General features: G+C 72.2%; 43 protein-coding genes (2 of these 43 cut by a window edge). 22 read left to right on the top strand and 21 right to left on the bottom strand.

Annotated features, from left to right (window positions below):
* Together ACTMTU_RS19125 and ACTMTU_RS19120 are read right to left on the bottom strand one after the other, a co-directional pair.
* A protein-coding gene (locus ACTMTU_RS19125) for a LysR substrate-binding domain-containing protein (protein WP_441264687.1) crosses the window boundary here: on the bottom strand, nt 1-930 show its 5' portion. 57 nt of this gene lie to the left of the window's left edge; the window shows 930 of its 987 coding nt (coding positions 1-930); the start codon lies at nt 928-930; its stop codon lies off the left edge, out of view.
* A 100-nt stretch (nt 931-1,030) separates the two neighbouring features.
* On the bottom strand, nt 1,031-3,490 hold the full coding sequence (locus ACTMTU_RS19120; RefSeq protein ID WP_441264686.1) for a SpoIIE family protein phosphatase: 2,460 nt from the start codon (nt 3,488-3,490) through the stop codon (nt 1,031-1,033).
* A 143-nt stretch (nt 3,491-3,633) separates the two neighbouring features.
* Here ACTMTU_RS19120 and ACTMTU_RS19115 point away from each other — a divergent pair, with 143 nt between their 5' ends.
* The gene (locus tag ACTMTU_RS19115) at nt 3,634-4,107 is read left to right on the top strand and encodes a VOC family protein (protein WP_441264685.1); all 474 of its coding nucleotides are present in this window, start codon (nt 3,634-3,636) and stop codon (nt 4,105-4,107) included.
* Between the two features lie 87 nt (nt 4,108-4,194).
* Here ACTMTU_RS19115 and ACTMTU_RS19110 read toward each other — a convergent pair whose 3' ends face one another.
* The gene (locus ACTMTU_RS19110; protein WP_441264684.1) at nt 4,195-4,722 is read right to left on the bottom strand and encodes a GNAT family N-acetyltransferase; all 528 of its coding nucleotides are present in this window, start codon (nt 4,720-4,722) and stop codon (nt 4,195-4,197) included.
* A 199-nt stretch (nt 4,723-4,921) separates the two neighbouring features.
* On the opposite strand from ACTMTU_RS19110, the gene ACTMTU_RS19105 reads away from it, so the two are divergent.
* Together ACTMTU_RS19105 and ACTMTU_RS19100 are read left to right on the top strand one after the other, a co-directional pair.
* Nucleotides 4,922-6,067, top strand: a complete 1,146-nt coding sequence (locus ACTMTU_RS19105; protein WP_441264683.1) for a GH12 family glycosyl hydrolase domain-containing protein — start codon at nt 4,922-4,924, stop codon at nt 6,065-6,067.
* 221 nt (nt 6,068-6,288) lie between these two features.
* Nucleotides 6,289-7,179 (top strand): hypothetical protein, encoded by an 891-nt coding sequence (locus tag ACTMTU_RS19100; RefSeq protein ID WP_441264682.1) that lies wholly within the window; start codon nt 6,289-6,291, stop codon nt 7,177-7,179.
* Between the two features lie 400 nt (nt 7,180-7,579).
* Here the strand turns inward: ACTMTU_RS19100 and ACTMTU_RS19095 are convergent, their stop codons facing one another.
* From ACTMTU_RS19095 to ACTMTU_RS19080, 4 genes are all read right to left on the bottom strand, one after another.
* Nucleotides 7,580-7,996 carry a DUF2795 domain-containing protein gene (locus ACTMTU_RS19095; RefSeq protein WP_441264681.1) on the bottom strand — a complete coding sequence of 139 codons (417 nt, stop codon included), beginning with the start codon at nt 7,994-7,996 and terminating at the stop codon, nt 7,580-7,582.
* Between the two features lie 90 nt (nt 7,997-8,086).
* Nucleotides 8,087-9,223, bottom strand: a complete 1,137-nt coding sequence (locus ACTMTU_RS19090; protein ID WP_441264680.1) for an acetate/propionate family kinase — start codon at nt 9,221-9,223, stop codon at nt 8,087-8,089.
* Nucleotides 9,220-11,547: a phosphoketolase family protein gene (locus ACTMTU_RS19085; protein ID WP_441264679.1), complete on the bottom strand. Its 2,328-nt coding sequence runs from the start codon at nt 11,545-11,547 to the stop codon at nt 9,220-9,222. The genes ACTMTU_RS19090 and ACTMTU_RS19085 overlap by 4 nt, the downstream gene beginning before the upstream one ends.
* A gap of 4 nt (nt 11,548-11,551) precedes the next feature.
* On the bottom strand, nt 11,552-12,160 hold the full coding sequence (locus ACTMTU_RS19080; protein WP_441264678.1) for a flavodoxin family protein: 609 nt from the start codon (nt 12,158-12,160) through the stop codon (nt 11,552-11,554).
* A 148-nt stretch (nt 12,161-12,308) separates the two neighbouring features.
* Between ACTMTU_RS19080 and ACTMTU_RS19075 the strand changes: the two genes are divergently transcribed.
* Entirely contained in the window at nt 12,309-14,150 is a 1,842-nt protein-coding gene (locus ACTMTU_RS19075) for a thiamine pyrophosphate-requiring protein (RefSeq protein ID WP_441264677.1), read from the top strand.
* Nucleotides 14,151-14,225: 75 nt separating this feature from the next.
* Entirely contained in the window at nt 14,226-15,338 is a 1,113-nt protein-coding gene (locus ACTMTU_RS19070; protein ID WP_441264676.1) for a carboxylate-amine ligase, read from the top strand.
* On the opposite strand, the gene ACTMTU_RS19065 is transcribed toward ACTMTU_RS19070, so the two are convergent.
* Nucleotides 15,325-16,086: a 2OG-Fe dioxygenase family protein gene (locus ACTMTU_RS19065; RefSeq protein WP_441264675.1), complete on the bottom strand. Its 762-nt coding sequence runs from the start codon at nt 16,084-16,086 to the stop codon at nt 15,325-15,327. The two genes, ACTMTU_RS19070 and ACTMTU_RS19065, sit on opposite strands and share 14 nt — an antisense overlap.
* A gap of 231 nt (nt 16,087-16,317) precedes the next feature.
* Here ACTMTU_RS19065 and ACTMTU_RS19060 point away from each other — a divergent pair, with 231 nt between their 5' ends.
* On the top strand, nt 16,318-16,485 hold the full coding sequence (locus tag ACTMTU_RS19060) for a hypothetical protein (protein WP_441264674.1): 168 nt from the start codon (nt 16,318-16,320) through the stop codon (nt 16,483-16,485).
* Nucleotides 16,486-17,056: 571 nt separating this feature from the next.
* On the opposite strand, the gene ACTMTU_RS19055 is transcribed toward ACTMTU_RS19060, so the two are convergent.
* Together ACTMTU_RS19055 and ACTMTU_RS19050 are read right to left on the bottom strand one after the other, a co-directional pair.
* Nucleotides 17,057-18,685: a hypothetical protein gene (locus tag ACTMTU_RS19055; RefSeq protein ID WP_441264673.1), complete on the bottom strand. Its 1,629-nt coding sequence runs from the start codon at nt 18,683-18,685 to the stop codon at nt 17,057-17,059.
* A 170-nt stretch (nt 18,686-18,855) separates the two neighbouring features.
* Complete coding sequence (locus tag ACTMTU_RS19050) at nt 18,856-19,761, bottom strand: short-chain dehydrogenase/reductase (protein ID WP_441264672.1); 906 nt, start codon at nt 19,759-19,761, stop codon at nt 18,856-18,858.
* A gap of 202 nt (nt 19,762-19,963) precedes the next feature.
* Here ACTMTU_RS19050 and ACTMTU_RS19045 point away from each other — a divergent pair, with 202 nt between their 5' ends.
* Both ACTMTU_RS19045 and ACTMTU_RS19040 read left to right on the top strand, forming a co-directional pair.
* Nucleotides 19,964-20,437, top strand: a complete 474-nt coding sequence (locus tag ACTMTU_RS19045; protein WP_441264671.1) for an SRPBCC family protein — start codon at nt 19,964-19,966, stop codon at nt 20,435-20,437.
* Nucleotides 20,403-22,055: a phytoene desaturase family protein gene (locus ACTMTU_RS19040; RefSeq protein ID WP_441264670.1), complete on the top strand. Its 1,653-nt coding sequence runs from the start codon at nt 20,403-20,405 to the stop codon at nt 22,053-22,055. The genes ACTMTU_RS19045 and ACTMTU_RS19040 overlap by 35 nt, the downstream gene beginning before the upstream one ends.
* A 2-nt stretch (nt 22,056-22,057) precedes the next feature.
* On the opposite strand, the gene ACTMTU_RS19035 is transcribed toward ACTMTU_RS19040, so the two are convergent.
* Nucleotides 22,058-22,444, bottom strand: coding sequence for a VOC family protein (locus ACTMTU_RS19035; RefSeq protein WP_441264669.1), 387 nt, complete (start codon nt 22,442-22,444; stop codon nt 22,058-22,060).
* 243 nt (nt 22,445-22,687) lie between these two features.
* Between ACTMTU_RS19035 and ACTMTU_RS19030 the strand changes: the two genes are divergently transcribed.
* Nucleotides 22,688-25,075, top strand: coding sequence for a SpoIIE family protein phosphatase (locus ACTMTU_RS19030; RefSeq protein ID WP_441264668.1), 2,388 nt, complete (start codon nt 22,688-22,690; stop codon nt 25,073-25,075).
* Nucleotides 25,076-25,147: 72 nt separating this feature from the next.
* Nucleotides 25,148-26,164 carry a DUF3048 domain-containing protein gene (locus tag ACTMTU_RS19025; RefSeq protein ID WP_441264667.1) on the top strand — a complete coding sequence of 339 codons (1,017 nt, stop codon included), beginning with the start codon at nt 25,148-25,150 and terminating at the stop codon, nt 26,162-26,164.
* Between the two features lie 33 nt (nt 26,165-26,197).
* Here the strand turns inward: ACTMTU_RS19025 and ACTMTU_RS19020 are convergent, their stop codons facing one another.
* Both ACTMTU_RS19020 and ACTMTU_RS19015 read right to left on the bottom strand, forming a co-directional pair.
* Nucleotides 26,198-27,460, bottom strand: a complete 1,263-nt coding sequence (locus ACTMTU_RS19020) for a Tm-1-like ATP-binding domain-containing protein (RefSeq protein ID WP_441264666.1) — start codon at nt 27,458-27,460, stop codon at nt 26,198-26,200.
* A gap of 60 nt (nt 27,461-27,520) precedes the next feature.
* On the bottom strand, nt 27,521-28,579 hold the full coding sequence (locus ACTMTU_RS19015) for a LacI family DNA-binding transcriptional regulator (protein ID WP_441264665.1): 1,059 nt from the start codon (nt 28,577-28,579) through the stop codon (nt 27,521-27,523).
* A 219-nt stretch (nt 28,580-28,798) separates the two neighbouring features.
* Here ACTMTU_RS19015 and ACTMTU_RS19010 point away from each other — a divergent pair, with 219 nt between their 5' ends.
* Genes ACTMTU_RS19010 through ACTMTU_RS18995 form a run of 4 tightly spaced genes read left to right on the top strand, consistent with a single transcriptional unit; the run spans nt 28,799 to nt 34,338 of the window.
* Nucleotides 28,799-30,040, top strand: coding sequence for an ABC transporter substrate-binding protein (locus ACTMTU_RS19010; RefSeq protein WP_441264716.1), 1,242 nt, complete (start codon nt 28,799-28,801; stop codon nt 30,038-30,040).
* Between the two features lies 1 nt (nt 30,041).
* Nucleotides 30,042-31,001, top strand: coding sequence for a carbohydrate ABC transporter permease (locus ACTMTU_RS19005; RefSeq protein WP_441264664.1), 960 nt, complete (start codon nt 30,042-30,044; stop codon nt 30,999-31,001).
* Between the two features lie 5 nt (nt 31,002-31,006).
* On the top strand, nt 31,007-31,870 hold the full coding sequence (locus ACTMTU_RS19000; RefSeq protein WP_441264663.1) for a carbohydrate ABC transporter permease: 864 nt from the start codon (nt 31,007-31,009) through the stop codon (nt 31,868-31,870).
* Nucleotides 31,871-31,920: 50 nt separating this feature from the next.
* Nucleotides 31,921-34,338 carry a glycoside hydrolase family 3 N-terminal domain-containing protein gene (locus tag ACTMTU_RS18995; protein ID WP_441264662.1) on the top strand — a complete coding sequence of 806 codons (2,418 nt, stop codon included), beginning with the start codon at nt 31,921-31,923 and terminating at the stop codon, nt 34,336-34,338.
* Nucleotides 34,339-34,397: 59 nt separating this feature from the next.
* On the opposite strand, the gene ACTMTU_RS18990 is transcribed toward ACTMTU_RS18995, so the two are convergent.
* Both ACTMTU_RS18990 and ACTMTU_RS18985 read right to left on the bottom strand, forming a co-directional pair.
* The gene (locus ACTMTU_RS18990; RefSeq protein WP_441264661.1) at nt 34,398-37,577 is read right to left on the bottom strand and encodes a glycosyl hydrolase 115 family protein; all 3,180 of its coding nucleotides are present in this window, start codon (nt 37,575-37,577) and stop codon (nt 34,398-34,400) included.
* A gap of 40 nt (nt 37,578-37,617) precedes the next feature.
* Nucleotides 37,618-38,748, bottom strand: a complete 1,131-nt coding sequence (locus ACTMTU_RS18985; protein ID WP_441264660.1) for an endo-1,4-beta-xylanase — start codon at nt 38,746-38,748, stop codon at nt 37,618-37,620.
* Between the two features lie 235 nt (nt 38,749-38,983).
* On the opposite strand from ACTMTU_RS18985, the gene zwf reads away from it, so the two are divergent.
* The 6 genes from zwf to ACTMTU_RS18955 all read left to right on the top strand — a co-directional run bounded on the left by zwf (nt 38,984) and on the right by ACTMTU_RS18955 (nt 48,431).
* The gene (gene zwf / locus ACTMTU_RS18980; protein ID WP_441264659.1) at nt 38,984-40,567 is read left to right on the top strand and encodes a glucose-6-phosphate dehydrogenase; all 1,584 of its coding nucleotides are present in this window, start codon (nt 38,984-38,986) and stop codon (nt 40,565-40,567) included.
* The gene (gene opcA / locus ACTMTU_RS18975) at nt 40,564-41,511 is read left to right on the top strand and encodes a glucose-6-phosphate dehydrogenase assembly protein OpcA (protein WP_441264658.1); all 948 of its coding nucleotides are present in this window, start codon (nt 40,564-40,566) and stop codon (nt 41,509-41,511) included. Before zwf ends, opcA begins: the two co-directional genes overlap by 4 nt.
* Before the next feature lie 539 nt (nt 41,512-42,050).
* Complete coding sequence (locus ACTMTU_RS18970) at nt 42,051-42,269, top strand: hypothetical protein (protein WP_037775423.1); 219 nt, start codon at nt 42,051-42,053, stop codon at nt 42,267-42,269.
* Nucleotides 42,270-42,461: 192 nt separating this feature from the next.
* Nucleotides 42,462-43,268, top strand: coding sequence for an HlyD family efflux transporter periplasmic adaptor subunit (locus ACTMTU_RS18965; RefSeq protein WP_441264657.1), 807 nt, complete (start codon nt 42,462-42,464; stop codon nt 43,266-43,268).
* On the top strand, nt 43,265-45,577 hold the full coding sequence (locus ACTMTU_RS18960; RefSeq protein ID WP_441264656.1) for an NHLP family bacteriocin export ABC transporter peptidase/permease/ATPase subunit: 2,313 nt from the start codon (nt 43,265-43,267) through the stop codon (nt 45,575-45,577). Before ACTMTU_RS18965 ends, ACTMTU_RS18960 begins: the two co-directional genes overlap by 4 nt.
* Before the next feature lies 1 nt (nt 45,578).
* Nucleotides 45,579-48,431: an NHLP bacteriocin export ABC transporter permease/ATPase subunit gene (locus tag ACTMTU_RS18955; protein ID WP_441264655.1), complete on the top strand. Its 2,853-nt coding sequence runs from the start codon at nt 45,579-45,581 to the stop codon at nt 48,429-48,431.
* A gap of 30 nt (nt 48,432-48,461) precedes the next feature.
* On the opposite strand, the gene ACTMTU_RS18950 is transcribed toward ACTMTU_RS18955, so the two are convergent.
* The gene (locus tag ACTMTU_RS18950) at nt 48,462-48,848 is read right to left on the bottom strand and encodes a hypothetical protein (RefSeq protein WP_441264654.1); all 387 of its coding nucleotides are present in this window, start codon (nt 48,846-48,848) and stop codon (nt 48,462-48,464) included.
* Nucleotides 48,849-49,177: 329 nt separating this feature from the next.
* A complete protein-coding gene (locus ACTMTU_RS18945) occupies nt 49,178-50,101 on the bottom strand; it encodes a MurR/RpiR family transcriptional regulator (RefSeq protein WP_307704857.1) in 924 nt (307 codons plus the stop codon).
* 109 nt (nt 50,102-50,210) lie between these two features.
* On the opposite strand from ACTMTU_RS18945, the gene ACTMTU_RS18940 reads away from it, so the two are divergent.
* Together ACTMTU_RS18940 and ACTMTU_RS18935 are read left to right on the top strand one after the other, a co-directional pair.
* Nucleotides 50,211-52,778 carry a SpoIIE family protein phosphatase gene (locus ACTMTU_RS18940; protein WP_441264653.1) on the top strand — a complete coding sequence of 856 codons (2,568 nt, stop codon included), beginning with the start codon at nt 50,211-50,213 and terminating at the stop codon, nt 52,776-52,778.
* A 74-nt stretch (nt 52,779-52,852) separates the two neighbouring features.
* Nucleotides 52,853-53,626 (top strand): uracil-DNA glycosylase, encoded by a 774-nt coding sequence (locus ACTMTU_RS18935; RefSeq protein ID WP_441264652.1) that lies wholly within the window; start codon nt 52,853-52,855, stop codon nt 53,624-53,626.
* On the opposite strand, the gene ACTMTU_RS18930 is transcribed toward ACTMTU_RS18935, so the two are convergent.
* From ACTMTU_RS18930 to ACTMTU_RS18915, 4 genes are all read right to left on the bottom strand, one after another.
* Nucleotides 53,607-55,733, bottom strand: a complete 2,127-nt coding sequence (locus tag ACTMTU_RS18930; protein ID WP_441264651.1) for a xanthine dehydrogenase family protein molybdopterin-binding subunit — start codon at nt 55,731-55,733, stop codon at nt 53,607-53,609. The two genes, ACTMTU_RS18935 and ACTMTU_RS18930, sit on opposite strands and share 20 nt — an antisense overlap.
* On the bottom strand, nt 55,730-56,737 hold the full coding sequence (locus tag ACTMTU_RS18925; protein WP_441264650.1) for an FAD binding domain-containing protein: 1,008 nt from the start codon (nt 56,735-56,737) through the stop codon (nt 55,730-55,732). The genes ACTMTU_RS18930 and ACTMTU_RS18925 overlap by 4 nt, the downstream gene beginning before the upstream one ends.
* A complete protein-coding gene (locus ACTMTU_RS18920; RefSeq protein ID WP_441264649.1) occupies nt 56,734-57,300 on the bottom strand; it encodes a (2Fe-2S)-binding protein in 567 nt (188 codons plus the stop codon). Before ACTMTU_RS18920 ends, ACTMTU_RS18925 begins: the two co-directional genes overlap by 4 nt.
* An 81-nt stretch (nt 57,301-57,381) precedes the next feature.
* Nucleotides 57,382-57,671 carry the final stretch of an FAD-dependent oxidoreductase gene (locus ACTMTU_RS18915; protein ID WP_441264648.1) on the bottom strand. The gene runs 1,288 nt beyond the window's last position, so only the last 290 of its 1,578 coding nucleotides appear in the window; its start codon lies beyond the right edge, outside the window — the gene reads right to left on this strand; the stop codon is at nt 57,382-57,384.

Below are 57,671 nucleotides of genomic sequence, written 5' to 3'. Positions count from 1 at the left end.
TCGCGCGTAACTGGAACTGCGGGCCACCGCGTCACTGTGCGCGGCACGCACCTGTGCGACGACTTGGGGCGCACGCGTCGCCGCGGGCGCCTCGGGGTGCCAGCCGAGGAGGTGGCGCCAGACGAGGGGCGTGCCGACGAGCGGACGCGTCACCATGCCGGGCGTGTCGGGGAAGGTGGCCCGGCACAGGCCCACGGCCCGCCCCACCTGGACCAGATGGACGCAAGAGGCGGTGTCCGTCTCGTACACGCACGCCGGTGTGAAACCCGCCCGGACACAGGCGGCCGCGAAGCAGTCGGCGAAACAGCCGTCGCCCGGCACGTCCGTCCATGCCTCCGCGGCCAGTTCCGCGAGCTCGATCCCGGGCCGCGCCGCCAGCGGATGGTCCGTGGAGAGCATCACGAACACCGGGTCCCTGGCCACCTCCGTCCAGGCGAGACTCCCCGAGCCGGGCGGTGTGCTCTCCCCGCACGCGCCGATGAGCGCGTAGTCAAGCCGGCCCTCGGCCGCCGACGCGGCGATCTCACGCTCCGACCACGACGTGTGGGTGACCACCGTGACACCGGGGTCCGCGGAGGCGAGCCGGTCGACGAGGCCGCCGAGCAGCGGACCGTGGGTGCCCCCGAGCCGCAGCGGCGTCCGCGGACCGTAGGGAGCTCCGGCCCGCGCGAACCGCACGGCCTCCTGCTGGAGTTCGCGCACGGCGGGCAGCACGACACGCGCGCGGTCCAGGACCAGTTCACCGAGAGCCGTGGCGCGCACACCGGTCCGGCCGCGCTCGAACAGGGTCCCGCCGAGGGAACGCTCGATCCTCCTCAACTGCGCGCTGAGCGCGGGCTGGGCGAGGCCGAGCGCGGTGGCCGCCTTGGTGAGACTGCCGGCGTCGGCGATGGCCCGGATCGTCCTGAGGTGCCGCAACTCCAGTTCCATGCCTGCAGCTTGGCGCGGTGCCATCGCCGCGGCAATAAGCTGGTCCGGACCACAGCGGCGGCCGTGCTCCGCCGGCGCTCTCCCCCGGGCGTACGGGCCGCTACACGGGCGGGCCGCCGTCCGCTCCGCCGGGCAGCGAAGGGAAGTTCTGCTCCGTCCAGACAGTCTTGCCGTCCCGCGAGTGCCGGGTGCCCCAGCGCGCCGTGAGCTGCGCGACGAGAAGCAGCCCCCGCCCACCCTCGTCGGTGCTCCGGGCCCGCCGCAGATGCGGCGAGGTGCTGCTCGTGTCGGAGACCTCGCAGATCAGCCGCTGATGGTGGATGAGGCGCAGCGTCAGCGGTCCGCCGCCCGCGTAGCGGTAGGCGTTGGTGACCAGCTCGCTGACGATCAGCTCAGTGGCGAAGGCCATGGCCTCGAGTCCCCACGCCGCCAGCTGGTCCGCCGTGAGCCGGCGGGCGCGGGCGGGCGCCGTCGGCTCCGCCGGAAGTACCCAGGTGGCCACCGACTCCGGCGCCAGGGTGAGCGTCCGGGCCAGCAGCAGCGCGACATCGTCGGTGGGCCGCACCGGCAGCATCCGCTCGACCACCGCCTGCGCCATCTCCTCCACCGGCCTGCGCGCACCGGACATGACGGCGCAGAACTCGGCCAGCCCGGCATCCACGTCCTGGTACGCGCCCTCCACCAGCCCGTTCGTGTAAAGGGCGAGCACGCTGTTCTCCGGCAGCGTCAGTTCGGCCGACTCGAACGGGAGCCCGCCCAGCCCGAGCGGGGGACCGGCCGGCAGCTCGGCGACGGCGGCCTCTCCCTCCGGCGTCACCACCACCGGCGGCGGATGGCCGGCACGGGCGACGGAGCAGCGCCTGCTCACCGGGTCGTAGACGGCGTACAGACATGTCGCGCCGACCACCTGCTCGCCCGGCGCGCCCTCGATGTCCTGCTCCTGCTCCCCGGCCAGCCTGTTCACCAGGTCGTCGAGATGGGAGAGCACCTCGTCGGGGTCGAGATCGAGGTCGGCCAGGGTGTGCACGGCCGTACGCAGTCGGCCCATGGTGGCCGCGGCGTTGATGCCGTGCCCGACGACGTCGCCCACGACGAGGGCGACCCTGGCACCGGACAGCGGGATGACGTCGAACCAGTCGCCGCCGACCCCCGTGGCGCCGCCCGCCGGCATGTAGCGGTGGGCGACGACGACGGCCGGATGGACGGGCAGTTCACGGGGCAGCAGGCGGCGTTGCAGCGCCAGCGCGGCACGGTGCTGCTGGGTGAAACGGCGGGCGTTGTCGAGGGAGAGCGCGGCCCGTGCGGCCAGCTCGCTCGCGAGGGTGAGGTCGTCCTCCTCGAACGGCTCCGGCAGCTGCGACCGCCACAGACTGACGAAACCGAGGACGAGCCCGCGGGCCTTCAGCGGCACCACCATCAACGAATGTATGCCGCCCGGCGGCACCTCACCCTGCCCGAGAGCCCTGGCGTTGTCGGACACGTCGATGGAGGGCTCGAGCACAGGCAGCCCGGTGGACAGGCACCTGCCCTGCGGCGTGTCCTCGGGGAACGTATTGACCGTCCCCACCCGGAACAGCAGCCGTTCCGTCTCCGCGGTGACGGTCAGGGACGCGGTCCTGCGCAGCGGCCCGACGCCTCCGTCCGCGACGGGTTCCTCACCGCGGCTGACAGATTCGAGAAGGTCGACCGACACACAGTCGGCCAGTTCGGGAACCGCCGCCCGGACGAGCTCCTGCGCGGTCGTCTCCACGTCCAGGGTGGTGCCCACGCTGGCGCCGGTCTCGGTGAGCAGAGCAAGCCGCCGACGCGCCCGGTGGCGGTCGGTGACGTCCTCGACCAGGTCCGTCACGCCCAGCACCCGGCCGGCCGCGTCCTCCACACGGAAGGCGGACACCGAGACGAACCGCTCCTTGCCGGGGTTCACCGCCATGCGGCACGGCTGCTCGGTGAAGATCATCGGGGTGCCGGTCTCCAGCACCTTCCGCAGCCCCGCGTCCACGATCCGGGCGTCCGCCTCGACGAGGAAGTCACCGATCCGGTGACCGCGCGCCTCCTCGGGGGTGACGCCGCCGATGCGTGCGATGGCACGGTTGATCCGCAGGATGTTCAGGTCCGTGTCGTGCACGGCCAGACCGATCGGCGACCTGCGGAACATTCCGTCCATCACGGACCGGTCGATCTCCCACTGCACGACCTCCTCGGCCGGCGCGGCCACGAGGTACCACTCACGGCGGCCTTCCGCCCGGATCACCAGACGGGCCCGGATCCCGAAGCCGAGCCTGCGGCCCTCGCGGGTCCTGACGGGCACGGTCCCGAACCAGCCGCGCTGCCGGACGCAGGCCGCGGTGGCTTCCAGGACCTCCGCGTGGTCGTCGGGGTAGACCAGGACCTCGACCGCCGGACGGCCGAGCACCTCCTCGGCGGACCAGCCGACCAGCGTGCGGGCGCGTTGGCTCCAGCCGATCACCAGGCCGTGGCGGTCCAGCACCACGGAGGCGGCTCGACCGTGCGAGTACGGGTCCTCCGGGCTCTCACTGATCAGGGTCACGGGTCCTGTCATCGCTCCTATCCTCCGCCCGGTCCTACGGGGACGCGAGCGATGAATTCCGGGCGGCGCGGCGGTCGGTAAAGAGACAGTACCGAAGGCACAGTGCGGAACGGACAGTGCGGAACTTCCGCCACGGACCATGTCAGGAGCACCCCATGCCGCGCATCACCCCGAATCTCTGGTTCGACACCCAGGGCAAGGAAGCAGCCGAGTTCTACGTCTCCGTCTTCCCGAATTCGGAGATCAAGCACATCTTGTACTACGGCGAGGCCGGTCCGCGGCCGGCCGGGAGCGTGCTGACCGTGGACTTCTCCCTCGACGGCCAGGACTACACCGCGATCAACGGCGGCCCGGACTTCACCTTCAGCGAGGCGATCTCCCTGCTGATCAACTGCGCGGACCAGGAGGAGGTCGACTACTACTGGGAGAAGCTGGGCGAGGGCGGCCAGGAGGGCCCGTGCGGCTGGCTGAAGGACAAGTACGGTCTGTCCTGGCAGGTCGTCCCGGTCGCTCTGGAGGAGCTCCTCGCGGACGAGGACCAGGCGCGGGCGCAGCGGGCGATGAAGGCCATGCTCGGCATGAAGAAGCTCGACGTGGCGGCGCTGTACGCCGCCGCCGACCAGGCATGACCTCGGGGCGCGGCCGGCCCGGAGCGTCCGGGCCGGCCGCCCCGTGCCGGTGCTCCCGCCGGCGACCGCGTGACGGCGGGCCGCCGCCTAGCGTGCCGGCGCCGACGGGAACGCGTACAGCACCTGCGCCTCGTCCCACTCGACGAAGCTGTCCACCAGGGTGGCGCCCAGCCCCTCGAGCAGCCGCCGCGACCGGTGGTTGGCCTCCTGGGTCAGCGCGACCACACCGGGTGACCCGGGCGGGACGCCGTCCTGGGCCCAGGAGACGGCGGCGGCGACGGCCTCACGGGCGTAACCGCGGCCCCAGTGCTCGGGCAGGAGCTGGTACGACACCTCGGTCCTGCCGTCCCTGGCCCCGGCGGTCACCGACACGAGGCCGACGACCGCCTCGTCCGACTGCCGCGCCACCGCGAAGACGCCGGGCGCGCCGACGCACCTCCGCTCGCGGATGCGTACGACGTTGCTGTCCACCGGCCCGCCGAGGTGGCGGCGGACCTCGGGATCCGTCCACAGGCGGGTGATCACCGGTACGTCCGCCCGCTCGACGGGGCGCAGGGCGAGGCGTGGGGTGGCGAGCGCGACGGGCCAGGTCGCAGGGGCGGATCCGGAAGACATGGAGCCGATCATGGCACGGGCGCGGTGCGCCGGCGGCGGCCCCGGAAAGGGGCGGCGGGGCGGCGGCCTGTCCCGGGTCAAGGCTTGAACGCACAGCACCAATCGCAACGGCGTCTCTTGTCAGGAGTTCGAAACACTCCTACAGTCCAGCGCGATGGGAGCGCTCCCACGGTATGCCCGCACCTGCTGAAGGGACACCATGCGACACCGTTTACGCGCCTTCGCCACCGCACTTCTGCTCACACTCGGAGCCCCCGCCACGCTGCTGTCGGCGGCGCCGGCCGCCCAGGGGGACGCCCGGACCGCCGCCCAGGCCGACGTCGAGATCTGCGAGCAGTACGGCAGCACCACGATCCAGGACCGCTACGTCGTTCAGAACAACCGGTGGGGGACCAGCGCCACCCAGTGCGTCAACGTCACCGGCACGGGTTTCACCCTCACCCGCGCCGACGGCTCCGTGCCCACCAACGGGGCGCCGAAGTCCTACCCGTCGGTCTTCAACGGATGCCACTACACCAACTGCTCGCCCGGCACCCGGCTGCCCAAGCAGATAGCGACCATCGGGTCCGCACCCACCAGCATTTCCTACGGTTACGTCGACAACGCGGTCTACAACGCCTCGTTCGACATCTGGCTCGACCCCCAGCCCAAGACCGACGGTGTCAACCGCACCGAGATCATGATCTGGTTCAACCGCGTGGGCCCGATCCAGCCCATCGGCTCCCGGAACGGTTCCGCGACCGTCGGCGGCCGCACCTGGGAGGTGTGGACCGGCAACAACGGCGGCAACGACGTCATCTCCTTCGTCGCCCCCACCGCGATCCCCAGTTGGTCCTTCGACGTCATGGACTTCGTCGACCAGACCGTGAGCCGTGGCATGGCCGCGCCCAACTGGTACATGACGAGCATCCAGGCGGGCTTCGAGCCCTGGCAGGGAGGTGCCGGCCTGTCGGTGAACTCCTTCTCCTCCACGATCAGCGACGACGACGGCGGCAGCGGCGAGGAGCCTCCTGGCGGACCGACCGGCAGCTGCCAGGTCGGCTACGCCGCCAACGTGTGGCCCGGCGGGTTCACCGCGGAGGTGACCGTCAAGAACGCCGGCACCGCTCCCGTCGACGGCTGGAACCTCGGCTTCACCCTGCCCGCCGGCCAGAGCGTCACCAGTGCCTGGAACGCCTCGCTCACCTCGTCCGGCGGCGCGGTGACCGCGCGTGACATCGGCTTCAACAGCCGCATCCAGGCGGGCGGCACCCAGTCGTTCGGCTTCCAGGGGACGTACACCGGCACCTTCGCAGAACCGGACCGGTTCACGCTGAACGGTGCCGCCTGCACCACCGCCCCCTGACGATTGCCGGACTGACCTTCACAAGGGACGGCACGGCGTGGGCGCGGCTCGGACGGCCGAGCTGCACAAGCCGCACCGGTCCCCCGCACGAGGGGGCGGGGGACCGGTGCTCCCGGCCCGCACGAACGCCTGGCAGGGATGTCAGGACTGGCAGGGCGGGGACCGAGTGGGATCATGGGAAACGGCATGGTGTTCGGCGGGTGGGGACCGTAAGGAGCACGGTGGACCTGGAAAGCACCCTCGACGAGCTCTACGCGCTGCGTCCCCACGAATTCACCGCGGTCCGCAACCAGCGAGCGGCCGAGGCCCGTCGGGCCGGCGACCGTGAACTGGCCGAGCGGATCCGGGCACTGCGCAGGCCGACCGTGTCCGCCTGGGCCGGAAACATGCTCGTCCGCAAGGAGCCGGACAAGGTCCGGCCGCTGATCAGCCTCGGCGAGGGTCTCCGCGAGGCCCACAGGAACCTCGACGGCGAGCAGCTGCGCGAGCTCGGCAGACAGCAGCACCTCCTGGTCGGGGCGCTGGCCAGAGAGGCGCGGCAGCTCGCGGCGGAGGAAGGACAGTCCGTCGGCGAGGCCGCGTTCCACGAGATCGAAGCCACTCTGCACGCGGTGCTGGCCGACCCGGAGGCCGCACGGCAGTGGGCCGCCGGGCATCTCGACCGGCCGCTGAACGCGCCGGTCGGCTTCACCGGGCTGGAGGCGAGCGCGGGGGCGACGGTGCGCCCGGCCTCGCCGGACCGCCCGGAACCCCGGCCGGAGCCCTCGCCGGAGCCGGCGGAGGACGCCGGGGCCCGTCGCCGCCGGGAGAAGCTGGATGACGCCCGGCAAGAGGCGGAGGATGCCGAGCGGCAGGCCCGCGAACGCGAGCAGGCCCACGAGGAGGCGTCGGCGGCGCTCGAACGGTCACAGGCGGCGCTGGACGGGATCAGCGAGCGGGTGGCGGCGCTGGCCCAAGAGCTGGACGAGGCAAGGGAGCGGCAGCGTCGCGCCGAACGGGAGGTCCGGGACGCGCGTGACGAGGCCTCCCGGGCGTCCCGGGCGGCCAGGGACGCGCGGCGCCGTGCGGACAGGGCGGCGACGGTGGCGGAGCGGCTGGGTGGGGGGTCGTGACGGTGGCGGGGCCGCTGTGCGGGGCCGTTTCCCCTACCGGCCCCTTCCCGCTGTACCGATGTGCCGCTCCGCCACGTGGCGGGGCAGGCCCTGACCCCGTACCGCCCTGCGGGCGGCGTACCGTGCTTCGCGCGGTGCCCTCGAACGCCGGGCGGGCTTGGTTTCGCCTCCGTGAAATCAGCATCACCGGCGGCGGGGGCCGTTTCGGCCTCGCCGGCGTTCGAGGCGCGCGGGTGCCGTAGGGGGAGAAGCCCCTGAACACCGCGCGGAGCGGGTGGCGGGTCCGGGCGGCGCCCCCACGCGGCGGAGCCGCAGATCGATACAGCGGGAAGGGGCGGGGTGGGGAACAGCCCCGCGCAGCGGCCCCACACCCGCTGCGCCCCCGCCCCCGGGAATGGCGTCAACCGCCCCCCGTCCTCCCCAGCGCCTTCACGATCTCGTCCGCGTTGCGGTACGTCCCCTCCTCCGGCAGCCCGCGGGCCTGGTCCACGACCGGATCGGGGGCGTGGCGTTCCTCCAGGGCGCGCACGACCGCGGCGCGGTCCGCAGGGAACGTCGTGCGGTCCAGGTGGCGGGCCAGTTCGAGCCGCAGGGCCTCCGCCTCGGTCTCCGCGCGTGCCCGGTCGCGTTCCTCACCGGGCGGCGGGACGGGTCCTGACGTGTCGACCCGGACGTCGTCGTCCGCGGCGGGCTCGGGGTCGTTGGCCTCCTCGACGTGGGTGTGCTGCCCGGACCGGAGGTAGCCCTCCAGCTCGTGCTTCATCGCGTCGTCCTTGCGTGGGCTGACGGGATTGCTGCCTCGCTCGATGTCCCCCATGTCAGGAGCACCTCCTTCGTGCGTCCGTACATCCGTGCAAGTCGCGCCGGACGGTTACCCGCAAGGGGGCGGAATGACACGAAACGGGTACTACTTTTGACCGGCGTGACGCGTGAGCAGCGTGCGGGTCTCCAGCGCGACCCGCTGCCCCTCGCCGGTCGGGACGACCAGCACCGGGACCGTCGCACCGGCCGGGCTGACGACGGTGTCCTCCCGCACGTTCACCGGCCGCAGGCCACCCGTGACGCCGAGTACGCCAAGACCCGCGCAGACCGCCTCGCGCACCTCCGGCTGGTCGCACCCGATCTCGCCGGTGAAGACGAGAGCGTCGAGCCGGTCCAGCGACGCGGCGCAGGCGGCGACGCCGCGCCGGACGCCCAGGGTGAAGACGTCGAGGGCCAGGGCGGCCCGCCGATCGCCGTCCGCCGCCGACCGTACGAGGTCGCGGGTGTCGCCCGAGGTGCCGGACAGGCCCAGCAGGCCGGAACCACGGTTCAAGGTCTCCGTGAGCTCCTCGGGCTCCATTCCGGCCGATGTCTGGAGCCACAGCAGCAGTCCGGGGTCGACGCTGCCGCTGCGTCTGCTCATCACCATGCCTTCGAGCGGGGTGAACCCCATGGTGGTGTCGACGCTGCGGCCTTCGCGCACCGCGCACGCCGAGCAGCCGCCGCCCAGGTGCGTGATCACGATGTGGAGGTCACGGGCAGGCCGGTCCAGCAGGGCAGCGGCACGGTCGAGGGCCCACGCGTACGACAGGCCGTGGAAGCCGTATCTGTGCAGCCCGTACCGGTCCGTCCACTCCTGGGGCAGCCCGTAGGTGCGCGCCGGCTGCGGCAGCCCGGCGTGGAAGGCGGTGTCGAAGCACACCACGTGCGCGGCGTCCGGCAGCAGCCGCCGTGTCGCGTCGAGGGCGGTGAGAGCGGGCGGCACATGGAGGGGGGCCAGTTCCGCGGCCCGGTCGAGCTCCGCCCTCACCGTGTCGTCGACGAGCGTGGGGCCGAGGAGCCGGGGCCCGCCGTGGACGATGCGGTGGCCGGTGGCCGCCACCGGCGGGGCTCGGCGCAGCAGTTCCTCGATCACCTGCCGCGTCCCGCTGCCGGGAGCTTCACTATCGTGCCGTGCGGCCAGTTCCCGTCCTTCGCCGTCGACCACGCTCAGGTGGAGGCTCGAGGACCCGGCGTCGACGACGAGCAGGTTCGAAGCGGTCGCGGTGCCGGCGTCCGTCATGATCCCCACGTCCATTCGGTGATCTCGGCGGGATCGACTCCCGTGCGTCGCAACTCCTCACGGAGCCGGTCCCGGTGGAGTGCGTAGCGGGATGCCAGATCCCCCGTGGCCGCCGGACGGCCGCGCAGATGCCGCAGCGCCGTGATCGCCAGGTCGTGACGGGAGACGCCGTTGCTCGCCAGCAGGTCGTACGGGGTGGTCGTGGTGCCCTCCTCGACGTAGCCGCGCACATGGAACCGGCCGGGGTGGGGACGGCCGTGCAGCAGTTGGTGCACGGCGGAGGGATAGCCGTGGAAGTCGACGACGACAGGGAGTTCCGTGCCGAACAGGGCGTCGAAGTCGGCGTCGTTCATGCCGTGCGGATGCCGGTCCGGCGGTGCGAGCGCGCACAGGTCGACGATGTTCACGACGCGGATGCGCGCCTGTGGCAGGTCGCGTCGCAGCAGTTGGGCCGCGGCGAGGGTCTCGACGGTGGGAATGCCGCCCGCGCACGCCAGGACGAGCTCGGGGTCCTCGCCGTCGTCCGTCGACGCCCACCGCCAGACCGACGCGCCCGCCTCGCAGTGCGCGCGTGCCTCGTCGAGGGCGAGCCACTGCGCCGCCGGCTGCTTGCCCGCGACGACCAGGTTGATCCGGCCGGTGTCGGCGAGCACCCGCTCCATGGTGACCAGCAGGGTGTTCGCGTCGGGCGGCAGAAAGACACCGGTGACGGTGCTCTTCTTCGTGAGCAGGTTGTTGATGAATCCCGGCCCCTGGTGGCTGTAGCCGTTGTGCTCCTGCCGCCAGCCCTCGCTGGTGAGCAGGTAGTTGAGGCTGCTGACCGGTGCCCGCCAGGGCACCTCGCGGGACATCTTCAGCCACTTCGCGTACTGGTTGAGCATGCTGTCGACGATGGACGCGAACGCCTCGTACGTCGGGAACAGCCCGTGCCGCCCGGTCTGCAGATAACCCTGGAGCCAGCCCTGGCAGTTGTGCTCCGAGAGGATTTCCAGCACCCGGCCGTCGGGGGTGAGGTCCTCGGCGTACTCCTCGACGGGCCACACGTATCCGCGGCCGGTCGCCTTCAGCACCCCGTCCAGCTTGTTGGAGGCCAGCTCGTCGGGGGACATGATGCGGAAGTCGCGGGCGGCGGCGGTCCTGCGCATGATCTCCGTCAGCCAGTCCGCCAGCACCTCGTTGGGGCTCGCCTGCGCCGAGCCGGGGCCGTCCGGGACGTCGACGGCGTACGGCCCGAGCGGCGGCAGGTCGAGCGGCCGCCGCAGCCGTCCCCCGTCACCCGCCGCCTGCATACCGATGCGGCGATCGCCGGAGGGGCAGGCATCGAGCACCTCCGCGACCGGCCGGCCCTCCTCGTCGAACAGCTCCTCCGGGCCGTACGACCGCAGCCAGGCCTCCAGTGCGGCGAGCTGCTCCGGGTCGTCGTGGACACCGTCCAGTGGCACCTGGTGCGCGTGGAAGGTCCCCTCGATGCGTTTCCCGCCGACCTCGGCCGGCGCTCCCTGTCCCTTGAGGCTGCGCAGTACGATCATCGGCCACGCCTGACGCTCGAGGATCCGCCCCGTCCGTGCCCGGCCCTGGATGTCCCGGATGCCGGTGTGCGCGGCGCGCACCGCCGCGGCGACCGGTTCGCCGTCCGGATCGTCCGTCACGTCGACGATGCGCGGGTCCCAGCCGTAACCGCGGAACAGGGACGTCAGTTCGTCGTCGGACATGCTCGCGAACACGGTCGGCGAGGAGATCTTGTAGCCGTTGAGATGCAGCACCGGCAGTACGGCGCCGCAGGTCACCGGGTCGAGGTACTTCGACGAGTGCCAGGCGCCGGCCGTCGGGCCGGTCTCCGCCTCGCCGTCCCCGACGATGCACGCCACCAGCCGGTCCGGTGCGTCGAACGCGGCGCCGAACGCGGTGGACAGGGCGTAGCCCAGCTCGCCGCCCTCGTGGAGGGTGCCGGGCACCGAGGGGGAGAGGTGGCTCGGGAAGCCGTCGGGAGCGCAGTAGCGCCGGGCCAGCTCCGTCAGCCCGGCCTCGGTCCTGGCCAGCGAGGGGTCGTAGTGTTCGTGCGTGCCTTCGAGCCAGAGACCGGCGTGGTTGGCGGGTGCGCCGTGTCCCGGACCCGTGACGAGCAGGACGTCGGCGTCCCGCTCGCGGATCAGGGTGTTGAGCGCCGAGTACACCATCGTGATGCCGGGACAGGAGCCCCAGTGGCCGAGGAGCCTGGGCTTCAGGTGCTCGGGCCGCAGCGGCTCACGCAGCAGCACGTTGTCACGCAGGAAGATCAGCGCGGCGGACACGTAGTCCGCCGCCCGCCGGTAGGTCCGTGTCATGGTGTCACTCCGGCGGGGCGCCCAGCGGCATGGCCGCCAGCGCCTTCGCGGTGCCGAAGAGGTTGGCCGCCATCGCCCGGCCGGTCCTGTGCGACCAGTCGCGCCCCCGCTCGTCGTCGAGGTAGTCGGGTCCCGGCCCCGGCCCGAGGTGCCAGTAGGTCCACGCCTGGCCGGGGACGGTGTAGCCGATGTCGGCCGGCGCGCCGGAGATCTCGCTGATCACATGGTGCGCGCCGTCCTCGTTTCCGGTGACCACCACCCCGGCGACCTTGTTGTAGGCGACGGGGCGTCCGTCGTAGTCGGTCTCGGAGAGCATCGCGTCCATGCGCTCCAGCACACGCTGGGCGACGGAGGAAGGACGCCCGAGCCACGTCGGCGACGCGACGACGAGGATGTCCGACTCCATCAGTTTCCCGTGCACCTGCGGCCACTGGTCGCCGGGGCCGACGGCCTCGCTCACCACTCCCGGACGGATGTCCAGGTCCACGGCCCGGACGAACTCCACCTCGGCCCCGTACTTCTCGAGTTGATCCGCGACGACCGTCGCCAGCGCATGGGTGTTGGAGGGCTCGGGAGACGTCTTGAGCGTGCAGTTGATCACCAGTGCCTTCATGGGGACACCGGTACCCGGTCAGCGCACCGGCACGCCGGGCGCCGCGCCGTTCGGGTGAGGGCGCGATGTTTCCGCCGGCGCCCGCACGGTTACCCAGGACAGGCCGGGACAGCGGCGCACACTGCACAGTGAGGAGCGGAACACCGACATGGCCAGTACGAAAGTGTCCGACCACATCCTCCAGCGGCTGCGTGAATGGGACGTCACCCACGTCTTCGCCTATGCGGGCGACGGCATCAACGGGCTCCTTGCCGCGTGGGGACGCGCGGACAACAAGCCGAAGTTCGTGCAGTCCCGCCACGAGGAGATGTCGGCTTTCCAGGCCGTCGGCTACGCCAAGTTCTCCGGGAAGGCCGGCGTCTGCGCTGCCACTTCGGGACCGGGCGCGATCCATCTGCTCAACGGGCTCTACGACGCGAAGCTCGACCACGTCCCCGTGGTGGCGCTCGTCGGGCAGACCAACCGCAGTGCCATGGGCGGGTCGTACCAGCAGGAGGTCGACCTTCAGAACCTCTTCAAGGACGTCGCGTCCGACTTCTGCGAGACCGCGATGGTCCCGGAACAACTGCCCAACCTCATCGACCGGGCGATGCGCACGGCCTACGCCCGGCGCACCGTGACAGCGGTCATCATCCCCGCCGACGTCCAGGAACTGGACTACAGCCCGCCGAAGCACGCCTTCAAGATGGTGCCCTCCAGCATGGGCCTCGGCCGGTACGCGCCCGTGCCCGTCGACGAGGACGTCGAGCGGGCCGCCGAGATCCTCAACGCGGGCGAGAAGGTGGCCGTGCTCGTCGGACAAGGAGCCCGCGGAGCCCGCGCCGAGGTCGAACGGCTGGCCGACGTTCTCGGCGCCGGCGTCGCCAAGGCGCTGCTCGGCAAGGACGTCCTCCCCGACGACCTGCCCTACGTCACCGGCTCGATCGGCCTGCTCGGCACCCGGCCCTCGTACGAGATGATGCAGGACTGCGACACCCTGCTGATGATCGGATCCAGCTTCCCGTACACCCAGTTCATGCCGGAGCTCGACCAGGCGCGGGCCGTGCAGATCGACATCGACCCGCACATGATCGGGCTGCGCTACCCGTTCGAGCTGAACCTCGTCGGCGACGCCCGCGAGACGCTGCGGCGGCTGCTGCCACGGCTGCACCGCAAGGAGAGCCGCGCCTGGCGCGACGGGATCGAGCAGAGCGTCGACCGCTGGTGGGAGGTCATGCAGCGCAGGGCGGCCGTCGACGCCGACCCCGTCAACCCCGAATACGTCGTCCACGCGTTGGACGGACTGCTTCCCGACGACGCGATCGTCACCGCGGACTCCGGCTCCGCCGCGAACTGGTACGCCCGCCATCTGCGGCTCCGCGGCCGGATGCGCGGCTCGCTGTCCGGGACGCTCGCCACGATGGGTCCCGGCGTCCCGTACGCCATCGGCGCCAAGTTCGCCCACCCGGACCGCCCGGCGATCGCCCTGGTCGGCGACGGCGCGATGCAGATGAACGGGATGATGGAGATGCTCACCGCGGCGAAGTACTACCGCGAGTGGTCCGACCCGCGGCTGATCGTGGCCGTGCTGAACAACGGCGACCTCAACCAGGTGACCTGGGAGATGCGCGCCATGTCCGGGGCCCCGCAGTTCGAGGAGTCGCAGTCCATCCCGGACCTGCCCTACGCCGACATCGCCGAACGGATGGGGCTGCACGGCGTCCGCGTCGAGAAGCCCAAGCACGTCGAGTCCGCCTGGAAGCAGGCCCTCGCCGCCGACCGGCCCTTCGTCATCGACTTCCGCACCGACCCGGCCGTGCCGCCGATCCCGCCGCACGCCTCGCTCGACCAGATCGAGGCCGCCGCGTCCGCGATCCTGCGCGGTGACAGCGACCGGGGCTCGATGATCCGGCAGGGCTTCAAGGCCAAGGTGCAGGAGTTCCTTCCCGGCACCCGGCACCGCGGGGACCGGCCCGGTGCGACGAAGGACAGCGCCGACGACGACAGGTGACGGCCCTTCACCGGGTACCGCAGACCCGGGTGTCTCCCGTTCGCGCACCGGCCGTCCCGGGAGGATCGTGGGGAGATGACCACCACCATCGGAGCGGAGGAAGAGTTCTTCCTCGTCCGGGCCGACGACCGGTCCGTCGAACCGGCGGGCAGCCGCGTCGTGGCGCGAGCCCGCCGCACCGTCGGCGACCTGGTGTCCGGCGAGTTCCACGAGGGCCAGCTCGAGGTGCGCACCCCACCCTGCGAGGACTCCGGCGAACTGCACCGGCACCTGGCGGCGGTACGGAAGGCGGCCGGCGCGGCCTGCGGCGAGGAGGGGCTCGGTCTGTGCGCCACCGGCACGCCGGTCATCGGTGGCGCGGGAGCCCGCGTCCTCGGCGACCACCCCCGCTACCGGGCGGGCGTGCGCCAGTTCGGCACCATGCTCGACGACTTCACCGTCTGCTCCGTCCATGTGCACGTGCATGAGCCGGACCGGGAGGTGGCGGTGCTGACGGCGAACCATCTGCGTCCCTGGCTGCCCCTGCTGGTCGCCATGAGCGCCAACTCGCCCTTCTTCGAAGGTCGCGACACCGGATACGCGAGCTGGCGGACCGTCGTCCGCGGCCGTTTCCCCGCGCTCAGCGCCCCTCCGTACGTCGATTCGCTCGCCCACTACCGACGCCTGACCGCGGCCCTGGAGGAGTCGGAGGCGATGCTCGACGCGAACATCCCGTTCTGGGACGTACGGCCCAATCCCCGTGTGCCGACGCTGGAGATCCGGGTCATGGACGTGCCGTCGGACGTGGCGGACACCGCCGCGCTCACCGCCCTCGTCAGAGCGCTGGTCGTGGACTGCGCCGAGCGGGTCCGGCGCGGCGACAAGGGGCCGCGCACCTGCGGCGAACTGCTGCGCGCCGCCTACTGGCGGGCCGCCCGCGACGGCTGGCCGGGCAGCGGCGTCGACGCGCTCACCGAACGGGTGCTGCCGTTCGCCGTCCAGGCGGCGCGGCTGGTGGACCGCGTACGGCCGCGCCTGGAGGAGTACGGCGACGTCGAGCGGGTCACCGCGTTCCTGCGGCGGCTTGACGAACACGGGTGCGGCGCGCAGCGGCAGCGGGCGTCGTGGAGCCGCCGGTCACGGCCGGCCGATGTCGTCGACGACCTCGTCGCCGCCACGGCCGGGAAAGGACCGGTCAGCCCGGCGTGAGGGTCGTCACCAGGACGTCACGGTGGGCCGGGAGGGCGGCGTCGACCGGCCGGATGGGCGACACGCCGTGCAGGGTGCCCCGGTCGTCGGAGACCAGCAGACTCGCCGGCTCGCGCAGCGTGGCCGAAAGGATCTCGTCGCCCTCGGGACTGTAGACGGTGCTTTCGCCGCCGGTGGCGTTGTCGCGGCCGACGAGCAGCGAGGACACCAGTGTGACGCCGTCCCGGTGCCTGCCTTCCGGTGTCGGCTCCCCGCCGCCCTCCGCCGTGGCGACGACCCGGAAGGGATGGACCTTGACACTCCACCACTCGGCCACGTCCAGCGCGCCCGCCACCCTGCCCAGCAGCCCGAGGACCCGGCGCAGCACCGGATCGGCGACGAAGGCGCCGGTCAGCGGATCGAAATGGCGGTCCACCGACTCGTAGAGCGGATTGGTGTTGTCGGGCTGGACGAACACGGTGTGGGGCAGCAGCCGCAGTTCCCCGGTCACCGGCGCGAGGGAGAAGTGTCCGTAGCGCCGCAGTCTGCGGGTGCCGCGCCGGGCCGCGTACTCGTCCTCCGTGAGGTCCTGCCAGTGGGCCGCGAAGTGGGCCCAGGACGAGGCGTCGGCACCCAGGCACGTCAGCACATCGGCCGGGGGCATGAGGTACGCGCCGGTACCGGCCAGTGCGCTGCGGGCCGCCTCCTCGGCGGAACGGGCTGCCGCGTTCGCGTCCGCGGGGTCGAGGAAACCGGTGTCGGTGTCCACGGTCTGCCACCGCCCTTCCTCCGGTGGGGTGAGATCTCGGGCTCAAGCCATCATCGGGCGGGCCCGCACCGGTCGCACGTCCGCACGGTGGGGACGCGGGACCGCGGCCCCGCGGCTCATGATTGGCACCCCCCGGTCCGGGAACCCGGCGAGCTGTACGGTCCGTGCCGGATCCGGCGCCGGGTCCGGCGCAGGCACGAACATCCGGCTCCGACGGTGAGGAAGTGGGCCATGAGCGAGCAGACACCCTCCCAGGCGGAGGGCGAACGGCCGGAGGACGAGCTCCGCGCGAACTTCCCCCGCAGCACGCCGTCCCAGGCGGAGGGCGAGCGGGACGACGAGCCCGAACCTCAGCCGGAGGACACCCCCGCCCAGGACCGGCACGGCCCCAAGACCTGACGGCGGGACCCGTACGGAACGCCGGCCGCGGTCGTTCCCCGGCGTGGCCGGCGAGCTCCGGGCCGGGCCTCGGCGTGACCCAGGGCCTTCGTCAAGCGGACCCGTACGGACCGCCGGTCGTGGCTCTTCCCTGGCCAGGCCCGGCGAGTTCCGGGCCTGGGTTCGGCTGCCCCCTTGACTGCGTCCGACCTTGGCATGGCCTTTCCCGGCGCCGCCGGCGAACTCCGGTGCGGGTCTCGGCTTGGTCCCCGGGCCTGACGGCCAGGACGCGTGCGGACCGACGGCCGCGGCCCTTCCCCGGCATGGCCCGGTGACCTCCGGGCCTGGTCTCGGGTGCCCCGTCCCAGCGGCGGCCGGCGAGCTTCGGGCCCGGCCTTGGCGTGGCCCGTCCCAGGGGTGGCCGGCGAGCTCCGGGCCTGGATCGGCGTGGCCTCCGGCCGTTGGTCAGGCCTCGGTGCCGCTTCCGGGCCGAATGCTCCGCCCCGCTCGCGGCGGCAGGAACGCCGCGAGCCTTCCGCACGGTCGGCCGTGGCCGGCGTCGCGGAAGGCTGGCGTGGGGAGGCTGTGGGCGTCAGCTGTTGGGCGTGGCGGCCGGCTGCCGGCGGCGCAGCAGTACGGACCCGGCGAGGAAGGCGCACGCCCCCGTGCACAGGACCGCGGCCGCTCTGGCCCAGTCGAACGAGTCGCCCAGGCTGCTCTGCAGCAGATTCATGGTCCCGACGCCCGCGAGCGCGTGCAGTGCGGCGACGCCGACCGCCAGGCCGGCGGCGGCCGCCCAGACCAGCGCGGTGTCACGCACCGCGAGCCATACGGCGACGATCAGGCAGAGCACCGTGACGGCGACGGAGAGGGTCTCGGCGTAGCCGCCGGAACGCAGGCCGGCGACGTCGGTGGGCAGATGGATGACGCCGCAGGCGAAGAGAACGACGGCGGCGGGCCAGCGCAGTCCCGAACGCATGGCCGGCGAGACGGTGTGGCCGTCCGGGCCGGCGGCCAGGGCGCCGTTCAGCGCCGCCATGGGCCACGGCGTCTTCGACGGCCGTGTGTCGGCGGCGGTGGCCTGCGGCTCGGCGGGGGCCTCGTGCCGGGCGGTGTCCTCCCCGGGGGGCGGCGAGGGATCGTCACCCGCGGCGGCCTCGTTCGCGGCCGACCGCCATTCGCTGGCGTCGGTGCCGATCATGTTCACCAGCTGCACGACGTCCTCGATGGGCCGGCCGACGGCGGCGGCGCGCAACGTGGTGTCCGCCTCGTGCAGGGGGTGCGGGTACTCGTTGAGCAGGGCGACCAGCTGCCTGACCTCCTCGAGCGGGCGGGAGACCGCCGCGGCACGCAGGGCCAGGTCACCGGGGCTGTCGACCTCTCCGGTCCGCTTCAGCCGGCTCACGAGGGCGGCGACCTCGGCCACCGGACGCTCGGTGGCGGCCGTCCAGAGCAGCGTGTGGATGGGCTGCTCGCTGTCGTTGGGCGCCGGCTCCTCCGTGGGATCGGCGGCCACGGCCCGGGCGGTTTCACCGGCCGGCCGTTCGCCGACGGGCCCGGGCGCCGGGGCGGGGCCCTGGACCGGTGTCTCCTTGCGGAGTGGGCTCGGGTCCTCGATCGCGTCGCGCACAGGCGTCGGTGCCTTGGCGACGGCGACATCGAAGGCGGCATCCTCGGCGACCGGGTCCCTGGCGGCCGCGGGTGCCGGCCTCCAGGCGTAGACGGCGCTGCGGACCGGGCCGGGCTTGTCGACCGGCGTGGCTATCGGCTCCCGCCTGTCGTCCGGGTCGCCGGCCGTTGCCGGGTCGACGGCCGTGTCCGTCCACGGAGCCGGGGCCTCCGCGCCGGCCTGGGGCGCCCGCGGCTTCCCGGCCGGGGTGCGCACGGGGACCGGCTCCTGTCCGGGGGCCGGCCGCGGCCTCTCCGGCCCGCCGGCACCCGTGACCGTGCCGGTGCCCGTGACGGGTCCCGTCCCGCGGAGGGGGGACGGGTCCTCGGGGAGCAGCGGGCGCCCGGGCTCCGGATGGACGGGGTCGAGGGGGCCGGGGGGAACCGCGGCAGCGGGGAAGACCGGCGGGTGGGAAGGGATCGGCGGCAGCGGCGGAACCGCGCGGGCCGGGAACGCCGGGGCGGCGTACCCGGCGCCCGTGGTGCCGTCGGGGGGCCGCGGGCGGTCGTCCTGGTAGTCGGACGGGGAATGGGTGTTGGGGTCGGTGCTCATGGCGCGGGCTCCGTTCGCGGAACATCCGGGTAGGCGTACACCGTGTCGTTCGTCGTGCGCCGCCTGAGCGCGCACACTTTGTTACATCTAACGGGCATAACGTGACATTGCGCCATCCGGGAACGCCGACAGTGGTCCACCAGGCGGAATCCGCCCGCGGGGCCCGCCGTTCAGCCCTCCCCGTCACCGCTGCCGGACCACGGCCGCGCGGGCGCCGTTCCGGCTGCCGTGCCGCCGGCGCCGAGCAGCCCGGTCGGCGACAGGCCGGCCTCGCCCTGGAGGCGACCGAGGTCCCGGCGTGCCCGCAAGGCGACGGGTCCCGGCAGCCAGCCCCGGGCCGCCCGCGCCAGACGGAGCCACGGCTGGCCGTACACGGCGGGCGAGCGCCGCTCGATGCCCCGTACGAGACGGTCGGCCACGGGCTGCACCGGGTAGACCTTCCCGGCCGGCCACGGCAGCGCCGCCCGTAGCTCCCGCATCACCCGGTGCTCGTCCGCGGCCCGGATCATCTCGGTGTCCGCCCAGCTGAGGTAGCCGACTCCCACCCCCACGCCACGGTGGGCCACCTCGGCCCCGAGGGAGTACGCGAACGCCTCCGCACCGGACTTGGCCGCGCAGTAGGCGCTCATCATCGGGGCGGGCGCGATCGCCGCGAGGGAGGCGACCTGGAGGAAATAGCCCCGGGTGCGCAGCAGGCCGGGGAGATGCACCTGGGCCGTGAGACAGGTGCCGAGGAGATCGACCTCGAGGATCCGCCGCCAGGTCGCCGGGTCCGTCTCCAGGAACGGCCCGCCCGCCGCCACACCGGCGTTGGCCACCACCACGGACACGGGCCCGAGGCGTTCCTCCACCAGGGCGGCGGTGCGGGTCATGGCCTGTTCGTCGGTGACGTCGACGGGCCAGTGCGCAGCGCCGGGAAGGCTCGCCGCCACCCGTGCGAGCAGCGGTTCCTCCAGGCCGAGCAGGGCGACCCGGGCGCCGCGCCCGGCGAGGGTCCTTGCCATGGCCGCTCCGAGGCCGCGGGCCGCGCCGGTCACCACTGCCGTACGGCCGAGAAGGGGAAGGTCTTCGGCCATGGTCGCGTCTCCGTCTCCGTCGGCTTCCCTCCCGGTCACCGGTACCGGATACCCCTTTCGGGGGCGTCCATCGATCCGGTGCGGCGCCGCACTCGCCCATCGTGCGGAGGCCGGCGCCTCCCCGGTCGTCCACGGGGTCATAGATCACCGGGTAACGGGCACTCGCAGGTCGACGACGTCCCTTCCAGCCGCTGGAGGACCCATGGCCGTGCACCACCAGCTGATCGGAAAGCCGCCCGCCACCGTGTGGTCGGTGCTCAGCGACCGGGATCGTTACAGCGACTGGGTCGTCGGTACCGACGACAGCCGGCCCGCGTACGGCGACTGGCCGGACGTCGGGGCGGCCCTCGAGTACTCCGTCCGGGTAGGGCCCTGGACCATGCACGGCAGAACGATCGTGCGGCACTGCGAACCGCCGCGGACACTCGAACTCGAGGCGGAGAGCGGTCGGCTGGGCACAGCGCGGATCGCCATCGACATCCGGCCCTGGGGCGAGGACACCCTGGTCGTCCTGGACGAGCATCCGCTGAAGGGGCCCGGAGGCACCTTCCACAACGCGGCTCTGGACGCGTTCCTCCTAGTGCGCCACCGCCGCATGCTCAGCCGCCTGGCCGACGTCGTCGAGAACTCAGGAGAGCGCGATGCCGGACGCAGTGGTGATCGGAGCAGGGCCTAACGGTCTCGTCGGGGCCAACCTCCTCGCGGACGCGGGCTGGAGCGTCGAGGTCCTCGAGGCGCAACCGGAACCGGGCGGCGCGGTTCGCAGCGACCGGGGCGTCCATCCCGACTTCATCAGCGACGTGTGCAGCTCGTTCTACCCGCTGGCAGCCGCCTCCCCGGTGATCTCCGGTCTCGGGCTGCAGCGCGAGGGGCTGCGCTGGGGCCACGCCCCCCACGTACTGGCCCACCCCCTGGCCGACGGCCGGTGCGCCGTCCTGCGGCGCCGCGCCGAGGACACCGCGGCGGGCCTGGAGACCTTCGCACCCGGCGACGGTGCGGCCTGGCGCGACCTGTACGACGTGTGGGAGCGGCTGCGGCCGGACATCCTCGACCTGCTGTTCACCCCCTTCCCGCCGGTGATCCCCTCGATGCGGCTGGCCGCCCGGCTTCGGACCGGCGGTGGACTGCGGCTGGCGCGGACCCTGCTGCTTCCCGTACGCCGCCTGGGGGAGGAGGAGTTCGGCGGCGAGGCGGGCAGACTGCTGCTCGCGGGCAACGCGCTGCACGCGGATCTGGCGCCGGAGGCGGCCGGCAGCGGGGGCTTCGGCTGGCTGATGTCGATGCTGGGCCAGAGCCACGGCTTTCCCGTGCCCGTCGGCGGCGCGGGCATGCTGACCGAGGCACTGGTCCGCAGGCTGGAACGTCGCGGCGGCGCCGTCCGGTGCGGCCGGCGTGCCGTCGAGATCGTGGTCCGCGAGGGCCGCGCGGTGGCCGTACGGACCGCGGACGGCGAGTCGGTCCCGGCGCGCCGGGCCGTGCTCGCGGATGTGTCCGTGCCTTCGCTGTACGGGGAATTGGTCGACGAGCGGCACCTGCCGTCCCGGTTCCTGCGCGATCTGCGCCGTTTCCAATGGGACTTCGCGACGTTCAAGGTCGATTGGGCCCTCAACGGCGCCGTTCCGTGGACCGCGGAGGCGGCGGCCGGCGCCGGGACCGTCCATCTCGCCGACGGCGTCGACGGGTTCACCCGGTTTGCCGCCCAGCTGGCCATGGGGCAGGTGCCCGACCGGCCGTTCCTGCTGTTCGGCCAGATGACCACAGCGGATGCCACCCGCTCCCCGGCGGGCACCGAATCGGCATGGGCGTACACGCACGTGCCCCATCGCACCAAGGGCGACGCGGGCGACGACGGTCTAACCGGCCGCTGGGACCCGCGTGAACGGGAGGCGATGGCCGATCGGATGGAGGAGCAGGTGGAGCGGTACGCGCCCGGCTTCCGTGCCCGGATCATCGCCCGCCGCATCCTCGCCCCGCCGACGCTCGAGGCCGCCGACGCCAACCTCGCGGGCGGTGCCATCAACGGCGGAACGACCGCGCTCCACCAGCAGTTGTTCTTCCGCCCCATGCCCGGCACGGGCCGTCCGGAGACGCCCGTCGAGGGCCTTTACCTGGCCTCCGCGGGGGCGCACCCCGGCGGGGGCGTGCACGGGGCGCCGGGTGCGAACGCGGCGCGGGCCGCACTGCGGTTGCTGTCCCCGGGCCGGCTGCTGAGCCGGACCCAGCGCGTCCTCGCCCGCCGGGGCCGTGGCGGTGAGCCGACGGAACCGGCCGGGCGGGAGACGCGAGGGCGGTGAGGTCAGCTGCCGCCGCTGCCGTACGGCCGGGTGATGACCTCCATGCCATGGCCGGCCGGGTCGTGGAAGTACATGCCGCGACCACCGTCGTTGTGGTTGATCTCGCCGGGCCGTTTTCCGTGCGGATCGGCGAAGTAGGTGATGCCCGCGTCCTGGATGCGCCGGAAGACCTGGTCGAACTCTTCCTCGGAGATCAGGAACGCATAGTGCTGCAACGGGACTTCGTGGTCGACGGTCACGAAGTCCAGTGTGACGTTGTTGCTCAGGGTGAGGGGGACGAACGGTCCCCACTCCGGGCCGGTCTCGAGCCCCAGGATGCGGGCGAGGAATTCGGCGGACTCCCGGTTGTCCCGGGCCAGAACAATGGTGTGGTTCAGCTCTACTGACACTGTGGAATGCCTCCGTAAGGCAAACTCACGGGCACCTCCATGCCTCACCCGGTCGGTGACCGACACGCGATGCCGTGCCGACGATCATAGGACAGAGCATTCTTCGATGTCACATTCGATTCCGGTCGCCGACGGGCGGCCCCCGACGGTGTGGAGTTCAATGAAGGCGCGGGGTCCGTACGCCTGCCGCACCTGCGGTACAGCACAGGGAGCTCGGGAGCGCCATCTGGGAGTGATCGACGCGTGAGCACCAGCGGCCACATCGTGAACACCGGGTCCGGGCGGCCGGAGGACTCGGCCCTGCTCGTACTCGATCACGTCGGCCGGGTGCTCGCCTGCACCGGCGGCGCGGTGGAGTTGACCGGCCTGTCCGCCGGTGAACTTCAGGGCCGCACGATCGAGGAACTGCTGACGGACCCCGGTGTCTGGTCCGCGCTCCGGGACCACGACCCCGCCGACGACTCGCGCTCGGTGCGGACGGCACTGCTGCACGCCGACGGTTCCCGCCGGGTGCAGCTCGACCTGCTTCCGGTGGACGGCCCTCTGGCCGCCCGGTATCTGATCCGGCTCGTGCCCGCCGCCGTCGCCGACCGGCGGGAGGAGAACGACGCGCTGCTCCGGGCACTCTTCTCGCAGAGCGGCATCGGTCTCGCCGTCTACGACAGCGAGCTGCGGCTCATCAGAGGCATCTCATTGCCGAGCGACCCGCGCCCCTCCACCCTGCTCGCCGGCCGCCGACTCGGCGAGCTGCTGGTGCCGGAGGACGCGGCCGCCGTGGAGGAACGCCTGCACCGGGTCGTGGCCACGGGGGAGCCGCTGATCGACTTCGTCACCACGGCCCGGTTGAGCCAGGCCCCCGAACGCGAACGGATCGTCTCCCTGTCGGCCCTGCGCATGGCCGGCCGGGACGGCGTGGCCCGTGGTCTCGCCGTGACGTTCACGGACGTCACCGAGCAGGAACGGGAACGGAGCCGCTCGTCGCTGGTGGCCACCGCGGCCTCCGCGCTGGGCCGCTCCCTGGATGTCGGCCGCAACACGCAGGTGCTCGCCGACCTGCTGGTGCCCGCCTTCGCCGACCTGGCCTGCGTGGACATCACGGAGGCCCTGCTCGTCGGCGAGGAGCCCGGGGAGTTCGTCACCGGTGCTCCGCTGCGCCGGGTCTCCGCCGTCGCGGGTGGCGGCGAATGGCCGGACCAGCTGTATCCGCAGGGCTCCGTCATCCGGGTCAAGGCCTACGAGAGCGACCGGCTGCGCGGGGGTTCCGCCGTCATCGTGCCCGACCTCGACGAACTGCTGCCCAGGATCGCCGGGGACCCGGAACGCCGGAGGCTGGTGCTGGCGCCGGGCGCCGCCTCGTACATGGTCGTGCCGCTGCAGGCACGCGGCCACGTCCTCGGCGCGGTGTCGGTGTGGCGTTCGCGCGAGCGGGCGTCGTTCGACGCGCGGGACGCCGCGGTCGCCGAGGACATCTGCTCCCGCGCGGCCCTCGCCATCGACAACGCCCGCCGCTACACCCGCGAGCGCCGTACGGCGGAGAGCCTCCAGCGCAGTCTGCTGCCGCGTCCGGTGCTCAAAGTGACCGCGGCGGAGACCGCCGGCGTCTATGTGCCCGGCAGGACACTGGCCGGCACGGGCGGCAGCTGGTTCGACGTCATCACCCTGTCCTCGAGCCGGGTGGCGTTCGTGGTCGGGAACCTGCGGGGTCGCGGGCTCAACGCCGCTGCCGCGATGGGCAGTCTGCGCACGGCGGTGCGCACCCTCGCCGACCTGGACCCGCCGCCCGACGAACTCCTCACTCATCTGGACGACCTGGTGGTACGGCTCGCCGACGACGAGCAGCCGGGCGAGCCCGAGGGGACCGTCCGTGGCGCCACCTGCCTGTACGCCGTCTACGACCCGGTCACCGCCCGCGCACTGATGGCCAGCGCGGGACACGCGGCGCCGGTGCTGGCCCGGTCGTCCGGGGAGACCGGCCCCGTCGACATGCTTCCCGGTCCGGCGCTCGGGCTCGAGGGCGCGCCCTTCGAACCGGTGGAGGTGGCGCTCTCCCCCGGCGATCTGCTGGCCTTCACCGCCGGATCGCTCTCCGACGCGCCCGGGTCCGGCGCCGGACACGTGATCGACCACCTGCGGGAGGTCCGGGGCACGGGCGGCGCGGCCGCCGTGCCCGAGATCGCGCGGGACATGCTGGTCCCCTTCCTGGCGCACCCCCCGGACGACGACGCGGCGCTGCTGCTCGCGCGGGTGTCCGTGTCGCCCGAAGGGTCCGTCGTCGCCTGGGAGTTCCCGGCCGACGTGCGGATCGTGTCCGACGCGCGGGCGCTGGTGACCGAGCGGCTCACCGTATGGGGGCTCGACGAGCTGGTGTTCACCACCGAGCTGATCGTCAGCGAACTCCTGACCAACGCGATCCGCTACGCCGGCGGCCCGGTGAGGGTGCGGCTCATCAGGGACCAGCGGCTGGTGTGCGAGGTCTCCGATCCGAGCGAGACCCAGCCTCATCTTCGCCGGGCACGGCTGACCGACGAGGGCGGACGCGGGCTTTTCCTGATCGCCCAACTGGCGCACCGGTGGGGGAGCAGGAACACGGCCGCAGGCAAGACCATCTGGACGGAGCAGCTGCTGCCCTGAGCGGAACCGGCGCCGCGGGACTGTCCGCGCGCCGCCTGACGTGGTCCACTTGACCCACGGGGAGCGTGGCCGATGAACGCGAGACGCAGACGGGGACGCAAGGACGACGGCCGTGGCCGGCCGGTACGGAGACGCGCCGTGGCCGCCACGCTGACCGCTGTCGCCCTCACCGTGTCGCTCTACGGATGCACCGGCCCGGAGCCCGGCCCGGAGGAGACCTCCACCTCGTCCGCCGCGCGCGGGACGTCGTACTTCACCGGGCTGCCGGCCAAGCAGGGACCGGTGCTCGCCGTGAAGATCGACAACGTCCGGCCGGCCCGCCCGCACACGGGGCTCGGGGCTGCCGACATCGTCTACGTCGAGCAGGTCGAGTCGGGACTCAGCCGGATACTGGCCGTCTTCTCCTCCACCCTGCCGCCGCGGATCGGCCCGGTGCGCAGCGCGCGGGAGTCCGACCTGGAGCTGCTGCGGCAGTTCGGCAGGCCCGCGCTCGTGTACTCCGGCGCCCAGTCGGCGCTGCGGCCGCTGATCGAGTCCGCACCCGTCGCCGCGCTGCCGCAGGGGGAGGCGCCCGACGCTTTCGTCCGTTCCGGCGACCGCCCCGCGCCGCACAACCTCTATGTGCGGCCCGAACGCGCCCTCGCCGCCGCCCGCGACGTGAGTGACGCGTCGGACATCGGCATGCGCTTCGGCGCCGCTCCCGGCGGCGGCCGACCGCTCGAGGAGCACACCGTGCGCTATCCAGCGGCCCGGTACACCTTCAGCTGGTCACCGGAGCGGAAGCGGTGGCTGGTGGCGATGGACGGGTCCGCCGCGCGGACCACGGACGGGGGACGGCTCGAACCCTCGACGGTCGTCGTGCAGCACACGGAGGTCCGGCCCTCCAAGTTCCGCGACCGTGGCGGCAGCGTGTCGCCGTACACCGAGACGGTCGGCTCGGGCACGGCGCTGGTGCTGCGCGACGGACGCGCCTACGACGCCCGCTGGCAGCGGGCGAGTGCGGACGGGGACACCGTCTTCACCGACGCGTCCGGTGAGCGGCTCGACTTCGCCCCCGGCCAGGTGTGGGTGCTGCTCACCGCCCGCTGAGCCCCGCCCCCGCCGTGCCGTGTGCCGCACGTGTCAGGCGCGGCCGGCCGTCGCCCCGCCCGCGGTGATCAGGCGGTGCAGGCGGTCCGCCGCGGCCCGGCCGAATGCCGGGCTGTTGATGTCCGTGTCGTACTCGACCACTTCGACGGCGCTGCCGGACAGACCGTCGCGCAGGGCGGCGAACAGCGCCTCGTCCAGGGCCGGATCGTGGTACGGGCCGCCCGGCGCGCCGAGCGTCGACAGGCCCCGCAGCGGTACGCACACCTCGGCCGGACCGGTCGCCTCCCGCAGCTTGGCGGCGACGCGGCGGCCGAGCTCGGCACACTCCTCCGCCGTCGTGCGGACCACGGTGATCGACGGGTTGTGCACCTGCACATCGCGTCCGCGCAGATGTCGGGGGACGGTGTCGGGCGGACCGAACTTCACCATGTCGAGGGCGCCCAGGCTCACCACCTGGGGCGTGCCCCGGCGTCCGGCGGCGGTCAGTCGGTCCGGTCCGGCGGTGAGGATCCCGCCGACGAGGTCGTCGGCGAGCTCGCTGAGGGTCAGGTCCAGTACGCCCGCGAACAGACCCTGCCCGGCCAGCGACTCCAGCGTCCGGCCGCCGGCTCCGCTGACGTGGAACACCAGCACCTCGTAGCCCAGTCCGGTCAGCCGTTCGCGGGCGGCGTCGACGCCCGCGGTCGTCACCCCCGCCATGCTCGCGGCTATGAGTGGCCTGCCGCCCGCGGCGAGCTCCGTGGGGAGCAGCGCCTTTCGGTGTGCTTCGAAACCTTTCGCCATGCCGGCCGCCGCGTGCGCGGCGTTCGCCAGCACCGGGGCCAGGACGCTGTTCACGCCGGCGATGTCCACGATGCTGTACATCATGGTGATGTCGGACGCCCCGACATAGGGCGACACATCACCGGCGGCCATCGAGGAGACCATCAACTTCGGTACTCCCAGCGGCAGTTCCCTCATCGCCGTGGTCGCGATCGACGTTCCGCCGCTGCCGCCCACCGCGAGGACGGCGTGCAGCCGGCCCTCGTCGTACAGGCGCAGCACGCTCGCGGCGGCCCCGCGGGCCATGGCCGTCACGGCCGTGCCGCGGTCCGCGGCCGCCCGTAGTCCGGCCAGGTCGGCGCCGGCCGCGCGGGCCACTTCGGAACGCGGCACGTCGGCCTCGATCCGCGGCTCGCCCACCACGCCGGCGTCGACCACCAGCACCTCGACCCCGGCGGCCAGCAGTCGTTCACGCAGCCAGCCGTACTCCACACCCTTGGTGTCCAGCGTGCCCACCAGTACAACTGTCGCCATGACACGTACTGTTCGCGGAAATCCGGCGGTCGACAAGAGTGCCTGACCGGTCGTCCCCGGTCAGGCGGCGGGCGGAGCGGTGCTGTTGCGAACCACCAGGCTGGTCGCCAGGTCGATCCGGGTCGCGGCCGGCCGCCGGCCGCGACCGAGGTCCAGCACGAGCCGTGCGGCGGCCTCGGCCATCTCCGTCAGCGGCTGCCGCACGGTGGTGAGCGGCGGGCCCACCCAGCGCGCCAGCGGCAGATCGTCGAAGCCCACGATGCTCAGGTCTTCCGGGATCCGGACCCCGAGCTCCCGGGCGGCCTCGTAGAGACCGAGGGCCTGAAGGTCGTTGCCGGTGAACACGGCGGTCGGCGGCTGCGGCAGCCGCAGCAGTTCGAGACCGGCGGCGTGGCCGGCCTCGTGGTGGAAGTCGCCCTCCCGTACCAGCTCGGCGTCGACCGGCACGCCGGCGCTCTCCAGCGCCGAGCGGTAGCCGTCGATGCGGGCGCGGCTGCACATCATCCGCGAGGGGCCGCCGATCACGCCGATCCGGCGGTGGCCGAGCTCGAGCAGATGCCGGGTGGCGGCGAGGCCGCCCTGCCAGTTGGTGGCGCCGACCGAGGGCACCTCGTCACCAGGGTCGCCGGCCGGGTCCACCACGACGAACGGGATGTCGCGGCTGGTCAGCTGGGCGCGCTGGGCCGGGTCGAGGTCGGAGAGGACCAGGATCACCCCGGCGGGGCGACGGGCGAGGACACCGTCCACCCACGTCTGGCCGGGCATGAGCCGCCCGGCGCTCTCCGAGAGGACCAGGGACAGGCCCTCTTCCCGCGCCACGTTCTCCACCCCTCGGATGACCTCCATGGCCCAGGAGCTCTCCAGCTCGTGGAAGACGAGGTCGATCATCCGGGACTGCTGCGAGGCGCCGCGCCGCCGGCGGTAGCCGTGGCGGCGCAGCAGCTCCTCCACCCGGGTGCGGGTGGCGGCGGCGACATCGGCTCGCCCGTTCAGGACTTTCGAAACTGTCGGAGCCGACACGCCGGCCGCGCGGGCGATCTCGGCCAGTGTGGCACCGCCCTCGACAGTTTCGTCCGAGGACGGATCCTCCGGTCGGGACTGGACGTCTGCGGGTCTCATGCAGGGATCGTAGCCCGCCGCACGCTGTGCACAAGCTCTGACCGCTGATCGCGGAAAGCTTTCGCGGGACCTCTTGACGCGCCGGAAACGCACTCGTACCGTTCCGGCAACATTCGCCAAGCAATTCGAAACATTCGATGAGGGGCAGTTATGGGGTCGGGCTTTCTCCGCAGAGGTACGGGTACGGCCAGATGGACCGCGGCGCTCGCCGCGACGGCGATGGCCGCGGTCCTCGCCGGCTGCGGCTCCGGCAGCGGCACCGGGGCCGCGAACAGCACCATCACCGCCTACGTCTACGGCGACGACGCGGTGAAGGTTCAGCAGGCGGCGGTCGACGAGTTCAACAAGACGTCGGACGTCAAGGTCAAGCTGGTCTCGGTCCCCGGCGCCGAGTACGTCAACAAGCTCCGCACCGCCATGGGCTCGCCCAACGCCCCGGACGTCTTCTTCAACTGGGGCGGCGGCTCCATCAAGCCGTACGTGGAAGCCGGCCAGCTCGTCGACCTCTCCGCGCACTTCCAGAAGGACGAGACCCTGCGGAGCGGGTTCCTGCCGTCCATCGTCGAAGCGGGCAGCCTCGACGGCAAGGTCTACGGCGTACCCATGCGCGGCATGCAGCCGGTGATGCTCTTCTACAACAAGACCCTGTTCGCCGAGAACAACCTCCAGCCGCCGAAGACCTGGGACGACCTGCAGAAGGCCATCAACACCTTCAAGGCGAAGAAGATCACGCCGTTCGCGCTCGGCGGCACCGACGCCTGGACCCAGCTCATGTGGCTCGAGTACCTGCTCGACCGCATCGGCGGCCCCGAGGTCTTCAAGAAGATCCAGAACGGTGACTCCTCCGCCTGGGGCGACCCTGCGGTCCTCAAGGCCGCGCAGACGACCCGGCAGCTGATCGACGACGGCGCCTTCGGCAAGAACTTCAACTCGGTCTCCTACTCCAACGGCGGCGCCCCCGCGCTCTTCGCCCAGGGCAAGGCCGCGATGCACCTGATGGGCTCGTGGGAGTACTCCACCCAGCTTGGCAAGGCCCCCGACTTCGCCAAGAAGGACCTCGGCTGGACCGCGTTCCCGACCGTGGCCGGCGGCACCGGTGACCCGGGCAACGTCGTGGGCAACCCCACCAACTACTGGTCGGTCAACGCCCGCACCAAGCACAAGGACGCCGCCATCGACTTCCTGAAGACGATGGCCTCCAAGGAGTACTCGAAGGCCCTCGTCGACAACGGCGACATCCCCACCACCGCCAACGCCTCGCAGATGCTCCAGACTTCGCCCAACCCCGGGTTCGCCGAGTTCCAGTACAAGATGGTCCAGCTGGCCCCGAGCTTCACGCTCTCCTGGGACCAGGCGCTGGAGGCGAGCAAGGCCACCCCGATGCTCACCGAGATCAACAAGCTGTTCGCAGGCAAGTCCACGCCGGAGCAGTTCGTCGAGGCCCTGAAGGCGCTCAAGTAACATGACAGAAGTTTCCACACCGCTCGAGAAGCAGCGGAGCAGAGCGGCGGCCGCCACGAAGCGCGGCCGCCGCACTGCGGCGGGCCAGGGCTTCGGCCGTCCCTCCGTCACCTGGGCACTGCCCGGCATCCTCTTCTTCGGGCTCTTCGCAATCGTGCCGATGGCGCTGGCCGTCTATCTGTCCTTCTGCTCCTGGGACGGACTAACCGCACCGACGCCCGTCGGACTCGACAACTGGACGCGGCTGTTCAAGGATCCGGAATTCCGCCAGGCCGGCTGGCTCAGCCTGCTGCTGACCGTCATCAGCTGGGCCTTCCAGACGCCCATCGCGCTGATGCTGGGCGTATGGGCGGCAGGCAGGCAGCGCAACCGCGCAGTGCTCTCCGCGATCTTCTTCGTCCCCCTGCTGCTGTCCACCACGGCGATCGCGGTGCTCTTCCACACGCTCCTCGACCCCAACTTCGGTGTGATCAAGGAGATCGGGCCCTGGTTCGGGATCGACCCCAACATCCTGGGCTCGTCCACCGGAGCGCTGCTCACCGTGGCCTTCGTCGGCGGCTGGCAGTTCATGCCGTTCCACACCCTGATCTACCAGGGCGGCACCCGGCAGATCCCGCAGGTGCTCTACCAGGCGGCCTCGATCGACGGGGCGGGACCGGTCCGGCAGTTCTTCTCGATCACCCTGCCCCAGCTGCGCAACACCATCACCACGTCGTCGGTGCTGATGATCGTCGGATCGCTGACGTACTTCGACACCGTGCTCATCATGACCAAGGGCGGACCCGGCACCGACACCACGATCGTGCCCTATCTGATGTACCGCACCGGTTTCCAGAGCTACGACCTCGGCTATGCCAGCGCCATCGCCACGGCGCTCGTCGTGGTGGCGACCGCCCTGTCCCTGCTGATGGTGAAGTTCAGCGGATTCGGGTCCATGCGCTCCACCAGGGAAGGAATGTGACCGGCGTGTCCGCACAGCTGAACACCGCAAGGACCGTGCGCAGGACCCGCCGCCGGCCGAAGGGCAACCCGCTCGTCGGCCTGGGAGCACTGGCCTGGCTCGTCATCGTGCTCGTGCCGCTCTACACCTTGCTCTCCTCCTCACTGACCCGGCAGGACCAGGCGCTCAGCGGCAACCCGCTGGCCCTCCCGACCGATCCCACGCTCGAGAACTACAACACCGTGCTCAGCAGCGGCTTCTTCACCCTGCTGGCCAACACCGCCGTCGTGGCCGTCGCCACGGTCGCCATCGTGCTGGCGCTCTCCGTCCCGCTCGCCTACGTGGCCGTGCGCACCAGGAGCAGGCTGTCTTCGATGGCCTTCCGGACCTTCCTGCTCGGCGTGGCCATCCCGGCCCAGGCCGTCGTCGTGCCGCTGTACCTCCTCATCGCAGAGATGGGCCTGTACGACTCGCTGGCAGCGGTGATCCTGCCGACCGCCGCGTTCTCGATGCCGGTCGCCGTGCTGGTGCTCACCTCGACCCTCCGTGACATCTCGGAGGAGCTGTACGAGGCGATGGGGCTGGACGGCGCCACGCCGCTGCGCATGCTGTGGCAGCTCGCGGTGCCCATGTCGCGGGCCGGTATCAGCACCGTCGCGATCTTCTCGGCACTGCAGGCGTGGAACGGCTTCCTGTTCCCGCTGATCCTCACCCAGTCCGAGGAACAGCGTGTGCTGACCCTCGGCCTGTTCAACTTCATGGGCCAGTTCGGGCTCAACGTCCCCGCCCTGCTCGCGGCCGTCGTGCTCTCCGTGATCCCCATCTTCACGGTTTATCTCTTCGCCAGGCGCGCCCTTGTCAACGGCCTGATGGGCGTCGGCGGCAAGTAACCCGCCACCCAGCCCGCACATTTGCCACCACCGAGAGGAACCCCTGCCCGATGGCAATTCCGCATGCCCCGGACGCGCCCACCGCGCTCCCCGACGCCGAAGGCCCCTGGCGCGACCCCTCGCTCAGTGACGCAGAACGGGTCGACGACCTCATGGGCAGAATGACCCTCGAGGAGAAGACGGCCCAGCTCTACGGCGTGTGGGTGGGCGCCGACGGCGACGGCGACGGTGTGGCCCCCCACCAGAACGACATGGTCGACCCGGTCGACTGGGACAGCCTCATCAGCCGCGGCCTCGGCCAGCTCACCCGGCCCTTCGGCACCGCTCCCGTCGACCCGGCGACCGGCGCGGTGGCACTGGCCCGCGCGCAGCGGGAGATCGCCGACGCGAACCGCTTCGGCATCCCGGCGCTCACCCACGAGGAGTGCCTGGCCGGCTTCACCGCCTGGTCCGCCACCGCCTACCCCGTACCGCTGGCCTGGGGCGCCACCTTCGACCCCGACCTGGTCGCCGGGATGGCGCGCCGCATCGGCGAGGACATGCGCGCCGTGGGCGTGCACCAGGGACTCGCCCCCGTCCTCGACGTCGTCCGCGACCTGCGCTGGGGCCGGGTGGAGGAGACGATCGGCGAGGACCCGTACCTCGTCGCGACCCTCGGCACCGCCTACGTGCAGGGGCTCCAGTCCACCGGGATCATCGCCACCCTCAAGCACTTCGCCGGCTACTCGGCATCCGCCGGCGCCCGCAACCTCGCCCCCGTCCGCGCCGGCGCGCGCGAACTCGCGGACGTCATCCTCCCGCCGTTCGAGATGGCCCTGCGGGAGGGCGGCGCCCGCTCCGTGATGCACTCCTACGCCGAGATCGACGGAGTGCCCGCCGCGGCGGACGCCCGGCTGCTGACCGAACTCCTCCGGGAGACCTGGGGCTTCGACGGCACGGTCGTCGCGGACTACTTCGGCATCGGCTTCCTCGAGACCCTCCACAAGGTCGCCGCCGGGCGCGGCGACGCCGCACGGCTCGCGCTGACCGCCGGTGTCGACGTCGAACTGCCGACCGTCCGCGCCTACGGCGACGCGCTCGTCGAAGCGGTGAGGGACGGGCTGGTGCCGGAGGCGCTCGTCGACCGCGCGCTGCGCCGGGTCCTGCTCCAGAAGTGCGAACTGGGCCTGCTCGACCCCGACTGGTCCCCGCTGCCCCCGGTGCTCCAGGGATCGGACGGCGTGCTGCGGGGATCGGACGGCGAAGCGGAGACCTTGCGCGGCACCGTCGACCTCGACCCGCCCGGCAACCGGGAGACCGCCCGTCTCGTCGCCGAGCAGTCCTGCGTGCTGCTCGCCAACGACGCCGGCGTACTGCCGCTCCGCGACACCGCGCGGATCGCGGTCGTCGGACCCCGTGCCGACGACCCGCTGGCCATGCTCGGCTGCTACTCCTTCCCAAGCCACGTCGGCGTCTCGCACCCCGGGATTCCCCTCGGCGTGGACATCCCGACCGTGCTGGCGTCGCTGACCGACGAGTTCCCCGGTGCCGCGGTCCGCCACGCCGCCGGCTGCGACGTCGACGGGCCCGACACCTCCGGCATCGCCGAGGCGGTGCGTCTCGCCCAGGACGCCGACGTATGCGTGGCCGTGCTGGGCGACCGCGCCGGACTCTTCGGCCGCGGCACCTCCGGCGAGGGCTGCGACGCCGCGGACCTCTCCCTGCCCGGCGTCCAGGCCGAGCTGCTGGACGCCCTGGTGGCCACCGGCGTCCCCGTGGTGGCCGTGCTGGTGACGGGCCGTCCGTACGCGCTCGGCCGCTGGGCGGACCGGCTCGCGGCCGTGGTGCAGGCCTTCTTCCCCGGCGAGGAGGGCGGACCCGCCCTGGCCGGGGTGCTTTCCGGGCGCGTCAACCCGTCCGGCCGGCTGCCGGTCGGGGTGCCGTACGGGCCTGGCGGCCAGCCCTGGACGTACCTCCAGCCGCCGCTCGGACTGGCGGGCGGGGTGAGCAACCTCGACCCCACACCGCTGTTCCCGTTCGGGCACGGACTCTCCTACACGACCTTCCAGTGGGAGGCCGGGCCGCCCGCTCCCGCGGAACTCCCCACCGACGGGTCGGCCGACATCGGCGTGGTGGTGCGCAACACCGGCGACCGCGACGGCGCCGAGGTCGTCCAGCTCTATCTGCACGACCCGGTCGCCCAGACCACCCGGCCGCAGGTCCGGCTGATCGGCTACGCCAGGGTGGAGCTCGCGGCGGGGCGGGCGGCGCAGGTCCGTTTCCGCTTCCACGCCGACCTGGCGTCCTTCACGGGCGTCGCCGGGCGCCGGATCGTCGAACCGGGCGACCTCGAGCTGCGGTTCGCGACGTCCAGCGCGCCCGGCGACGCCCGGCACACGATGCGGCTGCGCCTGACCGGCCCGGAGCGCACAGTGGGCCACGACCGCGTGCTGCACCCCGACACCGTCGTCGAACCGGTCGACGGCTGACCCCGAGCACCGCACACGAGATCCCCGGGAGCGGACCGCTCCCGGGGATCTCCTGTTCCTCAGCGCAGCCGCATGCTCTCCGGCGGCCCGAGATAGCTGGGCCGCAGACCGCCGGTGTCGACGACCAGCTTCTGCAGCACCACCGTCGGGTCGACCATCCAGAACCGGAGCACATGCCGGCCCGCACGGCCGATCCGGTGCTCGGTGCCGGTGAGGTTGACGTTGTCGGAAGTGGTGCGCGCCCACCGGCGGTTCATCGTGCCGTCGTCGGACCCGGTGGCCTTCGTGATGTTCACCGTCCGCGGCCGGTCGTCGTCGAAGGACACCGCGTACTTCAGCCCGTCCGTCGCCAGCACGTTGTTGCGGGGCGAGAGGTACGCCCACACGGTGACCCGGCCGGTGGTGAACAGGGTCAGCTCGTACTGGAGATGAGGACCGTCACCCGGGGTGCGGCGCGCCGCCGTCACCGGGAACGGCTCCATGCCGCCGCCGGTGCGGCCGATGCCCGGGATGCGCTGCCAGGTCACAGAACTGCTGCCCACGGCCTTCGCGTAGTGCTCGGCCTCGATGGAGACGTAGCCGTTCGCCTCGATGAAGCCGGACAGCCGCGCACGGGACACGCGCGGATTGTCGATCACCGCTTCGACACGCACCGTGCGGCCGTCCGGGCCGCGGACGTCCACCGGCAGCCGGGTGGTGCCCTTGGGCGCCCTGGACCAGTCGACGCGCAGGGTCACCCGCTGCTGTGTCCCGACCCGGCCGCGCGGCCGGTCGGCGCTGAGCCACGGGGCGCCGGTGCGGACCTCGTAGTTGAAGGACCCGCCACCCCGGTTGAAGACCTCGATGTACTGGGCCGGCTGGCTCTGGTACGGGCTGAAGACCGGCAGTGTGGCCGGCGTCCGCTCCTCGTTCGGCCACCATGCCGCGCTGCCGTCGACCGCCACGCCCATCTCCGGACGCTCGGGCAGCTCGATGCGCTTGACGGCGGGGAAGATCTCGTCGGGCAGCGCGACGTGGTTCAGCTCCGGCTGCTGCCACGGCGCGTTGGGCCCGTAGCGTGCGACATCGCCGTAGCCGATGTGCGGCTGGGTCTGGAAGCCGCGCCACTTGCCGCCCGCGACCTCGTTGTTGAACCGGTCGGAGAGCGCGAAGTCGTCGGCGAGCCGGGCCTCCGCCCGGGCCGCCAGTTCGTTGGTGAGAGCCCGGCCCTGGGCCGCGTAGTGGAGGTTGGTGAACTCGGCCTCGCGCAGCGCGTACACGTTGGCGGTGGCCTCGACCTCGTAGCCGACGAGCTGGTACCAGGCGTCCTGGCCGGCGGCCGGTATCCGGCGGCCGATCTCCCGTGCCTCCCGGGCCAGCTGCCGCCAGTCCTCCGTGGCCCGCTCCAGCTCCCGGTAGTCGGTGAGGCTGAAGGGGGTGGCCTCGTCGTCGTGGACGACGGCGCTGTCGTCCGTCGTGAGGTCCTTGGCCGGGTCCAGGGTGATCCTGCGGTTGAGCAGTTCGGGCTTGCGCCGGGACTGGAGCCGGGCGTAGCGGTCCAGCACGGCGGCGATCGCGGCGGCCTCCCGTTCGCCGAAGTTCTGCCGGGCGTAGCCCAGTTCCCACTCGGGGAGCCGGTCCAGCTCCCAGCGGCGCGGGTTCCACGCGTAGTCCATGAAGAACTGCGTGGGCAGTTCGTTGCCCTTCAGATCGCCGACGTTGGTGACCCACAGCCGGTCGTTGCCGTACGCGAAGGACTGGCTGAGCTGATCCCACATGTTGGGCAGCGTGGTGGTGTCGACCCACTTGTAGTTGCGGCCAACGCCCACATAGTCGAAGTGGTAGTAGAGGCCGTAGCCGCCGTCGCGGGCGTCGGTGGAGAGCGAGGGCACCTTGCGGACGTTGCCCCAGTTGTCGTCCGTGAGCACGACTGTCACGTCGTCGGGGACCCGGAGCCCGCGGTCCCAGTAGCGCTGCACCTCCTTGTAAAGCGTCCACACCTGCGGCAGTGCCGCCGGGTCCTTGCCGGTGATCTCGGTGATGATGGTGCGCTGGGTGGCGATGATCTCGCTCATCAGGTCGATGGCGTCGCCGTCGGGCAGGCTGGTGTCACCGTTGCCCCGCATACCGAGGGTGATGACGCCCTCGAAGTCCTCGTCCTTCATCCGGCGGACCCCGTCGGCCCAGTACGCCTTGACGGCCTCCTTGTTGCGCCGGAAGGACCACTCGCCGGTGCCGCCGTAGGGGTCGTGACCGGGTGTGGTGATGTTGCCGTCCTGGTCGCGCACCGCGGGGACGGCGTGCCGGTTCCACTCCTCGATGCCGCGCATCATCGGCGCCTCGTGCGAGGTGCCCATCACGATGCCGTACGCCTTGGCCGTGGCGTGGTTCAGCGGGTCGTCCTCGGCGAACGCCCGGCCCCAGACGGCCGGCCACAGGTAGTTGGCCTTGAGCCGGAGCATCACCTCGAAGACCTTGGCGTAGAAGGCCGCGTTGAAACCGCCCTCGAAACCGGGGGCCTTGCCCGGGCCGAAGAAGGCGGGCGCCCAGGTGCCCAGCGCCGGGTTCTCGTCGTTGATGAAGATGCCCCGGTACTTCACCGCCGGGGTGCCCTGGGTGTGCCTGCCGCGCCGCACGTACAGCGCGTCGCGGTGGCGCGGCGCGACGTCGTCCCACCAGTACCAGGGGGAGACCCCGATGCCGCGGGAGACGTCGTACGCGCCGAAGATCGTGCCCCGCTGGTCGCTGCCCGCGATCACGAAGGCGCGGTCGACGCCGGGCATCGGTTGTTCGACGACCGTCTGCAGCGACGTCTCCCACTTGCCTTCGACGCCGCGCACATCGAGCTTTCCGGCCGCGATCAGCCCGTCGATCAACGGACTGCGGCCGATGGTGCCGACGATCGTGACCTCCCGCTGCCGCGGGACGCCGTCCTGGAGCAGCGCCGGCCGCACACCGGTGACCCGTTCGATGTCGTCCCGCAGATCGCCCACGACGCGGACGACGCCTTCGTGGTCGGCGGAGCTCACCACGACGGGAACCGCTCTGCCCGCCCGGACCAGCGGGAAGCCGCCCGGTTCCGGTGCGAAGGAGATGTACGAGCCGGGGTCCGTCGCCCGGCTCGTGCCGCCGCCCGGCGCGGCCCATGCCGCGCCGGGGGCCAGCAGGGCCGAGCCGAGGGGAGTGGCCAGGGCGGTCAGTCCGAGGCCGAGTCCCAGTACCGTTCTGCGGCTCGCGCCGCCCGGAGAATGCCGTTCCATGCTGCCCTTTCCTTGGCGAATGTCTTCTCGTACCGGGTTCTCAGCGACGGCGGCCGGCGAGGGTCAGGTCCTGGCGGAGGGCGTCGAGCGCCGGCTTCGCCGCGTAGTTCTCGTCGAGGACGTTGGCCGCGCCCTCGCCCTCGAAGGTGCTGGGCACCCACGAGTACTTGTCGGTGAAGCCCCAGACCGTGAAGTCGGTGCAGCGCCGGGTGACGAGGCAGGCGCCCAGCAGCACGCTGTAACCGCGCGCCTGCGCCTGGAGCTTGATGTTGTCGGCGGGCATCGGCATCCGGACGTCGGCCTCGGTGATCGCGCTCTCCATGCCGAGGTCGTCGAACCGCTTCAGGTTGGCCGCGACGTCCCCGGGGAAGCCGTACTGGACGGCGAAGTGGCCCTGGAGGCCGACGCCGTGGACCGGCACGCCCTCCCGGCGCAGCTGCTTCACCAGCTCGTACAGGGCGGTGCTCTTCGCGTTGACGCCCTCGATGTTGTAGTCGTTGATGTAGAGCTTCGCGCCCGGGTCGGCCCGGTGGGCCCAGCGGAAGGCGTCGGCGATGTAGCCGGGGCCCAGGTTGCGCAGCCAGATGCTGTCGCGCAGTGTCCCGTCGTCGTTGAACGCCTCGTTGACGACGTCCCACTGCCAGATCCGGCCCTTGAAGTGGCGTACCTCCTCGGTGACGTGGCGGCGCAGGATCTCCCTGAGTTCCTCGGGCGTGAAGGAGCCCTCGGTCACCCAGGCGGGGAGCTGGTTGTGCCAGACGAGCGTGTGGCCGCGCACCAGTTGCTTGTGGGAGCGGGCGAAGTCGACGAGCCCGTCCGCGGCGGCCCAGTCGTGCTTGCCGCGCTCGGGTTCGGTGAGCTGCCACTTCATCACGTTCTCCGCGGTGACCGACGAGAACTCGCGGGCCACCGTCTCGCGGTAGGTGCTGTCTTCGGCGAGGGCGGAGGTGTCGACGGCCGTGCCGATCCGCAGTCCGGCCCTTTTGCCGAGGGCGCCGAGGGTCGGGTCGCCCGCGGAGCCCTTCGAGGGCGCCACGGTCTCCTCGCCGGCGCCCGCGGCGCCGGCCGCGGCGCCGGCCGCGGCGGCCGCGGAGGCGGCGGGCAGCGTGAAGGTGGCGAGAAGTCCTGCCGTTGCGGCGCTGATCGCCAGGGCACGGGTCACCTTGAGCACGGATGTTCCCCTTCGGTGGGGCGGAGCCTTCCGGAGAGCCCGGGAGGGCGTTTTCGAAACTTTCGAAAGTAGCTCCGCAATTTTCTGTGGAACCTAGGGCCTGGCAAATCGGTGGGTCAATCCCCCTGCACGGAAGTCGCACCGACGGGTGTGTGAGCCCCGGCAAGATCAGCGGGAGATGCGATGCTCGGAAGCGACGCATCCGAACGCCGTAGGCGCAGGGAGGCCTGACCCCATGTCACAGAACAGGTCGCAGGAGAGCTCGCGGCAGCGGACCCGGCAGAGGCCGCCGGACGGCGGCTGGGTCAATCCGCTGAGGGACCCGCTGGACAGGCGGCTGCCCCGTATCGCAGGCCCCTCCGGACTGGTCATCTTCGGCGTGACCGGGGACCTGTCGCGCAGAAAGCTGATGCCGGCGATCTACGACCTGGCCAACCGCGGGCTGCTGCCTCCGGGCTTCTCGCTCGTCGGCTTCGCCCGCCGGGAATGGCAGGACCAGGACTTCGCCGAGGTGGTGCACCAGGCCGTCAGGGACCACGCCCGTACGCCGTTCCGCGAGGAGGTGTGGCGGCAGCTTTCGGAGGGAATGCGGTTCGTCCAGGGCGACTTCGGCGACGACGCCGCATTCGAGCACCTCAGGTCGACCGTCGACGACCTCGACAGGGCCCAGGGCACCGGCGGCAACTTCGCCTTCTACCTCTCCGTGCCGCCGAAGTTCTTCCCCGAGGTCGTCCAGCAGCTCAAGGACCACGGCCTGTCCGACGCACCCGAGGGCTCCTGGCGGCGTGCGGTCATCGAGAAGCCGTTCGGCCACGATCTGGCGAGCGCCTGCGAACTCAACGAGATCGTGCACGAGGTGTTCGCACCCGACGAGGTCTTCCGCATCGACCACTATCTGGGCAAGGAGACCGTTCAGAACATCCTGGCGCTGCGGTTCGCCAACTCCCTTTTCGAGCCGATCTGGAACCGGTCGTACGTCGACCATGTGCAGATCACGATGGCCGAGGACATCGGCATCGGCGGCCGGGCCGGCTACTACGACGGCATCGGCGCCGCCCGTGACGTGATCCAGAACCACCTCCTCCAGCTGCTGGCGCTGACCGCGATGGAGGAGCCCGCCTCCTTCGACGCCGCGTCCCTCGTCACCGAGAAGCTCAAGGTCTTCAAGGCCGTCAAGCTCCCGGCGGACCTGGCCCGGTCGACCGTGCGCGCGCAGTACGCGGCGGGCTGGCAGGGCGGCGAGAAGGTCGTCGGCTACCTCCAGGAGGAGGGCATCGCCCCCGACTCCAGGACCGACACGTACGCCGCGATCAAGCTGGAGATCGACAACCGCAGGTGGGCGGGCGTCCCCTTCTATCTGCGCACCGGCAAGCGGCTCGGCCGGCGCGTCACCGAGATCGCGGTCGTCTTCCAGCGTGCCCCGCACTCGCCGTTCGACTCCATGGCGACCGAGGAGCTCGGCCAGAACGCCCTGGTCATCCGCGTCCAGCCGGACGAGGGCGTGACCGTGCGGTTCGGCTCCAAGGTGCCGGGTACATCGATGGAGCTGCGCGACGTGACGATGGACTTCGCCTACGGAGAGTCGTTCACCGAGTCCAGCCCCGAGGCGTACGAGCGCCTCATCCTCGACGTGCTGCTGGGGGACGCCAACCTCTTCCCGCGCACGGAGGAGGTGGAGGAGTCCTGGCGGATCCTCGACCCCGTCGAGGAGTTCTGGGACCGCAGCGGAAAGCCGGCGCAGTACCCGGCCGGCACCTGGGGGCCCGCCGAAGCGGACGACATGCTCGCACGAGACGGACGGAGCTGGCGAAGGCCATGAAGATCGACCTCACCGACACCACGGCCGGCAAGATCAACAAGGCGCTCGTCCGGGGCCGCCGCGCCATCGGCACCCCCGCCGTCGGCATGGTGCTCACCCTGGTCATCGTCACCGACGAGGAGAACGCCTACGACGCCATCAAGGCGGCGGGCGACGCCTCCCGCGAACACCCCTCCCGCACCCTCGTCGTCATCAAGCGCCACGCCCGCTCGCCGCGCGACCGCCACGACACCCGCCTCGACGCCGAGGTGCGCCTCGGCAGCGACGCCGGAGCCGGCGAGACGGTGCTGCTGCGGCTGCACGGCGAACTCACCCATCGAGCGGACTCGGTGGTGCTGCCGCTGCTGCTGCCCGACGCGCCCGTCGTCGTCTGGTGGCCGGTGGACGCCCCGCCGGTCCCCGCCAAGGACCCGCTGGGCGCCCTCGCGCAGCGGCGCATCACCGACGCGTACGCCGTGGAGCGCCCGATCGAGGAGCTCGACGCCCGCGCGTCCGGATACGAGCCGGGTGACACCGACCTCGCCTGGACCAGGCTCACCCCGTGGCGTTCCATGCTCGCTGCCGCGCTGGACCAGGCCCGTGCCGAGGTCGTCTCCGCGGTGGTCGAGAGCGAGGCCGACAACCCCAGCGCCGAGCTGCTCGCCCGCTGGTTCGCCGACCGGCTGAAGGTGCCGGTCGAGCAGGTCGTCACCGACGGGCCGGTCGTCACCGCGGTCCGGCTCCGCACCGCCGACGGAGAGATCCACATCGACCGCCCGGAGGGGCCCGTCGCCCGGCTCAGCATCCCGGGGCAGCCCTCCCGTGTCCTCGCGCTGAAAGTACGCAGCACCGCGGAGCTCGTCGCGGAGGAACTGCGCCGGCTCGATCCGGACGAGGCCTATGCCGCGGCGCTGCACGCGCAAATCACCGCCCCTGCGCCCAAATCGGCGCCGGACAGCGCCTGAACAACACCCGGCGCAACTCTCCGCAATTACGCGGTAACTCGATCGCGGGGTGGGGCCTCCCGCTGTTCTGCGGCCCCGCCCCGCCTCGGTGTGAAGGCATTGTGAGGTGCCGTCAAAAAACCTCCTCCTTCAATGAATCTGCACACCGAATGCTCAGGCGGCACACCGTCTCCCGATTCCGGTCCCTCGTCCTGCCTCCGTCCTGACCTGCGACTATCTGTGTCTGTGCGGGAATGTCCAGTTCTCTGCGGGATGACCGGCCGAGTACCCGGCGCGCGAATCTGGCGATCTCGTGAAGGAGATGGCGTCAATTCATGTAGGGACGTCCACGCGGCGGTAATTAGGTGCCGTTCTCGCTGGCAATCCGCTTGGCGTGATTGGCTGCTCAACGGCCTTACGTGCTTTGATCCTTCGCACCGCGGGATTCGAAGAAGGGTTCCCGGATCCGGGAATCCCCCCACGCCCGCCAGGCGGCCGGTACCGCTCTTTTTCGTGCCGGGCGCTGCAATATCGAAATATCCATCCGAAGGGAACTTCTCATGAGCTTCGTCCCCACCCAGGAGATCGCCGACTCCGAGCTGGACAACATCGCCGGCGGTCTCCACAGCGCCACGGTGAGCAACGCCACCGCCGCCCTTGACAGCATCGCCCCGGTCTCCGGCACCGTCGCCACCGTGACGGGCGTCGTCGAGGGTGCCACCGGCATCAACACCGCGGCCATCACCGGCCCGGTCACCGGTCTCGTCGCCGGCCTGTAAGACCCGCGGCTCGTCGGCACCCCTCTGCCGGCATTGCCGAGCCGTGTGCCCCGGAGCCGGCCAGGTTCCGGGGCGCACGGCCGCGCGTGGTTCCGGCGCCACCGCCCCCCGCGCGGGCCCGCCCACCGCACAAAGTGCGGCCGGACGGCGCCCAGTTCCCCCGTAACCCCAGGCAGTTGAGGGAAGAGCATCGTGCAGTTCCGCCAACAGGCCCTTTCCAAACTGCAGTCACCGGAAGAGATCGACCTTCCGGTCCGCTTCGCCCGGCCGCAGGGGCTGCTCGTTCTCACCGTCACCGTCGTCGTCATGATCGCGGCAAGTATGTGGGCGGTGATGGGCAAGGTGTCCTCCACGGTCGACGCGCCGGGCATCCTCACCCACGCCCAAGGCAGTTACGTGCTGCAGAGCCCGGTCGCGGGCCAGGTCACGGAGGTCCTCGCCCAGGAGGGTGACAGGCTCCGCGCCGACGCGCCCCTGCTGAAGGTCAGCACCCCGCAGGGCGTCACCGTCGTGCGCGCCATCGCCGCCGGCCGGCTGACCACCCTCGTCACCGCGATCGGCTCCGTCGTCACCCCCGGCGCGGACGTCGCGGCCGTCGAACGGATCGAGAAACCGGACGACCCCCTGATGGCCGTGCTGTACCTGCCCGCGGAGAACGCCTCCACCGTGCCCGTCGGCGCCAAGGTCGACCTGAGCGTCCAGTCCGTGGCCACGCAGAAGTACGGCGTGCTGCGCGGCCGCGTCAAGACGGTCGGCAGGACCGCCCAGAGCAGCCAGCGGATCACCGCGTTCCTCGGCAGCAGTCAGCTGGGCGAGCAGTTCTCCCGCGCCGGTCAGCCCGTCTCCGTACTGGTCGAACTGGACACCGCCCCGGGCACGGAGTCCGGATACCGGTGGTCGTCGTCCGACGGGCCGCCGTACGCGCTCGAATCCATGACCCTGACCGGCGGCGCCGTCCACCTTGCCGAGCAGCGCCCGATCGATTGGCTGCTGCCGTGACCCGGACCGAGAACAACGCACACCGGCCCCAGCAGCAGTTGCCGCCGGCAGTCGGCCGCGGCAGGCACCGGCCCGAGGCGCCCGCGCAGGGCGGACGCCGCGGGACGCGCCGCGCCGCGCCGCCGCCCCGCCGTAAGCAGCAGCGGCGCGGCAGCAGGCCCCGATCCGTGCGCACCCCCACCGTGCTCCAGATGGAGGCCGTGGAGTGCGGGGCGGCCGCCCTCGCGATGGTGCTCTCCCACTACGGCCGCCATGTGCCGCTGGAGGAGCTCCGCATCGCCTGCGGCGTCTCCCGCGACGGCTCACGGGCCAGCAACGTCCTGAAGGCGGCGCGCAGTTACGGCCTCGCCGCAAAGGGCATGCAGATGGAGGCCACCGCGCTCGCCGAGGTGCAGCCGCCCGCCATCCTGTTCTGGGAGTTCAACCACTACGTCGTCTACGAGGGCACGGGCCGCAGGTTCGGCCGCCGCGGGGTGCACATCAACGACCCCGACAAGGGACGCCGTTTCGTCCCCGCGGAGGACTTCGACACCAGCTTCACCGGGGTGGCCCTGGTCTTCGAGCCGGACCGGAACTTCCGTAAGGGCGGCCGCAAGCCGGGCATCTTGGCGGCGGTCCCCGCCAGGCTGCGCGGCACCGCGGGCACCCTCCTCGCCGCCTTCCTCGCGAGTCTCCTCCTCGTCGCGGTGGGCGCGGCCGTGCCGGCGCTCAGCCGCACCTACATCGACATGTTCCTGATCGGCCGGCAGACCTCGCTGCTCGGGACCCTGTTCGCCGCCATGGCGGCGACGGTGGCGCTGACGGCCGTGCTCACCGGACTCCAACAGGCGAACCTGCTGCGCGGGCGGATCATCTCCTCCACCCTGAGCAGCGCCCGCTTCCTGCGCCATCTCCTGCGGCTGCCCGTCACGTTCTTCGCCCAGCGCAGCCCGGCCGACCTGGTGCAGCGACTGCAGTCCAACGACGCGGTGGCGGAGACCCTCGCGCGGGACCTCGCGGCGGCCGCCGTCGACGGCGTGGTGGTGATCCTCTACGCCGCGCTCCTGTGGAGCTACGACCCCCAGCTCACCGTCGTGGGCGTGCTGATCGCCCTGCTCAACGTCGTGGCGATGCGCATCGTCATCAGACTGCGCGCCACCCACACCCAGAAGCTGCGCGCCGACAGCGCCCGGCTCACCAACACCTCGTACACCGGTCTGCAGCTGATCGAGACCATGAAGGCGACCGGCGGGGAGAACGGCTTCTTCCGCCGGTGGGCCGGCCAGCACGCCACGACCCTCGACGTCCAGCAGCGCCTCGGCGTCCCCAGTGCGGTCCTGGCCGTCGTCGCCCCGACCCTCGCCACGCTCAACAGCGCCCTCATCCTGTGGATCGGCGGTCTGCGGGCCGTGGAAGGCCATATATCGATCGGTCTCCTTGTCGCCTTCCAGGCGCTGGTGGCCCGCTTCACCGCCCCGATCACCCGGCTGAACGGAGTGGCCGGCCGGATCCAGGACTTCGCCGCGGACGTCGCCAGGCTCAAGGACGTCGAGAGCTTCCCCGTCGACCCCCTCTACTCCCGCGAGGAACCGGACCCGAGCAGCCGCCGGCTCAAGGGGCATGTGACGCTCGAGAACATCACCTTCGGCTACAGCCCGCTCGACGCGCCGCTGCTGAGCGGCTTCTCGCTGACCGTCGGACCGGGCCGGCAGGTCGCCCTCGTCGGCGGCTCCGGGAGCGGCAAGTCCACCGTCTCCCGGCTGATATCGGGTCTCTACACGCCGTGGGAGGGCACCATCCGGATCGACGGCCGGCTGCTGGCGGACATCCCCCGCGGGGCGCTCGCCGCCTCCGTCTCCTTCGTCGACCAGGACATCTTCCTCTTCGAGGGCACCGTCCGCGACAACGTGACCCTGTGGGACCCCTCCATCCCCGACGAGGCCGTGGAGAACGCACTGCGGGACGCGGCCGTGCACGACGTGATCATGCGCCGTCCCGACGGCATCCACAGCCGCGTCGAACAGGACGGCCGCAACTTCTCCGGCGGACAGCGCCAGCGCCTCGAGATCGCCCGCGCCCTGGTGCGCCGGCCCAGCATCCTGGTGCTCGACGAGGTCACCAGCGCCCTGGACGCGGAGACCGAGCGCCTCATCATCGACAACCTGCGCCGCCGGGGCTGCGCGTGCGTGGTCATCGCCCACCGGCTGAGCACCGTGCGCGACAGCGACGAGATCGTGGTGCTGGACCACGGCTCCGTCGTCGAACGGGGCCGCCACGAGGAACTGGTGGCCGCCCAGGGACCGTACGCCGAACTCGTCAAGGAGCACTGACGTGTCATCCGTACCCCCGGCGGCCACCGCTTTCCACCAGGCCCACGAGCAGTCCGACGCGGTGCTCCACGCACTCGGCGGCCTCGGCGCGCCCGTCGACACCACCGGCCTGCGCAGCCTGCACCTGGAGGGGCCGCAGGTGATGTGGCTCGTCGTGGGCGGCGCCCTGGACCTGTTCGCCGTGGACGCCGCGGAAGAGGGCCACTGGCACTTCCTCGGCCGGCTCGAACCGGGCACGCTGCTCCTCGGCCCGGTCGAGGGCCCCCGGCACACCCTGACGGGCCGGCCCTCGCAGGACTGCGTGCTGCGCCGGATCCCGCTGCGGGAGCTGTACGTACCGGACCAGGCGTACCCGCCCGCCTATCAGGACCCGTACGGCCGGACGGCGGCCACCCAGCTCGAGTACGCCTTCGGGCTCGGCGTGGGCCGTGGTCTGGGGGTGCTCTTCGAGGCGCCGCTCGAGGGCCGCCCGGCCGGCGAGGAGGCGATGGCCGACGACGACGTCCTGTGGATGCAGGTCGAGCCGGGCAGCGTGCAGTACGGGGCCTCCTACAGCGCGGAGGCGGCAGGCGACCTGCTGGTCGAGGGCTCCATGTGGCAGAGCATGGTGAACCAGCAGTACCGGCTGCTGTCCGCGGTCGACGGCTGGATCGAAGCGCTGGAGCGCGCGCACGAGGACCGGACGGCCGCAGGCATCAAGGCGGGCGCCGATGTGCGCGCCCGGGCCGACGAGGCGCTGCTCGCCTCCATCGGCAGGCCGGACCGTGCCACCCGCGGCGCCGGCGGCGCGGACGGCGACGACACGCTGCTGGCGGTGTGCCGGCACGTCGCGGACGCCGCCGGGATCGCGCTCACCGAACCCCCGAGGGGTGGCCCGGCGGACGACCGCGTCGGCCCCGTCGAACGCATCGCCGTGGCCTCCCGTGTCCGTACCCGGCCCGTGCGTCTCCAGGGCCGCTGGTGGCGCACCGACGCCGGCCCGCTGGTGGGCCACCGGGCCGCCTCCGGCGCCCCCGTCGCACTGATCTGGCGCCGTGGACGCTACGAAGCGGTCAACCCGATCACCGGCTCCCGCACCCGGGTCGGCAGCGACAACGCGGACGACTTCGAGGAACGCGCCGTCATGCTCTACCGGCCGCTGCCCGAGCGGCCCGCCAGCATCTGGCGGCTGGCCCGCTTCAGCCTCCGCGGCAGCCGCAAGGACCTGCGGAACCTGGCCGTCGCCGGCCTCGTCACCGTCGGCCTCGGCGCGCTGGTGCCGATCGCGACCGGACAGATCCTGGGCGTGTACGTGCCCAAGGCGGAGAGCGGCCTGATCGTGCAGGTCTCGCTCGCCCTCATGGTCACGAGCATCGTCTCAGCCGCGTTCATGCTGTTGCAGAACCTCACCGTCCTGCGGATGGAGGGCCGGATCGAGAGCACCCTCCAACCCGCCGTCTGGGACCGGCTGCTGCGGCTGCCGACCAAGTTCTTCGCCGAACGGTCGACCGGAGAGCTGGCGAGCGCGGCCATGGGCATCAGCTCGATGCGCCGCGTGCTGTCCGGCATCGGCCCGGTGGCCCTGCAGTCCACCACGGTCGGTGCGATGAACGTCGTGCTGCTCCTCTGGTACAGCGTCCCGCTGGCGCTCGCGGCCATCGGCATGCTGCTCGTCATCGGCGCGGTGTTCCTCGGCATGGGGCTGTGGCAGGTCCGCTGGCAGCGCAAGCTGGTGGAACTCTCCAACAAGCTCAACAACCAGGCGTTCCAGACCCTGCGCGGCCTGCCCAAGCTGCGGGTCGCCGCGGCGGAGAGCTTCGCGTACGCGGCGTGGGCGCGGCAGTTCGCCCGCTCCCGCGAACTCCAGCAGCGGGTCGGCCGGATCAAGAACCTGACCACCGTGCTGGACGCGGTCTATCTGCCGCTCTGCTCGCTCATCATGTTCATGCTGCTCGCAGGACCGGCACGCGGGTCCATGTCGGCGGCGGAGTTCCTCACCTTCAGCACCGCCGTCACCATGCTGCTGACGTCCGTCACCCAGCTCACCGGCGTGCTGGTGTCGGCGGCCGCCGCACTGCCCATGTTCGAGCAGGTGCGCCCCATCCTCGACGAGGCCCCCGAAGTGCGCGGTGCGAGCGCGCAGCCGGGCACCCTGTCCGGCGCTGTCGAGGCCAGGAAGCTCACCTTCCGGTACGCCGAAGACGGCCCGCCGGTCCTCGACGACGTGTCGCTCCAGGTGCGGCAGGGCGAGTTCGTGGCGATCGTCGGCCCGAGCGGGTGCGGCAAGTCGACGCTGCTGCGGCTGCTCATCGGCTTCGACCGGCCCCTCTCCGGCACGGTCCTCTACGACGGCCAGGACCTGGCCGCGCTGGACCCCGCCGCCGTGCGCCGGCAGTGCGGTGTCGTGCTCCAGAACGCCCAGCCGCTCACCGGCTCGATCCTCGACTGCATCTGCGGCGCGGAGACGTTCTCGCAGGACGAGGTCTGGGAGGCCGCGGAGATGGCGGGCCTGGCGGAGGACATCAAGCGGATGCCGATGGGCCTGCACACCCTGATCTCCTCCGGCGGCGCGATCTCCGGCGGTCAGCGGCAGCGGCTGATGATCGCCCAGGCCCTGGTGCGCCGCCCGCGCATCCTCTTCTTCGACGAGGCCACCAGCGCGCTCGACAACGAGACGCAGCGCGTGGTCATCGAGAGCACCCGCCGGCTGGACGCCACCAGGGTCGTGATCGCCCACCGGCTGTCCACCGTGATGGACGCGGACCGGGTGATCGTGATGGAGGAGGGCCGGGTCGTCGAGGAGGGCCGGCCCGCAGAGCTGCTCGCCGACGCGGGCGGCCGGCTCCACGGACTGGTACGGCGGCAGCTGGCGTGAGCGGGGGACAGCGGGCCGGCGTGGCGCGGGCTACCGCCTGCGGTGCGTGCCGCCGCCGCCCGTGAGGAGGGCGTCGCCGACGAGCCTCACCCCGCGCGCCAGCCGCCCGAGCTGCTCGAGCTCGACCGCGTACAACCGGATCGTGTTCTCGATGACGCTCTCCGCCACGCCCAGCGGAGGCAGTTCGCACCGGGAGGTCTGCAGGGCTGTCCGTACCGCGCGCATCTCGTGCTGTATCTGGAGCTGTGCGTGCCGGGCGAGCAGGACGGGGTGCCTGTTGAGGGTCGAGTAGCCGGCGTAGCGGGCGGGCAGCAGATCGCGCAGCCAGCGCGCGGCGGTCCGCTCCCAGTCATGGCTGCCGGGTGCCTTGACCTGGCAGGGCCAGTCCGGATCGACCGGGGAGAGGGTTCGGGACATTCGACGTCGCTCCGGGTGGTGCCGATGAACTCTGATCGAGAGAGGTGCGGCGGTCCCGGCCCAGGGGTTGACCGGGACCGCCGAGGGCGTCCGCGGCGGAATGCGGAGCCCGGATTGAACACCGGAGGACGGCGCGAGGAGGGAGCGCCGTACCCGGGTGTTCGGTTGGTGAGGGCTCGGGTGCGGCCCTCATGGCTACGGAGGACACCGGCGCCAGAAGCAGTAAATATATATACCGTCGAGTACGCAAGGGTATGAAAAATTTCATGCACCGCTGGGCATGAAAAATACCGGTAAGAGACCGGTTCGAGCACCGAAAGCCAGGCGGTTCAGTCGTCCAGGAAGAAGTCGTGCTGATCCGCCACCTGCTCGTAGCCCTCCAGCCGCACCTGCGTCCGCTCCGGATCGGCGTCCGCCATGGCCTGCAGCACGGCGGCGGACAGCACCCCGGGAGCGGCGTACGAGTCGAACACCAGCCGCGACCCCGTCCCCGCGGTCAGCGTCACATCGGCCTCGTCCACCAGCGGCCCCAGCGTCAGATCGGTGATCAGCGCGACCCGCAGACCGGTGCGGCGGGCCGCCCGCAGCGCCGCGAGCGTCTCGTTGGCGTGCCGGGGCATCGCGAAGGCCAGCACCCACGTGCCGCCCGCCTCCCGGGACTGCAGCAGCGCGTCGTAGGCGACGCTGCCGCCGCGGGTCACCAGCCGCACATCCGGATGGATACGGCGCGCCGCGTACGCGAAGTACTCCGCGAGCGAGACGGAGATCCGCAGCCCGAGAACCGTCAGCGGCATCGAGAAGGCCAGCTCCCGGCCGATGCCGAGCACCCGGTCGGTGTCCGCCAGTACCCGCCGCAGGTTCTCCAGGTTCTGGATCTCGGCGTCGACGGCCGCCTGCAACTCGTTCCGGCGGATCTCCGCACGTGTCTCCGGCGAACCGGCCACCGCGCTCAGCGCGATCGGCTGCAACGCCTCCCGCAGCGCCGGGTAGCCGCTGTAGCCGAGGGACGTCGCGAACCGGGTCACCGACGGCTGGCTGACCCCGACCCGCTCCGCGAGGTCGGTGATCGACAGGAACGCGGCCTCGGTCAGGTGGTCGATGATGTACTGCGCGATGCGCCGCTGACCAGGGGAGAGGCGGTGGCCGCCGAGCAGTGCGAGCACCCGCTCCGCGGGAGCGGGCTGCTGCTCCTCGGGCGGTCCGCCCGGGGTGATCGCGGCGGCCTGCGCACGTTCCTGCTGCCCTGATGGCACCGGTGTGCCCCCTTCTATGTGCAACTCCTGCTCAACATAGCCCACCGGCCGCGCCGGTCAGGGTGATCGTCCACGCGAGCGCCGGCCCACCGCGGCCCGCGTCGAGGAGATGCGCCGCCCGTACGGCCGGGAGCATGCTGGCAGGGTGACCCGGTACGGCGACGACGTGCCAGGGGCCCCCGCCCAGGAAGGCCCGGACCCCGTACACAGGCACGGCGAAGACCCGCAGGCGGACGAGCTCGCCATGGTCCTCGCCCAGGCCGAGGTCAGCGCCATCGAGGCGGTCGGCGGCTTCGCGGGCGGCCTGTACCTCCGGTCCGCCGCACCGGAGCTGCTGCGCCTGGCGGTGATCGCCGGACTGCCGTCGAAGCTGTTCCGGCACTGGTGGGGCATGCACGTGAACCGCCCCTTCCCGCACTCGGACGTCTACCGCACCGGTCAGCCCGTCTACCTCGGCGACGCCGAGGAGGCCATGCGCCGCTACCCCCAGCTCATGGCCGGCCTGCCGTTCCCCTTCGGATCCCTGTACGTGCCGATCTCCCACGACCGTGAATGCTTCGGCGTCCTCGGCGTGCTGCGTCCGGCCACCCCCGGTCAGCCGGTCTCCGAGGCCGACCGGCGGCGCATCCACGAAGTGGGTGACCGGCTCGGCGCCACGCTGGCCGCCATGGCGCCTGACCGGCCGCGCATCGAGTGGGACGCCGAACCGCTGGCCGTGACCCTCCAGGCGCTGACCGCCCCGCCCCTGCGCTTCGGCGCGTTCGACTGGAACCTGGAGGCGGGCACGGTGACCGGCGACGAGGGCTGGTGCGCCATCCTCGGCACCGACCCCTCGAAACTGCCGCTCACCGCGGAGGCGGTGGCCGCCCGCATCGAACCGGAGGACGCCTACGGGCTGTGGGCCCTGGCCCGCCGCTCCGCCGAGTCGGACCGACCGGTCACCCGCCGACTCCGCCTCCAGGGCGCCGACGGCCGGCCTCACCTGCTCGAACTCACCGGCCGCCGCAGACGCCCCACGGACGAGACGACGGCCACCCACCTGACCGGGTACCTGGTCGACCTCGGGGCCGGACCGGTCGTCCCCGAGGCCGCCGACCGGCTCCCGGTGGGCATCTGCTCCGTCGACCGCCTCGGACGCATCTCGTACATGAACGAGCACGCGGAGAGGCTCCTCGGCCAGCCCCGCGCCGATCTGATCGGACGCGTCCTGTGGGAGGCCGTCGAAGCGTTCGGGCAGGCCGCCCACGAGGACCACTACCGGGCGGCACTGCTCTCGCCCGACCCCGTCCACTTCCTGCTCAGGGGAACCGGCGAATGGCTGTCCGTCATCCTCTACTCGAGCCTCGACGGTCTCACCGTCACCCTCGACGCGGGCGAACAGCCCACCTACGCCCCGGGATCGGTGTCCTCGCCCGGCGCCGGTCTCGGCTCGCCGGCGGACCGGGCCGTGGCCCTGTACCGCCCGGTCGCCCTCGCCATCGCGCTCACCGAGGCGGTCACGGCGCGGCAGGTCTCCGCGGTGGTCACCGAGGAACTGCTGCCCGCGTTCGGCGGCCGCCAGCTGGCGATCTATCTCCTCAGCAACCGTCATCTGTACCTGGCCTGGGAGACAGGGTTCCCCAGGGGCTTCCTCAACCGCTTCGACGGAGTGGGCCTCGACACGAAACTGCCCGGCGTCGAGACGCTCACCTCCGGCCGGCCCCTGTTCTTCGAGTCGATGCAGAACCTCGCCGCCGCCTACCCCGGCATCCCCATGGACGCGCACGTCGGCGCCCGGGCCTTCCTGCCGCTGATCGCCTCGGGCCGCCCCGTCGGATCCTGCATCCTCGGCTTCGACCAGCCCCGCGGGTTCAGCCCAGAGGAGCGCACCGTCCTCACGGCGCTCGCCGGACTCATCGCCCAGGCCCTCGAGCGGGCCCGCAGGTACGACTCGGAGGCGGCGCTCGCCCGTGGCCTCCAGGACGCCCTGCTGCCGCACCGGCTCCCCGCCGTCGAGGGGCTCGACACGGTGGCCCGGCACCTGCCGGGCACCCAGGGCATGGAGGTCGGCGGCGACTGGTACGACGTGATCGACACCGGCCGGGGGATGGCGCTCATCATCGGGGACGTCCAGGGCCACGGCGTCCAGGCGGCCGCCACCATGGGACAACTGCGCAGCGCCGTACGGGCCCTCGCCGTCAGCGGTCACACTCCCGTGGAAGTGATGACCGGCACCAACCGGCTGCTCATCGACCTCGACCCGGGCCTCTTCGCCAGCTGCTGCTACATCGTGCTCGACCCGGCCACCGGCCGCGCCGACGCCGTCCGCGCCGGCCATCTCCAGCCCCTGCTGCGGCACCCGGACGGCCGCACGGACGTCCTCGCCCTGCCGGGCGGAGTGGTCCTGGGTGTGGACGCCCGCGCCGTGTACCCCGTCACGGAACTGGTCCTGGAGCCCGGCGCGGTGCTCGCCCTGTTCACCGACGGCCTCGTCGAACAGCCCGGCACCGACATCGACCTCGGGATCGAAAGGCTGCGGCACACGTTCTCCGAACTGGGATACGCCCCGCTGTCGGACACCGCCGACCGGCTCATCAACGAGGCCCGCCAGACCCCGGACCGCCCCGACGACATCGCCCTGCTGCTCGCCGCGCGGTGGTCACAGACCACCGGACCGCCCGTCGGCCCCACCCCGTGACCTTTGCGGGCCGCACACCCCGCCGGACCGCGCTCACCCCCCGGCCTCCCCACCGCCCCGACTAACGTGGCCGAATGGACAGGCACGACACGACCGGCCCACGGACCGAAGATCCCGGCTTTCCGGCGCTGACCGCGCCCCTGTGCGGCGGACTTGGCGAACTGGACGAGGCCGTCAGCCACTGCCGCGCCTGCCCGAGACTCGTCGCCTGGCGGGAGCAGGTGGCCACGGACCGGCGTGCGGCCTTCTCCGGCTGGGAGTACTGGGGCCGGCCGGTGCCGGGCTTCGGCCCCGCCGACGCGTCGCTCGCCGTCGTCGGCCTCGCCCCCGCCGCCCACGGCGGGAACCGGACCGGCCGCATGTTCACCGGTGACGACTCCGGCGACCTGCTGTTCGCCGCGCTCCACGCCGTCGGCCTCGCCTCACAGCCCACGTCCACGCACCGCGGCGACGGCCTGGTCCTGCACGGTGTGCGCGTCACCGCGCCCGTCCACTGCGCCCCGCCGCAGAACAGGCCGACGACCACCGAGCGGGACACCTGCCGTCCCTGGCTGGCGACCGAGCTGTCACTGCTGACGAACCTGAAGGCGATCGTCGTCCTCGGCGGTTTCGGGTGGCAGGCCCTGCTGCCCGTCCTCGAGGCCACCGGACGCCGGCTGCCCAGGCCGCGCCCCGCGTTCGGGCACGGCGCCCATGTCGTGCTGCCGGGCGACGGCGAACGGTCGGAGCTGCATCTGCTGGGGAGCTACCACCCCAGCAGGCGCAACGTCTCCACCCGGCTGATGACCTTCCGGATGCTCGTCGACGTGCTCCGCGACGCCGCGGGCGTCAGCGGCTCCGCCCGTTGAGAGCCGGCGAGCCCTCCAGCGCGTGCAGCATCTTGTCGGGGGTGAGAGGCAGCTCCCTCAGCCGGACGCCCGTCGCGTGGTGCACCGCGTTCGCCACCGCCGCCGCCGTGCCGACGATGCCGATCTCACCGATGCCCTTGCTGCCCATCGGGTTGAGGTACGGGTCGTCCTCCTCGATCCACTGCGCCTCGACGGAATGCACGTCGGCGCAGACGGGCACGTGGTACGAGGCGAGATCGCACTCCGCATAGTCCCCGAAGCGCTCGTCCATGGTGCTGCCCTCCATCAGCGCCATCCCGATGCCCATCGTCATCCCGCCGATGAACTGGGACCGCGCGGTACGGGCGTTGAGGATGCGGCCCGCGGCGAACACTCCGAGCATCCGGCGCACCGCCACCTCGCCCGTCACCGTGTCCACCTGCGTCTCGCAGAAGACGGCGCCGAAGGCGTGCCGCGCGTGGGCCGGCTCCTTGCCCGTCTCCTCCCTGGTGTCGGCCGACACGGTCACGCCCTCCGCGGGCAGCGGCTCGCGCAGGTCCGCGAGGCGCTTGGCCAAGAGGGTGCAGGCCTTGTGGACGGCCCAGCCCCAGGAGGCCGTTCCGCACGATCCTCCGGCCAGCGGCGCCGCCGGCAGGTCCGAGCTGCCGATCTCGACGGTCACCGTCTCCAGCGGCGTGTTCAACGCCTCCGCGGCGATCTGCGCGAGCACGGTCCTGGCGCCGGTGCCGATGTCGGTGGCGTTGACCCGGATCCGGTGGACGCCGTCGTGCCCCAGGTGGGCGCTGGCCCTCGAGGGAGCGATCAGCACGGGGTAGGTGCTCGCAGCGACGCCGGTGCCGAGCAGCAGATCGCCTTCCCGGGTGACGCCAGGACGCGGATCACGGTCCTGCCAGCCGAAGACCTCGGCGCCACGGCGGAGGCAGGCGGTGAGGTTCCTGCTGCTGAACGGGAGCCCCGAATCGGGCTCGGTCGCCGGTTCGTTGCGCAGCCGCAGCTCGACCGGGTCCAGCCCGGTGGCGACGGCGAGTTCGTCCATCGCGGACTCGAGGGCGTACATCCCGGGCGCCTCACCGGGGGCGCGCATCCACGACGGGGTCGGCACGTCGAGGGCCACCACCCGGTGCACGGTCCGGCTGTTGGGGGAGACGTACATGACCCGTGCCGGGACGGCGGCCTGCTCCACGAACTCCCTCACCCGCGAGGTCTGGGTGACCACTTCGTGGGCGAGAGCCGTGATCCGTCCGTCGGCGCCCGCGCCCAGGCGGACATGGTGCAGCGTCGGCGCCCGGTGGCCCACGACGGCGGGCAGTTGACGGCGGGGCAGGGCCACCTTCACCGGGCGACCGGTGTGACGTGCGGCCATCGCGGCCAGCACCACCGGCGGGCGGGGCGTCCCCTTCGACCCGAAGCCGCCGCCGACGTGCTCGGACACCGCGGTGACCTGCTTCCTGTCCAGCCCGAACAGCTGGGCCAGTGCGTCCCTGACCGGGCCGGCACCCTGGCTCGAGTCCCGGACCGTCAGCCGGCCGTCGTGCCAGTGGGCGGTGGCCGCGTGCGGCTCCATCGGATGGTTGTGCAGAGCGGTGAGCCGGTACGAGGCGTCGACGCGGACGTCGGCCGCCGCGTACGCGCCCTCGAAGTCGCCCCTCTCGCGCACCGCGGGATGGCCCCCGTTGGCCTCCTCGGGCGTGTAGATGTCGGGACGGTCGTCGGTGAGCCGTACGTCGTGTTCCTCGGTCTCGTAGCCGACGCGCAGGGCGGCGGCGCCGGCGCGTGCGTTCTCGAGGGTGTCGGCCACGACCAGGGCGACGTACCAGCCCCTGTGCGGAACGCGGTCGTCCTGGAGGAGACGGAGCGTCGGGTCGTCCGGCTGCCCGAGGCGGGGGGCGTTCTCGTGGCTGAGCACCGCCAGCACACCGGGCATGTCCAGTACCTCCGCCGTGCCGAGCGACGTGACACGGCCACGGGGGACCGCGGCGGGCACCGGCCAGCCGTACAGGCAGCCCGACGGGGTGTGTTCGGCGGCGTAGCGTGCCGCGCCGGCGACCTTCTCGCGCGCCTCCCGCCGGACGGCGGGCGCACCCAGCACGGTGGTCGGCCTGCTCATGACCGCTCCTCGCCGAGGTCGTCGCCGTCCGCGAGCCCGGCGAGGACGTCGACGGCGAGGTTGCGCGCGAGCCGCACCTTGAACGCGTTGTCCCGCAGCGGCACCGCGGCAGCGAGCTCCGCCTCGGCCGCGGCGGCGAACGCCTCGCGGGCGGCCGGCCCTCCGGCGAGCAGTTCCTCCGCCCTTCGGGCCCGCCACGGCCGGTGGGCGAGGCCGCCGAACGCCAGCCCCACGTGCCGGACCCGGCCGTCCTCGACGGCGAGGACCGCGGCGACGGAGACCAGGGCGAAGGCGTACGAGGCACGGTCGCGGGCCTTGCGGTACGCGGACCGCGCCCCGGTGGGCACGGGCGGCAGCTCCACGCCCGTGATCAGCTCGCCGGCCCGCAGCTCGGTGTCCACGTCGGGGCGGTCAGCGGGCAGCCGGTGGAAGTCGCTGACCGCCAGCGACCGGTCCCCGTCGGTGGAGTGCAGATGGACCGTGGCGTCGAACGCGGCGAGGGCGACCGCCATGTCGGAGGGGTGAGTGGCGACGCAGTGCTCCGAGTGCCCCAGCACGGCGAGGTCGCGGTGGACGCCCTCCCGTGCGGGGCAGCCGGTGCCCGGCGCGCGCTTGTTGCAGGGCTTGGAGATGTCCTGGAAGTAGGTGCAGCGGGTGCGCTGGAGCAGGTTCCCGCCGGTGGTCGCCGCGTTCCGCAACTGCCCGGAGGCCCCGGAGAGAAGCGCCTGCGACAGCGCGAAGTAGCGCGTCCGGACGGCCGGATGGGCCGCGAGGTCGCTGTTGCGCACTGCGGCGCCGATGAGGAGCCCGCCCCCCGGCACGCCCTCCACCGTGCCGAGCGGCAGCCGGCTGACGTCGATGAGCACGTCGGGCGTCGCGACGCCCAGCTTCATCAGGTCGACGAGGTTGGTGCCGCCGGCGAGGTACTGCGCTCCGGTGTGAGCGGCGTACGCGGCGACGGCCTCGGCGGCCGTGCCTGGTCGGACATAGGCGAAGGGTTTCACGGTGTCACGTCCTCGATGGCCGCCACGATGTTGGGGTAGGCGCCGCAGCGGCACAGATTGCCGCTCATGCGTTCACGGATCTCACCGGGCGTGAGGGTGACGGGTCCGTCCGCCCCCTCCCGCCGCCCGGTCACCAGCGACGGACGGCCGTCGGCCGCCTCCGCCAGCATCGCCACCGCCGAGCAGACCTGCCCAGGGGTGCAGTAGCCGCACTGGAGGGCGTCCCTGGCCACGAACGCCTCCTGCACGGGATGCAGTTCGCCGCCGGGGGCGAGGCCCTCGGCGGTGGTGATGTGCGCCCCGTCGTGGGACACGGCCGGCATCAGGCAGCTGTTCACCCGCCGCCCGTCGGCGATGACGGTGCAGGAACCGCACTGGCCGTGGTCGCATCCCTTCTTCGGACCGGTCAGGTCCAGGTGCTCGCGCAGGGTGTCCAGGACGGTGGTGCGGTGGTCGAGCGTCAGCGTGTGACTGACGCCGTTGACGTGCAGGGTGACCGCGGAGCGATGGGCGTCCGCGACGGTCGTGGCGCCCGCGGTCCCCGGTCGGCTGGTCGGTTCCACGCCGCAACCCTCTCCCGTCGGATGATGACATGTTTCGCTCTATTTCCTACCAGCCTGCGGGGCAATGCGCGGTTCGGCCGCTCATGAGCCCTCCGGCCCGTCCACGTTCCGCCGTTCGAGCGGCCGCAGTGCCGGGCCCTCCAGTACGGAGCCGTCGACACCGAACCGGGAGCCGTGGCAGGGACAGTCCCAGCTTCGCTCCGCCTCGTTGAACGCCACCAGGCAGCCCAGGTGGGTGCAGCGGGCCGACACCGCGTGGCACACCCCTTCGTCGTCGCGGTACACGGCGCAGCGCTGCCCGTGCAGACGTACGACCGCGCCCGTGCCCGGTTCGATGTCGGAGGCAGAGTCCACATGGGTGGTGCGCAGCC

The organism is Streptomyces sp. OZ13 (genome assembly GCF_052068155.1).
Lineage (GTDB): Bacteria > Actinomycetota > Actinomycetes > Streptomycetales > Streptomycetaceae > Streptomyces.
The sequence above is the reverse complement of the archived record's forward strand: the minus strand, read 5'-3'. Positions and strand labels throughout refer to the sequence as shown.

Bases quoted from the DNA above. Each gene is read 5' to 3' on its own strand.
- ACTMTU_RS19120 (WP_441264686.1), bottom strand. From the start codon at position 3,490: ATGACAGGACCCGTGACCCTGATCAGTGAGAGCCCGGAGGACCCGTAC.
- ACTMTU_RS19115 (WP_441264685.1), top strand. From the start codon at position 3,634: ATGCCGCGCATCACCCCGAATCTCTGGTTCGACACCCAGGGCAAGGAA.
- ACTMTU_RS19110 (WP_441264684.1), bottom strand. From the start codon at position 4,722: ATGTCTTCCGGATCCGCCCCTGCGACCTGGCCCGTCGCGCTCGCCACC.
- ACTMTU_RS19105 (WP_441264683.1), top strand. From the start codon at position 4,922: ATGCGACACCGTTTACGCGCCTTCGCCACCGCACTTCTGCTCACACTC.
- ACTMTU_RS19095 (WP_441264681.1), bottom strand. From the start codon at position 7,996: ATGGGGGACATCGAGCGAGGCAGCAATCCCGTCAGCCCACGCAAGGAC.
- ACTMTU_RS19090 (WP_441264680.1), bottom strand. From the start codon at position 9,223: ATGACGGACGCCGGCACCGCGACCGCTTCGAACCTGCTCGTCGTCGAC.
- ACTMTU_RS19085 (WP_441264679.1), bottom strand. From the start codon at position 11,547: ATGACACGGACCTACCGGCGGGCGGCGGACTACGTGTCCGCCGCGCTG.
- ACTMTU_RS19080 (WP_441264678.1), bottom strand. From the start codon at position 12,160: ATGAAGGCACTGGTGATCAACTGCACGCTCAAGACGTCTCCCGAGCCC.
- ACTMTU_RS19075 (WP_441264677.1), top strand. From the start codon at position 12,309: ATGGCCAGTACGAAAGTGTCCGACCACATCCTCCAGCGGCTGCGTGAA.
- ACTMTU_RS19070 (WP_441264676.1), top strand. From the start codon at position 14,226: ATGACCACCACCATCGGAGCGGAGGAAGAGTTCTTCCTCGTCCGGGCC.
- ACTMTU_RS19060 (WP_441264674.1), top strand. From the start codon at position 16,318: ATGAGCGAGCAGACACCCTCCCAGGCGGAGGGCGAACGGCCGGAGGAC.
- ACTMTU_RS19055 (WP_441264673.1), bottom strand. From the start codon at position 18,685: ATGAGCACCGACCCCAACACCCATTCCCCGTCCGACTACCAGGACGAC.
- ACTMTU_RS19050 (WP_441264672.1), bottom strand. From the start codon at position 19,761: ATGGCCGAAGACCTTCCCCTTCTCGGCCGTACGGCAGTGGTGACCGGC.
- ACTMTU_RS19045 (WP_441264671.1), top strand. From the start codon at position 19,964: ATGGCCGTGCACCACCAGCTGATCGGAAAGCCGCCCGCCACCGTGTGG.
- ACTMTU_RS19040 (WP_441264670.1), top strand. From the start codon at position 20,403: ATGCCGGACGCAGTGGTGATCGGAGCAGGGCCTAACGGTCTCGTCGGG.
- ACTMTU_RS19025 (WP_441264667.1), top strand. From the start codon at position 25,148: ATGAACGCGAGACGCAGACGGGGACGCAAGGACGACGGCCGTGGCCGG.
- ACTMTU_RS19020 (WP_441264666.1), bottom strand. From the start codon at position 27,460: ATGGCGACAGTTGTACTGGTGGGCACGCTGGACACCAAGGGTGTGGAG.
- ACTMTU_RS19015 (WP_441264665.1), bottom strand. From the start codon at position 28,579: ATGAGACCCGCAGACGTCCAGTCCCGACCGGAGGATCCGTCCTCGGAC.
- ACTMTU_RS19010 (WP_441264716.1), top strand. From the start codon at position 28,799: ATGGCCGCGGTCCTCGCCGGCTGCGGCTCCGGCAGCGGCACCGGGGCC.
- ACTMTU_RS19005 (WP_441264664.1), top strand. From the start codon at position 30,042: ATGACAGAAGTTTCCACACCGCTCGAGAAGCAGCGGAGCAGAGCGGCG.
- ACTMTU_RS18995 (WP_441264662.1), top strand. From the start codon at position 31,921: ATGGCAATTCCGCATGCCCCGGACGCGCCCACCGCGCTCCCCGACGCC.
- ACTMTU_RS18990 (WP_441264661.1), bottom strand. From the start codon at position 37,577: ATGGAACGGCATTCTCCGGGCGGCGCGAGCCGCAGAACGGTACTGGGA.
- zwf (WP_441264659.1), top strand. From the start codon at position 38,984: ATGTCACAGAACAGGTCGCAGGAGAGCTCGCGGCAGCGGACCCGGCAG.
- opcA (WP_441264658.1), top strand. From the start codon at position 40,564: ATGAAGATCGACCTCACCGACACCACGGCCGGCAAGATCAACAAGGCG.
- ACTMTU_RS18970 (WP_037775423.1), top strand. From the start codon at position 42,051: ATGAGCTTCGTCCCCACCCAGGAGATCGCCGACTCCGAGCTGGACAAC.
- ACTMTU_RS18950 (WP_441264654.1), bottom strand. From the start codon at position 48,848: ATGTCCCGAACCCTCTCCCCGGTCGATCCGGACTGGCCCTGCCAGGTC.
- ACTMTU_RS18940 (WP_441264653.1), top strand. From the start codon at position 50,211: ATGCGCCGCCCGTACGGCCGGGAGCATGCTGGCAGGGTGACCCGGTAC.
- ACTMTU_RS18935 (WP_441264652.1), top strand. From the start codon at position 52,853: ATGGACAGGCACGACACGACCGGCCCACGGACCGAAGATCCCGGCTTT.
- ACTMTU_RS18930 (WP_441264651.1), bottom strand. From the start codon at position 55,733: ATGAGCAGGCCGACCACCGTGCTGGGTGCGCCCGCCGTCCGGCGGGAG.